Here is a 57,671-nt window from a genome sequence, read left to right as displayed (position 1 = left end):
TTTTGGAATAATTATTTCATCTTTAATAATCTGTCCAACCATTTCTCGTGAAAAGGTTAGCGCAGCAGATTGCAACGAAGAAGGATTAACCAAAGCAGATTCACCTGTCCAAACCCAAGTTTCCTTCCCTTCTACCAATTTCCCTTTTAAGTTATATAAAACAGCTTCAATAACATATGATTTTGTAGGCACATAATATCCTGGTTCATTAACGGTAATATAACGTGTATAAATATGTCTTCCAACTCTATAGTAACCAGCAGGCACAGAGTAACTATTACCTTGTTGGTAGCGATGACCATCATTCGTATCAATTAAGCTCATGGTAATAATACCATCCAAATTATTATCCTTAATTATTTTCATCAGGTTTGCTGGTTGTTGATCTTCCTTACTCATATTTTGAGGAAACATGTCTATACCATGAACCGCATTAATGCCATTGTCTTTAAATAAACTAACAGCTGTTCTTTCGAACGCTAATCTAGGTGTCAAATCATTACTTATCCCAATAACTGCTATTTTAGAATATGCTTTATCTGTATACCCTTCTTTTACAAAACTAGATGACAGTCTTGGAGCGCAACTAAAAATCAAAAAAGAAATAGAAAAGATAATAAAACCACTTTTTATGGATAAAATTTTCATAACGTAATTAGAAATTAAAAATGAATATTTCAGTTCAGTTATACTAAAAATAGCCTAACTTAGACCTATATAAAGATATTCATTTTCTATCAAAACACATTTTATTTTCCTATGAAAAGCAAATTGATTATCATCACTTTTTTCTTCAGTTTTGTGCTCAATGCTCAAGACCTTTCAAAAATTTACGAACGAGTAAGTCCTGCAGTAGTCGCAATTTTAACTCAAGAAAAAACCATCACAACTAACCAAACCAATAATTCGCAGAAGGTAAGTACAAATGGTTTGGGTTCTGGTTTTATGATTTCTAATAAATTAATAGTTACTGCTGCTCATGTTGTTACAGTGCCAGAATCTTTAGTCGTAAAATTTTCAGATGGAGAAACAATACCAGCAAAAGTGGTATCCTCATATGAAAGTGCCGATATCGCATTAATCGAATTATTTAGACCAAAAATAAATGCGGTTACTGTTTCATTTGGAGATTCTGACAAAATGAAAATTGGTCAACAAATATTTGTAATAGGTGTTCCTCTTGGTGTTGGCTTTTCATTATCATCTGGGTACATTAGTGCTTTCAAAAGACAAAATCTAGGGAAAAACCCATTTACAAACACAGAATTTATTCAAACAGATGCTGCTATAAATCAAGGTAACTCAGGAGGTCCGATGTTTAATTTAGAAGGTGAAGTAATTGGAATCGTAAGTCACATCAAGTCAAAAACGGGAGGGTTTGATGGTATTGGGTATGCAAGTAGTTCTAATCTGGCCGCCAATCTTCTATTGAATAATAAAATGCCTTGGTTAGGTGCTGATTTATATTCTTTAACAGCCAATGAGGCAAAAATTTTCAACTTACCACAAAATAGTGGCTTACTTGTTCAACGCGTTGTAACTTTATCCATATTTGGTGAAATGGGAATTAAAGGTGGTGATACCGAGCTTGTAATTAATAATAAAAAACTTATTGTTGGAGGTGATATCATCTTAGCATTTAACGACATTAAATTTGAATTGACAGATGAATCACTTGTGAAATTAGCTGAATTTGCAAAAAGTTTAGCAGTAGATCCAAAATTTGAAGTTACCATTTTAAGGGCAGGTAAAATTATGACTCTAAAGAATAATTGAATTATTATGAATGTTCATTTTTTTCATACTTTTACATTTAATAAAACCAAAACACTATGAATAAAATCATCCTACCTGTGGACTTTTCAAAGCATTCAGAATATGCTCTAGAAACAGCTGCAGCATTAGCAAGAAAGCATAACGCACAACTTATCGTAATGAATATGTTGGAATTATCAGAATCTATATTTTCTGAATCTAGCTCTGACAGACAAGAAGAAATGTTATTTATGTTAGCATCAGCAAACAAAACTTTTGAAAGTTTCCTTGATAAAGATTATTTAAGCGGTATTGATGTTGTTCCAATGATCAAACATCATAAAGTATTTAAAGAAGTAGATACTGTTGCTAAACAAGAAGGTGCTGACTTGATTGTAATGGGTTCTAGAGGTCATAGTGATCATGATGGGATCTTCACAGGTTCTAATACTGAAAAGGTTGTAAGGCATAGTGATACTCCTGTTTTGGTTGTTAAATCTAAGAATACAAACGTAGATTTTGACAATATTGTTTTAGCTACTGATTTTTCAGAAGATAGTATTCCTGCGTTTCAGAAAGCGAGTAATTTATTAAATGTTTTAGGTAACAATGTTACATTACTGCACGTGAATACACCTCACAATGGTTTCCAAAGCACTGATGAAATTGAAACTAAAGCGAATCAATTCTTGGAAAAAGCTGATGCTAAAAACTGGAAAGAAAGCATTAAATATACTTCTGATTATTCAATTGAAGATGGTGTTTTAAATCACTCTAAAAAAACTGGAGCTCATTTATTAGCTATGACAACTCATGGTAGAACAGGTTTAAGTCACTTTTTTGGAGGAAGCATCTCTGAAGATGTTGTAAATCATGCAGTGCTTCCTGTAATTACTTTTAAATTATAAATAGAATCAAATTTGAATTATAAAAAAAAACCTAAATTATAGTTTAGGTTTTTTTTATATAATAATCATATCATCATATTATCTATACCTTCTTTATAGCTTTCAAAATCACAATTATCATTAAATAGATCCAATGATTTTGCTACAATATACTTAACATTACTCGGGTCAAACCCCATTGCTGTAGCCATTCTTGTTAACCATTTTGTTTGTTTGTCTCCATCAATATATTTATCTGAATAAACAACCTCTACAACTTTATAAAAATGTTCTACTCTCTGTTGATGTAAATATGGTGCAACAATATCATAGTTCATATAAGTATTGTTTATGGTATCATACTCATTTTCAGATATTCCTAATTTATTAGATAAATGCTTAAGAAATAATTGTTCCGTTTCTGAAGCATTTCCATCTCTATATGTAATCTTCATTATAGCTGCAAAGGCATCATGATATTGACTTTTAAAATGTGCATTTTGTGAACTCATAAGTTAAGTTTAAATATTTATAAGATAAAGATAAGATATTTTAAAAATTTAATTCAACTAATCGTTTCTAATTATTTCATAACAATTTTATTCATTAATTTAGATGCACATAAAGTTATTCCTCACTAATTATAATGTATGAAAACATATTCCAGTACTATTAAAAATTATTTTATTGGATGGTTTCTTGCAAGCATTATTTGGTTAATGATTCAAAAGTTCAATCCAGAAACGAATAACGTACTTAACCTAAATATAGTTAATCAAACTATAACTTTTTTTATCACTTGGTTTTTACAAGCCATTGTATTTGGAAGTCTCCAATTTTTAGTTGACCGATATGTAAAACACAGGGTGTCTTTCATCAAATTACAACTCTATTCACTAATCTTACAAATTATTACGGCTGTACTTTTGGTGTTTGTTATTTTCTATAGCTTCAAGATTTTTACCATAGTAGAAAAAAGTAGATCAATAATTGAGTTTCTAAACAATTTAGAAGGACTTTGGATTGCCTTTGTATATGCCTTAATTGTTAATTTTACCATTAACCTAGTCACCTATATAGATTTAACCTTGGGAAAAGGGAATCTTTTAAAAATGATGACAGGTAAGTTCTATACGCCTAGGGAACGTATGAAAATCTTTATGTTTTTAGACTTAAAAAGTTCTACCACTTACGCAGAAAAATTGGGGCATGTAAAATACAGCAAGCTCATACAAGATTGTTTTTACGATTTAGCTATTGTCGATAAATACAAAGCAACAATATATCAATATGTTGGAGATGAAGCGGTCTTGACCTGGAATATGAATACTGGAATAAAAAACAACAATTGTATTGAATCTTTTTTTGCATTCAAAGAATCATTACTCAAAAGGAAATCTTATTATTTGAAAACCTATGGTGTTATTCCAGAGTTTAAAGCTGGCCTTAATGCTGGAAAAATCATGCTTACTGAGGTAGGAGTTTTTAAGCGTGAAATAGCATATCATGGTGATACAATTAATACAACTTCCAGATTAGAGGGAGAATGTAATCGTTTAGATGCCGAAATGATAATTTCGAAAGAGGTATTAGACCAAATTCAAGAAGACAAAAACTTAAAAATCACCTACGAAGATGATATATTACTTAAAGGGAAAAATAAAAAAGTTAAAATGTACTCTGTAAAAAAAATAAAATAATCTTTTTGATCAATAATATCATTCACCTATTTTTTTGATTTCAGTTTTATAGAATTCTAAATCGCAACACTCTCTAAATAGCTCTAATGATTTGGTAATAATCTCTTTAGCGTAACTCGGATCAAATCCTATAGCAATAGCCATTCGTTCTAACCATGTGATGCGTGTACTTTTCATCATCGTCTTTTCTGAATAAATTATCTCAACGATTTTGTACAATGCCTCCATTCGTTCTTCATAAGTGTAAGGCGCAACTATTTTATGACTCATGTAATTTTCCGAAATGTCAAAATACTCTGAAGACGTAATTCCTATTTTCTTTCCAAAAACTTGAAGGAAGCTTTTTTCCTCCTCTGAGGCATCGCCATCTCTAAGTGTAATCTTCATTACTGCAGCATAGGCCTCATAATATTTACTCTTTGTACTCATGTATAAATATTTAGCGTATCTCTTTTATTAAACTTTTTTTCCTTTACTCATTAAACCAAATGCAATAGTAGGTTTAATATACAATTTTTATAGATACAGTATGACACTATCCATTACTCCAACAACGAGGTTTTATTAATCTCATCAGCTAGAAATTTTTGAACCGAATTCATCTTCATTGATTAACAATTTTATACAAAATTATTTATTGCTTTTATTAAATAGGCTATTCTTCTTGAGCAGCTAAAATATTTACTCATACTAATTCTGTATTTTTGTTTAAGTGTCCTTTACTATAAATAAAATACCCTTAAAAGATTAATCATCATGAATTTTCAGAAGCAATTTCTATTTGATTACTATAAAAAATACAAAACTTTTACACCTGAAGAAATTGATGAGATTATAAAGCATTACGAATACATTGAAATTGACAAAAATCAACTTCTACAAAAGAATGCACAATTATCTAAATACACTTATCTTGTTATTGAAGGCATGCTCATTAATTATACGTATGACTACAATGGCAATAAAGTAGTATTGAATTTTATTGCTGAAAAGTACTGGGCAGGTGGTGGAAAGCATTATAATCTTGAAGGTGTTTACATCCAAAGTATAGAACCCACAAAATTGTTCAGAATAAGGAACGAAGTTTTGGAAAATTTTTATGAGAATAACGAAAAATATGCATTTACTGAAGTAAAGTTAGTGCGTAATGCTTTTAAGGCTTTAAAGTTAAGAATGCTACATTATGTATCTAAGCCAGCCATTTTTAATTATGAGCAATTATTATTAAAGTTTCCTGGAATAGAACATCGAGTATCGCAAAAATATATTGCATCATACCTTGGTGTTACTCCTCAATTTTTTAGTAAAATGAGAACTAAATACTTGCAGAATAAAAAATAATTGTTCGATTTCCATGAGTGATTTCCATTAAACACAACGCTCAATTCTTCACCTCTCTTTCTCTAGTACTCCTTATATACTTTCGCCACTTACTGTGCCTTCATAATACGAAGTTAATCTACATTAACTTTTTAGGGTAGTCTACGCTATAATTTTGTTCTTGTAAAACAGGAATAAAATGAAAGGGCAAGAATCTACTTCTATTTTAAAAGGAAAAACCATCACTTGGACATGGACTAAAGGAACGTTCAAAGATGGAAAGTATGAGATTTCTCTATTGACGAATGGCCATATCCATTGGAAAGGTCTTGAAGGGGCTGAAAAGGGTCAAGAGGTAATTGATAAAGAATATTGTGTTTTAGAAGTAAATGAAGATGTATGTACACTTTCTTGGCTAGAATCTATCGGTTGGACAGTAACAGTAACATTAAACCTAAAGGAAAACAGGGTCTATGGTTTTGTTTCTAATGACAGGGAATGGCATCCGCTTATTGGAGTAATTGATAGTATACAATAAACCATAAAATTCTAACTAGATAATGATGAAAACTCTATTCATAATTCTAATCTCTTTCTGCTTTCTAATTGCATGCGGGCAACAAAACGAGAATAAAAAGATTAATAATATGGAAACAATAAATGGTTTAGAAAACTTAACACAAAGAAAAGGAGAAAGACCCCAAACAGGACCAGACATCCCTCACCTTCAACACACCGATAATTCAAGTGTAGAGCTATTTAATGAGTTAGCAGAATGGCTATTCTCATTAGAACTAATTGAAGAACGCCCGACTGTAATATCGGTAAGAGGGGCAAGAGCAGCATGGATTAAAGACGATTATCCGAACGCTAATTTTGATGTCCTCAAAACAGGTCGAGAGTTTACACATATCCACCCTTTAGACATCTATGGTGGCGGAAGTCATCACCTTTCTCTTAGAAGAAAAGATTGTGAAACGGTAATAGAAAAAGGCTGGGGAGAGTATCATCCTTTAAATTATAGAATTTACCCAAATAATGATTATGGGCATATTATGGTCTATGCACCAAGAAATAAAGAAGAACTAGAAGCTATAAAAATGATTGCAATGGCTTCATACAAGCTGGTAACAAACCAGATCTGAATAAAACAAGGAATAACAGTTTAAAAAAAATAGAAATCATGAAACAATTTATCACAAGTATTATTGCATTTGTTGTTATGAGTACAGCAGTGTTTTCACAGAGCGTTACAAAATACGCAGAAATCGAAACAAAATCATTAGAAGAACTCTATGCTGATGCTATTAAAGATGGCGGTGAGCTTGTAATTCGAGCAGGTGGCGACAAGGACGATCAAGCTGACTATTACTTGGACATGTTCAAAAAACGTTTTCCAAAAATTAAACTTACACACAGTGTCGATTTAAGTTTTTATCACGCATCACGTTATGACAATGCTCGTAAAGAAGACAGTAAAGCCAATGTCCCTGATATCATACAATTACAAACATTGCACGACTTCGACTACTACACTGAGCGCGATTTGTTGGAGTCCTACAGGCCAAAGAATTGGGAGAAAATTTATCCTGATTATAAAGATCCACACGGACATTGGGTTGGTCTATTCGGTGTAGCGTTCACCAATGTATTTAACAATAAAATAATCGATAAAGACAAAGCCCCACGAGATGCTTTGGATTACCTCGATCCAGCGTTGAAGGGAAAGGTAATCTTAGTCTATCCGCATACTGACGATGCTGTCTTGTACCAGTTCTGGAACTTGAAAGAGAAATATGGCTGGGAGTATTTGGAAAAACTAGTTGCTACCAATCCAACTTGGGTGCGTGGAACATCTATGCCTTATGTCGCTATTAACAATGGTTGGTATGGCGCAAGTTTTACAACGTCATGGGCATTTGTGCCATGGAAAGGTAGCGACACTCGCCTTGTTTTGCCAAAAGAAGATTATTTCTTAACATGGTTTCAAGTTGCAGCTATTCCAACCGATGCAAAGAACAAAGCAGCGGCCAAGCTTTATCTAAATTGGATGCTCTCTGATGAATTTCAAGGTAAGTGGTTACAGTTTCCAGCACGTATGGATATTGAATCACCTGGTGGTTACAAATCTCATCTGCACTATAATACATCACCTGCAGATTTTCATCGCTTTATGTTGAAGCGCGATTTGGTTGAACGTTTCCGACTACAAATAGAGCAGTTAGTGGGTCCATATGAAGGTCCCGCACCGCTGGAGATGGATTACACAGAAAAACCTGAAAGAAAGAACTAAGACTTATCACTAATCATCTGACATGATATGAACGCAATTAAAAACGTTATTGATAGTGGCATCGTGCTTTGTCAGGTGAAAAGAAACTTGATAATAACGATGTATTTAATAGGGCTATCTGCTTTACAAGCACAAAGTGTAAAGCAAGATAGTCTAAATACACCGTCTATTAGTTTTTTTAGAGCAGAAGAGGATTATGCTTACTTAAAACATCAAAACTCAGATACTGTTTATGTAGTAAAAGACAAGTTTGATCCGATTAAGTTTGTACCATTAAATCGTAAAAAAAATATCTGGTTATCCTTTGGAGGACAATATCGACCAAGATTTGAATATTTCAATCATCAATTTCTAAAGAAATCAAATAAAAGTGATGGTTATTATTCACACAGAATAGCACTACATGCGTCCATAAAGATTACTAAAAACTTTAGGGTTTTTAGTGAGTTCTATAATGGGTTCTTATCTAAAGAAGGAAACATATTCACACAAGAAGATCCTTTAACATTGCATCAGTTATTTGTCGAGTCAAAAGTAAATATAAATGGTTCGTTGTTCTCACTGCGATTGGGAAGACAGGAAATGAGCTATGGTATATCCAGACTTGTGGGAATGCGAGAAGGGCCTAATATTCGTTTAAGTTTTGATGCTGCCCGTTTAAGATTTAAAAAGAATAGAACCTCTATTGATGCATTTTATGGAAAAGAAGTTTTGCCTAATGTTGATGTATTTAATGATACTAGAAATAAAGCAATGGGGTTTTGGGGACTATATAGTAAGTTCTTTATTAAAAACGGGAATGGTTTTACCGATTTATATTACTTAGGGCTATATAGAGAACAAAATGTGTACGAAATAGGTACAGCAGAAGAAATCAGGCATACGATCGGGTTTAGGATGTCAGGTAAAAATGGAAGGCGGTTTTTCTATAATACAGAATTAATGTATCAGTTTGGTAGCTTTGGACATAAAAGGATTTCCTCATTTGCTATTGAATTAGATTACCACTACACTTTTCCTGAAAAGAAATATGATCCTGTATTAGGGATTAAGCTGGATTATATAATGGGAGATAAGAATGCCAATGATGGTAAACTTAACACTTTCAATTCTTTATTTACAAACCCCACTTACTTTGGACAAAGTGCAACCATAGCCCCAGCCAATCTATTAGATATTCACCCATCATTCAAATTAAGTTTCACAAAACAAATAAGTATAGAGATGGATTGGGATTTTCTTTGGAGAGCGAGCTCAAATGACGGCGTATATGCTCCTGCTGGGTTTTTACTTTTTACAGGTGCCAGCAATAACGGCAAATTTATTGGGCATAATCCTGGATTAAATGTGTATTGGGCTCTAAATCGAAACCTAAGTTTTGATGGTAAGTTCTCATATCTAATTCCTGGTAAATTTATTAAAGAGCAAAACGGTAGTGAATTAACTTATATAGCAATTACTGCTTCATACAAAATATGATGGAAACTCAAAGAGATATAGTGTCAGTTGTTGTGTCTGACAAAATAAAATTGAATTATCAAGCTGAATTTGAAAATTGGCAAGAAAGAATAATTTCAGACCTGAGGAAATTTGACGGATTTATTAGTGTATCCTCTAAAAAGATTAAAGGAGTTGAGAATGAGTATTTCACTGTTTTCCAATTTGATTCAAAAGAAAATTTACAGTATTGGCTTAATTCCGAAGCATTGAAAAAATATTTAAAGGAAGTAGAGTTATATACAATGGCACCACCAAAAGTTAGTCTTCATCAAGGCATGGAGTTCTTCTTCGATGTAAAAGAAACAATTATAAAACAACCTCCATTTTATAAAAAAGTATTAATGGGTATTATAGCAGTTTACCCATTGATAATCATTATAGGAAAGCTATTTAATTGGTTGATTCCTGGATTTGAAAAATTACCGTTTGAACTGGCTTTATTTTTTGAAGTAATTGTTATTTCTAGTTTAATGAACTATCCAGTAATGCCAACACTTACCAAATGGTTTGGTACGTGGTTATATAAATAAAATTAAAAAATTATGAAAGTAGTAGTATTTGGAGCTAATGGAAGAATTGGCTCGGAAATAGTGAAACAAGTATCAGAAAAACATGAAGTTGTTAAAGTAGGTAGAAGTTCTGGGGATATAAAAGCAGATTATACAGATGAGCAATCAGTTAGGAATATGTACAAACAAATAGGTTCTTTTGATGCTCTTTGTTGTGTAGCAGGTAGAGATTCTGATTTTGTAGATGTCAAAGATTTGAACTTAATACATTTTCAATCAGGAATTGAGAGAAAGCTACTAGGTCAGCTAAGATTAGTATTTGAAGGTTTGAGATATATTAATTATGGAGGCTCTTTCACTTTAAGCAGCGGTTATTTAAATCATTATCCAAATTCTTATAGTATGGCGACAAGTCCATTTAATGCCTTTATAGATAATTTTGGAGAAGTAATGGCTCCTTACTTACAAAATGACGTGCGGTTAAATGTGGTAAGTGCAGCTCCTGTCGTTGATATTGCTGAGCACGGTAAAGTTACAGCAGAAATGGTTGCAAATGAATTTGTAAAAAGTGTTGAAGGGAAGCTAACTGGTAATGTATTTAAACTTTGGAATATGTAATAGAAGTAATAAGCAACTTAGTCTTTTAATTTATTTATTACTAATTATTCTCTCTAAATCCTTATCAAAATAGTTCGACTTTTGTCCCGTTGACTCCACAATTAACCCTTGTATTTACTGTAAATACAAGGGTTTTGTTTTTTTGCTAAACTATTTTTCTTTCCATATGTCAACAGTATTTGGAACGAACGATGGCGCATAATTGTAATTGGAAAACGTTAATTGTTTCACATTTTTACCATTAGCATCCATAATAAACACATGATGATTATCACCTTTATTACCGCGTTCAAAAACTATTTTCTTATCATCTGATGACCATCTAGGCCTCATATCTATTAAAGGGTGATTGGTAAGACGTGTTTTTGAAGTATTAGCAATATTGGTTGTATAGATTTCAAAATTTCCATCTGCATTGCCATAATACAATATTGTCTTACCATCATTTGATAATTGTGGCATTAATTTATCACCTTTATCTTTAGTGAGTACTTCTTTGTTATCTCCATTTGGAGACATTCTTACTATTTGATAAGTTCCGTTAATTTCAGAAGAATAATATATCATATTATCCATTCCCCAAAAAGGCATGGTGTCTGAAACTTCATTGTTAGTGATATTTTTTTTGTTTTTCCCATGCTTATCCATCACAAAAACTTCGCTATTCCCAGTTTGTGAGGACACGAACAAAATATGATTCCCATTTGGCGACCATGAAGGGCTATAGGCTGCACTGCTGGCAGTTGTTAGTTGTTTGTACTCGTTTTTTTTGAGGTCTAAAGTCCATATTTTCCACCACCCAACACGCTCGGATGTAAATACTATAAAGTTTCCGTCGGGAGATACTATCGGACTACTGTCTTTTCTTGAATGATTTGTAATTTGTTTTGTATTTCCATTGGTATCTATAAGACAGATGTTATCAGAATTGTTAATCTGTTTTGTATATAAAATACGATAGGTTTGTGCTTTGATATTTGTAACCCAAAGCGCCATTAATAGTGCGATAGAGAACTTCTGAACCGTAATTATTGTATTGAATAACTTCATTTATATTAATGTGTTTGAGGTGTTAATTGCTTTTCTCTAAAATAGAGAAATAAAGGAAACCCGCCTGCCAAACCAAAAAGCATGGTAAGTATCCAAACCAGATATACTTGTTTTATTTTATACTTTCTAGCTTCATTATATGACCAAATAAAGAACACGCATACTGCATAGAGAAGGTCAATTGAAAATATAGTAGAAATCCGATTTCCAAACATACCGTTAAACGTTGCTGAAAAATCTGTATAAAGTAAAATATTCCCTGTTTCAACAGATTCTATCACTACTAAAATTGAAGGCCATATGAATCCTACAATGGCGAGAACTAAATACAATCGTTTTTTCATGTTCAATGCTAATTTTAATTTTCTAATGTGCTATGTGCTAAACGAAAACCCACAAAAAAATCTCGGGCTTCGGGCAAAGCTCTTTGTCTATCTGCTGCTCTGGTATGCTTAGTACGACCCGTAAATTGACCACCACGTTGTACGCGATACATGCCTTTATCTGGTCCTTTAGGATCGAGATTATCATTCGAATAATCTTCTTGAAACCAGTCTGAACACCATTCTAATATATTGCCTTGCATATCATAAAAGCCCCATGCATTGGCTCTTTTTTGAGCTACGGGATGCGATTGCCTCCCAGAATTACCAATATGCCAAACCATGTTATCTTTATGTTCTGTGGCATATGGTTTTTCTGAATCTGCTCTACAAGCATACTCCCATTCGGCTTCTGTAGGTAATCTAAACCGACCTCCTTTACTATTAATTTTTGTTAGAAACTGCTGAATATCTTTATAGGACACTTGATCAACTGGCAGATTATCACCTTTATTAAAGCTTGGATTATGCTCCATTATTTTTTCCCACTGCCGTTGTGTTAATTCTGTCTCGGCCAACCAATACCCTTCACTTATAGTTACTTTATGCTGTTTTTCTCTTGCTCCTGTACGTCCTAACTCATCATCTGGGCTTCCCATTTTAAAGGTTCCTGGCGCAACCCAAATCATTTTAATTTTAACGTTTTCAGCGAGATCAAAGCTTTTAGTTTTAGGTGTTTGCTGCGCTTGTTTGACATTTTCAAAAGACTGAAAACCAAACGCAAAGAACATTAAAACAATGCATGTCGTAAAAAAATAAAATGCCTTTTTCATAACCTAATGTCTCAATCGTTCGGCTCTATCTAAAAACCCCTTTCCAACAAGAGGCTTCATAACATGCTCGCCATTTTTGATGATTTCTATTCTACTGTCTATTCCAAAATCTAACAAAAGCTGGTGGCTTCGCTTGGCAGACCGCATCCAGTATGGGTCTTTATCTCCTACTACAAATTGCACTTTGACACCTTTTAACTGTTTCAATTTTTCTTTATTACCGTTATTAGGGTTTCCTGCCATTCCTGTTATTCCAGCAAAATATTCGGGCATTTCCATAACTAAATCAAAAATACTGGCACTGTTTGCACTAAAACAAACCGTATGGAACTTATTGCCTTCTACATGATATTTCGATTTTAAATGTTCGAATAAAGCCTTTACCTCTCCAAGTCTATTTGTAGCGTTGTATACTTTATAACCAATAAGTATCCAGCCTTGACTGTCTTTAGTTCCTCTCCAATAAAAACTTTGATCATCTGCAGATTCGGTATCTGAAGGCCCTACCATTACAGGATAGGTTTTGGTTGCATCATAATCTAATGGTAAAAGAATCGTGTAGTTTAACTTCTCACCCTCGTACAAAAATGTCTCCAATGTTTGCTGGGCTGCAACGTTTTTACAATTGAAACCAAGAGTTATCAATACTAATAGCGTTAAAATTGTTTTAAGTTTTTTCATGTCGCTCATTTTTTATTTAATTCCTGCAATAACACCATCTAAATAAGCGTGCTGATTTTGTGGCGCCTTTGTTTTTGCCATTTTATAATATTTTAAGGCCAATTTTTTATTTCCGTCCTTTAAATGTGCTTCCCCTAGGCTATCTAAAAAGCCCCAAATAAATGGATGGTTTTCATTGCGCTCTACATTTAATGTAAATACTTCTATAGCTTTTTTTGTTTTTCCTAAACCCAATAATTGATAACCATAATTGTTTAATTGGTTTGGACTACCAGTAGGAATGGCTTCATCCATTATTTTTTCGGCTTCTTCAAGTTGTCCTTTATTGGCCAATAATTGTGCTTTTACAGCAAGGTTACTGAAGCCTTTACTGTTTGCAATAGATTTTTCTATCCATACCATAGCTTCCTCTAAATTGATATTATTTTGCGCACAATACGAAGCTGCTTGCATATGACCTCTCCATCCAAAACCTGCGACACCTTTAAGCTCTTGACGGAAATTATCAACCATTATGGTCTTTACATCAAATTCAATAGTAAAGGGAATTTGTGTTTTTTCCCATTGCAAGGCTGCCGTAAGACTTTTACTTCCACGGTCTATAAAATTGTAACTCAACCATTCTTGAAAAGGAATTGTTTTAGATTTTACTGTAACCATTAAAGCTAAATCTTTTTCGTCTGGTGGATTGCTTCCCCAAGATTTTGAAAATTTTGAAAAAAGAAGTTTAACGTCCCCATCGCTATCTGGCAACATATATAATCCATACGTTCCTGCTGCAATTTTTTTGCCTTCAATCGTAGCATCATGTGTGAATTGAATGGTTGTATTTTCATTAGCTCCTGCCCTCCAAATTTGACCATAAGGAACAATGCCACCAAAAACTTGTCGTCCTTGCACACTCGGGCTATGGTAGTTTATCGTTACGTCAGACAAGCCTAAACGTTGTGTAATTGATCCTTGTTGACTCACTCTGGGCAAGGTCACGTTTTGTGCAAATGATACTGCTGTAAATACTAGCGTAACTAGTAGTAATCCTATTTTTGATTGTAGTTTTTTCATCTCTTAATTGATTTAAATTATTGAGACAAAATTAGATAGGGTCTACCTTGATTAAAAGTAAATTGTGCTAGCTGGTTAGTTTTGTGGTAGATGGTTTATAAATGGATTTAACCTATTTAAAACCACAAATTATCATACGAATTAACCAACCATCACAACGTAAACGAAACAACACATTACCTTTTATTAATGCTTAAGAAGCACATAAATTTGTACGAAGTTTAATTTTTATTAAAGCCTGCAGAGGTGATTTCTTTTTTAATGTTATAGTCTTTTCCATTATAACATAACTTAGAGTTACCTACAGAGATTTTTTTATTAGGTGGTATTTTGTAAGCTCTAAGCATTTCTTTGTTAGGATTGCCTGGGAAATTGAAACTCGATTTTAAAGCTAATGTTATGCTATCTTTAGACGTATTAAGTAAATACATGATGTTTCCGCATGAATCAGGTTCTTCGGAAAAAGATAAATAGGAAATAGCATCTTGTCCATACAAATCACCATGAGCATCAAAGCCTCCATTACCATCAACAAACAGTGTACGATAAATCTCAATATATGATAATTCACTTATGTCTTTTAATTTGGTATCTGTTATATTTGAATCTGTATCATTTGAATTCGTTTTATCAGTCTTGCAACCTAGAAAGAAAATTGTAGCGACTAAAAACAAATAAAAGTTATGTAATTTCATAAGGACGTATTTAATTAGACATATTAGATAAAGATATTAAATGTTAGCATTTAAAAAGAGGTGACCTTTGGTTAAACAATAATGATAAGAAAGATTTACTCATACTATTCAAATTTACCTGTGCGTTTCAATAAAATCGTATGGGCGAGTTTATTAATTAGTTTATTTTTTATCCTAAAAGCCTATACTAATCACTTAATAAACGACTATAATTATTCATTTAGTTGGTTATTGGTCACACTAAAAATAAGTATTAGTTATTTACTTTGGATTATTTTAACACCTCTAGCCTATTCTTTAACAAAAGTCCTGCAATCTTTAGTTCGCTTTAAACTTTATAAAGTTTTTCAGTTTCTATTAGGCTGTTTTATTTTGGCTATCGTTCATCAGTTAATTGCCTCTAGACTGGACGATCTTATCAATTTCGCAAATAGTGGTTACTTAAAATCTTTTTTGGGACATAATAGTATGGTCGTTCTTGTTATTGGTAGTTTTTCAAGTTTTATTGAACTTCTAGTCATCATTGCTGTTTTTCTAGCTTTCGATTATCAAAAGAAATTTATTGTAAATCAAAAAGCACTAATCGCATCGCAGTTAAATGCTTTACGTATGCAATTGCAGCCACACTTTTTGTTTAACACCTTACATTCAATTGCAGCAATGATTGATATTGACACCAAAAATGCTCAAAAGATGTTAAGCAAACTAGGCATGTTATTAAGGCATATATTAGAATATGACGCCGAACAAATGGTTACTGTAAAAGACGAGCTTAACTTTATAAAAGACTACTTAGATTTGGAGCAAGTGCGTTATAAAGATCGTGTAACGATAACATATAATATTTCACAAGAAGCATTGCACTTAAAAATTCCCAATATGATCTTTCAACCCTTAGTAGAAAACGCAGTTAAATACGGGATTATACCAACAGTAAATAATGGTGAAATCAAAATAAACATTGAATTGAATCATAACGACATAATGCAAGAAAATGCTTTAACACTTGAAATATCGAATACGTTTAATAATAAGAATCAAATAAAACCTGAAGGAACAGGTACAGGCTTATTAAATATTAAAAATAGACTTCAGCAGTTTTATGGGAATCGGTTTTGGTTTAAAGCCGATTTCAAAACTCCAGAATTGTATAATGCTAAAATTGTTTTACCAATTATTGAATAATGAAATTAAGATGCCTTATCATAGATGACGAATTTTTAGCAAGACAGCGCTTACTAAAATTATTAGAACCTTTCGATTCTATATTAGTTATTGGTGAATGCAAAAATGGTCAAGAAGCATTAGAAAAAATAAGTCTAAAAGAGCCCGATTTGATTTTCTTAGACATACAAATGCCAGACATCGATGGTTTTACCGTTTACAATACAATTCAAAAAAAACCATATGTTATTTTCACAACGGCATATGACTCTTACGCTATAAAAGCATTTAAGATCAACGCTGTAGATTACTTATTAAAACCTTTTGACGAAGAACGTTTGGCCATTGCAATACATCGTATTTTAGAGATTCAAAAAACGAATAAATCTTCAAAATTGGAAGAGCAAATAAAGCGTCTTTTATCAAGTCTACAACAAGAATCTAGCCCATTTATAAACCAAATATCGTTGTCTTCCAAAGGAAGAGAAACCATTATTAATATTGACGATGTGATATATTTTAAAAGCGATGGGAATTATATTCAACTCATTACAAGCGAAAAATCTCATTTGTATCGAGAGACTATGAACGCCTTATATAGTCAATTGGACCCCAGTCAATTTTTGAGAATTCACAGATCATTAATTTTGAATATAGTTTACATTAGGAAATGTATCTATATCAACAACAATGTGTACAAATTTGAATTAAAAAATGACATAGAGGTTTTATCTTCACGATCATTTAGCTCTCAAATTTCTGAATATCTTTCAGATCAACCGTAATTCTCTTGATTGCGTCTGTTCATACCTATGAAGATGTTTTTAGTTATGCTTTAATGTGTTTATTTTATTTTTAATAGCAACTATTTCTTCAGGAATCCAATCAAAAGACTTATTTAATTCGTAGGCTTTTTGTTTTAATTTTAGCGCTTCATCATACTTTTCGAGCAAGAGCATTAAATCGCCTTTAGAATCGTAAGGGTTCCCATTCTCTGGTTCGCATCGTATAAAGTTATCAAAAGCCTTTTCAGCCTTGTCAAATTCGTTGTTATTTATGTACGCATACCCTAAAATATTATATCCCGAACCATAGCTATTGTCTAGTGAAACAGACTTTTCTGCCGCGACAATAGCTAAGCTAGGATTCTTTCTAAAAAGTAAAAAACTAATAGTATGCTGAAGGTATTTGTCTGCCGAACATAGTTTAGCTAATTCAAATAGTTTTTTCTCATTAATATCATTAGGGTTGTTTAATCTGAATTCTGTAGCATCAACTAACATTTGCTCTTCTTTAGAAGCGAAATGTTTATACTTCTTGGCAAGCTCATGGTTCAATTTCCTAATCGAGTCATTTGGTGAATAGGTAGATATATAGTTATACATTCTTACAAATGAACTGTCTAATTCAATCGCCTTTTTATAATGATCTTTGGGGTTATTATTTAATCCATTTTGAACTAAAAATCTTGCCTTTATAAAATGCTCTTTTGCTTCTATAGACGATGTTGTAATAGGCACTGTATTCAAAAGCGTCTCTTTTTCAATTATTTGATTGTTTTTACAAGACATCAATACAGTTAAAAATAACACGAGTTTATACTTCATTTTTCACTTTTAAATCTGATTATCAAAACCTGCTTGACCATTTTGTCGTACCATTCAATGGGAGTCTATCATAAATTAGAAACCTATTCTATAGTAAATTCATACAGTCCATTTTCATTTGTATCTACGATAGATGTAAACACTCTTACCTGTCCATTGCTTCCGTTATATGGAATAATTTTCACCTTTTGTAGACCTGTATAACCATCATAATATCCACCTCCAATATAGTAAGTTCCTAGTTCGGAAACTTTAAATTTAACTTGGCTTATAAAAGCATTTTCTTCTTGGACAAATATATTTGAAATAGACATGCCATGATCTAACCCTTCATAGGATACGTCGCCTATTTCGGCTTGAGCAAATGCTATTGGCATGCCTTGAAGTTCGCCATCAGCTCTGTCTTTATATACGTATAACCAATAAGAAAGTGATGCTGTACTTTCATCCATGTAATCTGTAAGCGTAAGATTTTCATTGTTTTCACTAGTTACAACATTTGGTATTTTGGTATTAATAATAATCTCTTCATCTACAGAAAATACATTTTGATTGCCTTCTATGTTCAGTAAATGAGGTTTATTTACAGTTGCAATAATTTCGGGTTCATCTTCATCTGAGCTACACTGAAAAGGTGACGCTCCTAGTATAATTAGGCAAAAAATTAAATTTCTAAGCATTTTAAATAACTTTAATTAATGATTACTATTCTCTATTTAAAACCAGAGTCACAGATTCTTCAACCTCTTCGATAGCCGTACCATCAAATACTTCAACAACATAAACTTGATCAAAAACAAAAGTCATTATATCACCATTAATTGTACCTGTTAATTGCTCACCATCTATGATGAGAGTAACTAAATTGCCTTGTTGTGACCAAGTAAGTGGCTCTGAAAAAGAATCATCATTAAGGCAATCAATTATGTATTCTGTTTCATTTGAATTAGAATCAACAGTTAACTCTATATCTAAAGTTTCCGAAGAATTATACATTCCATTCCCGTTATTATTAAATGTATAGACTTCATTTTGTAAGCAATTTGTTTCAGATATAAGGTTATTGGAGGCGATTCCATCACCATTAAAATCGTACACCGATCCTAATTCTAATGACTGCATTCGCCAAATACCTTCGGCCGTATGCATTGGTTCACTATTATTATCATCTGATTGGCAAGCATTAAGGACAAATGTCATTGTCACTATTAAAATTAATTGTATTCTTTTCATAACTGTTTAAATTGTTTTTACATTCTTTATTGTAATTTCTAATTGGCAATTGTAGTAATAGTATAGTACCAATCTTGAGAGGTTTTGAACGCCCCTAATATATTTGGTGATTTTAAACCTATATTGATCATGGCCGAACCGGACACTATCAACCACAATGCTTGAGCTTCTCCAGTAAACACATATACAAGCCCTCCAATTCCTGTTGCTAGAACACCTCCATAAACCAAAATTGAGCTTGAGAAAATTGAAAGTAATAATGGATCACGTTTTAGTTTTTTTATATCTGAAAGTTTGATTTGATTTCCTTTTATAGTTATCGTTTTTGCATCAACGATATCAAATCTTCCAGATATCCTTTGGCCCGTTTTAGTTAATACTCTAATACGCCTATTTTCTTTTATATGAACCTCTTTGTTTGTTTTTGAATTAAAAATTTTAATTCCTCTTTTTCCTTGTGTAAAAGATAATGTTGTAACAAACAGACATACTAACAGTAGAGTGCTTCTTTTTGTAAGCATTTATTATGTATTTTAAATAGTCTATAATATTGTTTTCTTTAGTAGTTCTCCTCCACTAACAACATGTAGTGTAGATCCTAATGAGGTTGCAGCCGAAACGTCATCCGTCTCCAAATAAAACAATGCCCAGGTTTCGCCACCGTCATTTGTGTAGAGACTTCCTCCTTTATCGGTAAGAACATGTCCTCTCAATTCATCTAAAATTGTAATCTTTATAATACTTTCTGAGAGTTCTGGAATGTCAAGATTTTCCCATGTTTGTCCTTGATTATCTGTTTTAAATAAACCGCCTGGATTATCAATTAACGGACTCACATACAACCAAGCTTCATTTTGATTTGTAAAATCAAAAGTAATTGGACCTGTAGTACTAATATTAGCGTCACTTATTAACCAGTTTTCTCCTGCATTTTCAGTTGTAATGAACTCATTATTCATACGATCTAATAGTAGAATAACATCTTCATTTTGATAAACAACTTCAATATTATGGGTTGGCGTATCTAGTACTAAAATTTCGGTCCATGTAACTCCGCCATCAACAGTTTTAAAAATTGATGATTCGTCTAACTTTTGAGTTAAAATAAATCCCTCCAATTCATTCTTAAAAAATAGCTTTTCAACTAAATAACTTAAGTCTAACAACTCACTATCTTGCCAAGAAAGCCCGCCATCAACTGTTTTCTTAAGCGTATTAGACGTTGTTCTGATATAGGCGACATTGGATGATGCAACTTCCATAGGAGAACTAGGAACTGGCACTTCTAATATTGAGAACCACGTATTTCCGCCATCCATAGTTTTATCTATAATATGCATATCTGCTTCTCTTCGTTTTGCATAACCGACATCATTTGAAACAAATTCAACTTGAAAGTAATTTGACGCTCCATAGACACTCCAATCTGTATCTAAAATCTTTAAAAACGCCTCTGTATTATACGCTTCTTGCTGAAACTCGATCTCTAAAGTACCACTTGACGCATTTTCTGGAATTGTAATGGTAATTGTAGAGCTTGTTATTGAAGTTGGAGTAATAGCCTCTCCATTGAGAATAATTGCCGAGTTCTCATCTAAATATTCTCCTGTAATTATAAGTTCGGAACCAGCAGGAATTGGTTCTGTTGTTATAGCATTAACAACAGGTGATTTTGGGGTAATGATATCATCGTTTCCGCCACAAGACAACATGGAAATCACCAATATCATCGTCATAATTTTTTTCATTTTTTTTCTTTTTAATGTTAATCTTTAAATTCAATTTTGAGGGGCAAACTTATTTAGAAAACTTTGAGGGGAAAAAAGAAGTTTATTTCAATTCATAAATTGTAAGAAAATCGATGAAAAAGGGCATATAAAGTAGTGTAAAACATGACGTTTATGCCTAGTTTTTATTTAAGATTCTCTTGATGTAATACGATGGTGTTACTCCTGTCTTTTTCTTAAAGGCGCGATAAAAAGAATTCGCAGAAGTGAACCCTGACTTTTCTGCAATATCTTCAATTGTTAATTTCCTATAGTAAGGACTAATCTCTAATTTTTTAAGCGTAAAAGTTATTCTTAAATCATTGATAAAGTTCGAAAATGATTTTCCATATTCTTCATTTATAATTTTAGATAAATAGGTAGTATTTGTCTCTCCATCTTTCGCCATTTTTTGCAGTGTTATTTCTTTGCTTAAATAATCTTTGTTTTCTATAAACTCATAAATAAACTGTTGTATTCTGGATTTGTCTGCAATCTCAGAAGGTGGAGCATTGTTCTTTTTTTTATGTTGTATTTCTAAATTTTCTATTCTTCTAACCAACTGTTGGTTTTTAAGGAATAACTGTTGTTTCTTTTTATTCTGCTTTTTATAGAAGTGTATTATCAGACTTGCTAAACTCGTTAATAAAACCAATAAGAGCACTGCTAAAATAATTTGATGCTTTTGTTTTTTTATTAAAACCTTATTTAGATCATTTTTCTCATTAAGATTGTCAATTTTAACTTGTTTTTTGTCAGATTCAAATTGTTCGGTTATTTCGACAATCTCTTGCTTCACCTTTAAATCGCTTAGCGAATCTTTTAATTTCAAAAGCAAGTCATTGTAATGCAATGCTAGTTTATACTTTTTTGTTTGTCTGTTAAGCTCTCTTAAGTTTTTATAAACTTCTAAAGTTTGTTTAGGCGTGGATGAATATGTAAGCGCGGTTCTAAAATATTCACTAGCTTTTTCATAATTTCCTTGTATTACATATGCTTCGCCAATATTATTATTTAACTGGTCAAGTCTGCAATATTCATTATACTTTAAGCCTTTTTTCGCAAAATAAATTGCACTATCTGCATGATTTTTTTTTAAATAGTATCTGCTAAGACCAGTGTAGTAAGTTGGCAACATGAGTTTCCAGTTGTTCATTTCAGCCTCCCCTAAAGCACCCAATGCGTGCTCAATAGCCTTATTGAAATCCTCTTTCTTCTCGTATAATGATGACATATCAAACAACAACGCACTTTTCATTTTAGAATTAGGAGTCAATTTCAACGCCTTAGAAAAGTAATTTTCAGCATACTCATAATTCTTTAATAGTTGATTTAACTTGCCCATACTAGCATAACAACTAAAAATTCTTGTGTCTCTTTTTTTCCAATTCGGTAGGTTAATCGCTATTTTTTCAGCTTTTGTAAAATGTTTTAATGCCAAAACATAATCGTCTTCATAACTATAAACTTCTCCTAGGTACAGTTGCGCTAATACTTTGGTAGTGTCACTAACAACAGTTCTGTCTGCATAATATGTTAATTGTTCTTTGGCTTTGTTTATATCGGCTTTCCAGAATTGTACTCTGGCGTTTGCTATTGCTACGTAAGCAATAAGGCTGCTATCATTAGATGCTTTAGCGAAAAGCATTGCCTTCTTCGAGAAATGTCTGGCACTATCAAACTTTTTTTCTAGTCCGTAATTGTAAATACGATTTACTATTTTAAATAGTCCCGCTTGGTCAACATTTTTTAATGAATCATGGTTTTGAGCCCTTAAAACTGAATTAAAAGACAGCAAAAACAGTAAAAAAACAGATGTTCTTTTCATTGGTACTCTTGACAAACCATTAGAATAAAGATCTTTTAACAAAATCAGAATAGCTTATTAAGATTGCTTTTGTACACTTTTCCTATTGGAATAATAAAGTCCTTAATACATATTCTATTTCCTTCAATAGATTTGATATGAATTTTGGAAATAATAAATGATTTATGAACTTGAAAGAAGCGATCTGTAGGCAGTTTACTTATATAATCGGAAATTCTATCTCGCACTTGTATCTCATCACCTAGCGTTATTATTTTGCAATAATTCCCAATAGCTTCTATAAATAGAATGTCGTTTAAGCTAACTTGAATTAGTTTTTTATTCGACTTCACAAAAATGCTTTCACTTTGTCTGGTTATAGTCGATTCTGATGTGCTTTGTTGTTTCACTTCTTTAGTTTCAACTTTATTAATTGCTTTTACAAAGCGCTCAAAACTAAATGGCTTTAGCAAATAATCTATAACATTAAGTTCAAAACCTTGTAAAGCAAATTCTTTATATGCAGTTGTAACAACAACTTTTGGAGGGTTTTCGAGCGTTTTTAGAAAGTCGAAGCCTTTAAGTTTAGGCATATTTAAATCCAAAAAAATTAAATCGACATGATTTGATTGTAAATATTCTAATGCTTCAATAGCATTATAACAACTTTTGGCTAATTTAAAATTAGAAAGCATTTCGGCATAGCCTTTTATAATGTTATGTGCTACATGCTCGTCGTCAATAATTAAATAGGTCGTCATAACTGTATTTCTAATGTTGCTCGAAAGGTATCCTTAAGTATTTCGGTTGAAAATTTATGTTTTTTCGGACATACCAATTCCAGACGTCTTTTTAGGTTTTTCAACCCAATTCCTTTTTCGATTTCATTTATTATATCAAAGTTATTTTCGATTTCGAAAAAAACCTTATCATCATTGGCTACAAGTTTAATTCTAATAAACGCGTCATTTTGTAGTGCTTCAACGCCATGTTTAAATGCGTTTTCAACTAAAATAATAAATAATAAAGGCATTATTTCAATTGTATAATTTTTTACATCTGTTTCAAATGCGACATCTATGCTTTTATGATATCTCATCCTATGTAATTCAATATAATCAGAAATAAAATCTAACTCTTCTTTTATAGTTGTTGTATCATTCTGTCCTTCATAAATACTATAACGCATCATGTCTGACAGTTTCAATATAAGCTGTTTTGTTTTATTGGGGTCAATGTCCACTAATCCATAAAGATTATTAAGCATGTTGAAGAAAAAGTGAGGGCTAACTTGCGATCTTAGAAGTTTTAATTCTGTTTTTGCCTTTTCATTTTTCAAATTAACGACGCTTTTAATATTCTTAAAAACCGAATACAAAGCATATGCCATTAGCGCTACTATTAGTATGATATAGTAAGCAAATATAATATTGGCAAATACCGAATCTATACTAACCGAAACCTGGGTAGAATCTTCTTTGGCGGTTGCTATTATATATGTAATATAAAATAGCGGAATTAACATGGAAATTCCTCCAAAAACAAGAAGTCCTTTTTTATATCTATTTATCCATTGAATCATGCCGCAAAATAACGAATTGTTCTTCTGTGATAAAGCTCTTGTGACAAACACTTGTTTAAGTATAGTAAACGAACAAAAAAAAGGTGCAAAGTAACTTTATCATGCATTTATCATTGTCTATCTCATTTCTCATTATGTATGTCCCAAAAAGTTTTAAAGTTATTTGATTACAATCATATTTGCTCGAACAAAATTTCAATGAGATGAAAAATAAAATATACACTGCATTAACAAAACCATATATTGTAGTTCTCGTAATGCTTTTTGCTCCTTTGTTAGGCTTCTTTGACAGAAATTTTAGCTTTTTTTTTGGACTAGCAATTACATTTTTAATACTCTGGTCCAGTCATTATAAATGGTCTCTATTTGGGTTTTCTAAAAAACTTACGATGAAGACTGTTTTAAGGGCACTTGTCTTTTCGGTTTTGTTACTCATAGCATTTGTACCGTTAAATTTAGTTTTAGACCATTACTTAGGAGAAGCAAATTTATCGTCTTTAGAAGATCTAAAACATAATACAGTAGGATATATTATAACGTTAATTATTGTTTGGGTTTTTGCCGCTTTTGGCGAGGAAATACTGTTTAGAGGTTATTATCTTAAATGGTTAGCAGAATTGTTAGGTAATACTAAAAAAGCATGGATTATTTCGGCTATAATATTAGCAATATACTTTGGAATATCTCACTCTTATCAAGGTGTTTCAGGCGTTATAAGTATCATCCCATTCGCATTTGTATATTCATTAATATATTTAAAAAACAGGGATAATTTGTGGCTATTAGTTTTTATGCATGGTATTCACGATACTATCGGATTAACATTTCTATATTTAGATATGACGGATCCAATATCAACATTTTTTGAAAGCCTGTTTTAGGAACAATGTTATCTAGCGTATTTAACAAAAGTCCTGCAATCTTTAGTTGGCTTAAACTTTATAAAACTTTTCAGTTTCTATTAGGCTGTTTTATTTAGGCCGTCGTTCATCAGTTAAGCGAACAAATGGTGTCCTTTTACCCTTTTTTAATAATGCCAATAGCTAACAATAATTACGCATCATAAACGCCTTACTCTTTTATAAGTTTTATTGTTTTATTCGCGCCTGTTTCACTATAAATTTTTACGAGATATACTGCCGACTCTAATTGACTAACATCAATAGCACTAAGTGGGTTATCTACCTTCATAATACGTTGTCCGTGGATGTTAAAAATTTCGGCATAATTTATAATAGTATGCTCTGACAATATTGTAACCTCGTCTTTTGCTGGATTAGGGAATAATGTGACGTCTGCAATAAAAGTTTCTGGAGTTTCGGTAGATAATGTCTCAAAACTAAAAGCTTCATCTCCATTAAGTTTATCAAACTCATTATTAAAATTTACAGTAGAATCATCGGTAACATCGACTTGAATAAAGGCATCTAAAGAACCATTGATGGCAGGATGACTCGCCAGAATTGAATTATTATCTAAGATCCTTATCTCTCCTGTTGATGGGTTGCCATTTACTGTGATAGTTATCAATGGGATTGTTGTCCCATCTGCATGGGCATTAAACAGTGATCCAGACGTATCTGTTGTAATCAAAAATAAATCCTTGTCTGACATACTTGGGTCTAATGCTGCCACATTCGTCCCGGGTATTGAGGTTACTGTTTCGCTAGCTCCAGTTGGTAATACATTATCTACAGTAATGGAAATACCATCTGGAAGGACCAACACAAATCCGTAAGATTGTGTAATGGGTTGAAAACTCCCTGAATCAAACTGTGACACAGCCGATATGGTAAAATTATAATCGCTGTTTTGTACTAAGGTAAAACTATAATTCTGTGCTATTGAAGTATAAGATAACAGACTTATAAGCATGCATCCTATAAATTGTAAAGGGGTGAAAGTTTTCATTGTTTTAAATTTTAAAGTGTTATTGCGTTCAATCGCTATTGTTTTTTAAGTTCGATATATTTTAATTCTGATATCATTGGTTTAGTTTTTGGAGTTTTCAAAATCATTCCTTAGTTGCATATAACGTCCTAAATTTGCTGGCAACTGTTCTTCTATTGGCCACGTACTCAATCCTAAGAAATTAGCAGGATAACTCAGTACATTTTGCAGAACAAAAGGCAATTCTGAATTACTTCCTGCATATTGGGTGACACCATCCATATTCACATCTGTATTGGAATAACCACTTGTTTGATGCGTTGGGAGATTTAAGAAGTTTGCAGGATCGTTCAACACATAAGACAATACTCCTGGTGTATCTGGCATACCACCTGAATATTGCACAATGCCATCACTATTAGTATCACCTGCCCAAAGGCCTTGAATTCCAATTGGCATGCCTAAAACTGTTTGTCCGTTGCTACCGTAGGTAGAAATACTACCATCTGTAAAATCAACTAGAGTATTTGTGCTGTTTAAAGAAATGGCAGCACTACTCATAATACCTAAATGGTTTCGGTGGTTGACAGCTACATAATAATTACCTGAATCTAAGTCTATATTTAAAGGATTAACGCCATCTAAACTAACAATATCCCCATCTCGTTGTAATAAAGCAGATTGACCGCTTAAGACTAACGCACTATTATTTTCATCGCGCAATTCTATCCAAACCCAGTCTACGATAGCATCTGCGCCTACAACCGCAAACACAGATGCATCTGCTACTAATCCATCGCCATAAGGCGACATTTGAGGGATTAAATTTGATAGTCTTAAATCATCACGCATTAAGCTTTCTTGTCCAACATTTGGATTTATAGCTGCGCCTTGTAAGTATATTTTTGGACTTATTAAAGTTTCAAAAGGAATCCTATCAGAACTCAGTACAACATCGTTACCATCGCCCTGATTATAATAAATATACCATGTCTTACCATTACCTATTACCGAAGACCCATTAGGTAATCCGTTAAATACCCCAACAATTGGATCAACACCATCATTACTAATCAGCACAAGTGTTTCAGGATCTTCAGATAAAATCCCTGAAGTATCCAATACATTTAAAGTCGCTCCATCAATATCTACAATACCATTGACTACTATTTGATCATAATCAGTTCCAGCAATAGTAAAATCATTGATTTCAATTTCCAGAGTATCACCTGAGTTCATTTCAAAATCTCCGCTTACTCTTAATTGTCCAGGAGATTGCCCTGGTGCCAAATAGCCATCAATAGTGGTCGTTATTGCACTGAACTGATTTTGTCCTGTAATTCCAACTGGTGTATTGATCGATCCTACATTTGAAATCAGTGAAAGGTTACCTCCTGCTAGAACTTGTGCAGTTGATGAAACAAAATCTATAGCTGGAACATTAGTTGCACCGCTTGTTCCTTCTAATGAAATATTACCAGTACCTAATGTACTGATCACTCCATTCAACTCTAATCCTATATGACCTACACCTTCAACATTAATGGTTCCTGTACCTGCAGTTTGAATAGTTGTATTTGATGTTGTCCAAGCACCAACATTAGCAAGGTCAGATTGATTTCTTCCTATACCAAAAATATTGATATCTCCTGCATTACTTTGAATGCTTGATGTACCTTCAATACGTACTCCTCTAAAATTAGCATTCCCATTATCTACGCCGTTTCCTCTTATAATAATATTTCCCGTATCCGTTATAACGCTGCTATCTTCTGTCATCCAAAATCCATCTATAGTAACAATTGCAGGAATGTTTAAATATATCGTTCCATCAAGTATAATATCTCCCGACCCTGTAGTCTCAACGTGACCGTTGTACATATATATACCTCCGAAATTACTCCCAGAAACAACTTCAGTACCTGCAGTTATAGTAATACTTCCTCCGTTTGACTGAATTGTTCCAGAGATAGTTGTTGTACTTTTTGTTGAAGTAACAATTAAACCTGTAGTAATAATACTTCCATCACTATCTATTACTAGCCTTCCAGATTCTAAATTTAGATTACCATTACCAATATTAGTAGGATTAGTATCAAAGCGAACATCATTTCCTTCTTGAACATTAATGGATAAATCTGCATCAAATCCGACTGCTAGTCCTTGCATCACTACAGTTTTATTTCCTGAATCTGTATTATTAATACTTAGTGAATTATTAGGATTGCCAAAATCTACTATTGTTGATGAAAAAACATTGATTTGGTTATCTAAAGAGCCTCCTGCAGATAAAGTCATATAATCATCTTGCCCCATATTAAAGGTCCTATTATTAACGTCTAAATTATCTGTAATAGGTAAATTCAAGTCATTATAACTTATTTCACTATTACCAGGTATCTGAATAGTTCCTCTGTAAGTATCTGTAAACGTATGTACAACATTTGCATAATTGCCCGATCCAGATAATGACATACCATTATTTTGAGTGCCCCCATCAAAATAAAATTCATTTTGAAAACCCCCGCCGCTTAAGTTAATATTTAGGTTATCGTTACCATCTCCTGTAAGGATATTGATAGTACCCGTTACTGATGCTACAGATACTAAAACGTCGTTCCCGTCCTGAGTGGCTCCCGCACCTGCAATTACAAGTTTTGAAGAGTCACTAATACGATAATTTAAACCATCAACTATAATAGTAAGATCATCGTTTGCCAGATAAGGATCTTGAAAAACAAGATTCCCTGAACCATCTACTAACACATTAGGAAGAAGCTCTGAGCTTAACACTACATCATTACCATCACCTTGATTGTAATAGATATACCACGTCTTTCCATTACCTGCTATTGGAGCACCATTAGGCAGTCCATTAAAGATTCCGATGGTTTGATCGGTTGCATCATTATCAATCAAGACAAGAGTTTCAAAGTTGCTGAAGCTTCCTGAATTATCTATTAAATTCAGTGTACCGCCATTTAAATTCACAATACCATTAACCACCACTTGGTCATAATCAATCCCAGCGGTAGTAAAATCATTCACCTCCATTTCCAAAGTGTTATTACTAGTTCCAATAGCAAGATTTCCTGTCACAATTAACTGGCCTGGAGATTGCCCTGGAGCTAAAACTCCGTTAAGGCTTGTATGTCCATTAAATTGAATCTGTGAGGTGATACCTTCAGGTGTATTAACTGGGCCTACATTAGAATTTAAGTACAAGAAACCTCCAGATTGTAATTGTGCGTTTGAGGAAGGCAAGTTGATTGCTGAAGCATTTATTGCTCCACTCGTACCATGTAACCAAACATTTCCTGTGCCTGTTGTACTCACTATTCCGTCTAATTCTAGACCAATCCATCCTGTTCCAGTGATATTGATCGCTCCTTCACCAGCCGTTTGAATGTTTGTACCAGCAAGCATTGAAACACCAATATTTGAATCATTATTGTTGTTTCTACCTGTACCAGTAATAGTTATATCTCCTGTATTACTTTGTATATTTGAGGATTCTTGTAAACGCAATCCTCTGAATTTAGCATTTCCGTTGTCAACCCCATTTCCTATAATTGTAATGTCACCTGCATCTGTAGAAATACTACTAGATTGAATCATATAGAAACCATCTAATGTAGTGTTGTTTATATTAAAAGCCGCATATGCTGTTCCGTTAATGATGATATTTCCAGATCCTGTGGTCTCTAAGTGCGCGCTGGTCAAACCTGACGTGACAATATTATTTGGTAACACAAGTGTTCCAGAGGTAATAGAAATATCTCCTTCAGCCTGAATCGTGGCATTTCTAATATTAGTTACACGTTTACTAGTAGTAGTAACTGATCCTGTGGTTGTGATATTGTGAAAAAACAACTCAAGACTCCCAGAAGTTACATTTAGGTTTCCGCTACCAAGGTTAGTTGTGTTTACGGTATTAAAACGAACATTGTCATGTTCTCTATGAATAATCAAATCTGCATCAAACCCAGAACCCATAGCTTCAATATCGACAAAAGTAGTAGCAAAATTGCCATTTTGAAATTCAAAATCACCATCAATAGTTAATGAATTAAGAGGATTTTTATACTCTATCTTTGTTCCGTTTAAGTAGAATATTTGATTGTTTGCAGCACCTGCTTCTTGTATTATAATACGAGAGGCTTGAACTTTAAAGGTAAAGACGCGATCATTAGCATCAAGAAAATCTCTAATAGTGTGCTCTAATCCTGTATAATTAATAGTACCATTATTTGAAATATCAATAAAGCCTATTTTATTACCTGTAATGGTGTGAGCAATATTATCATGGATATTTGTTCCTGATAATGAGATTCCATCTACTCCTACCTCTCCATCGTAGTTAATTGCATTCATGATATTACCTCCTTCAAAATCTATATTTAGAAAGTCGTCTCCTTCTCCTGTATTAATATTGATATCACCGGTTACATCGGTAATAGTGACTAAAACATCATTTCCATCTTGAGTGGTTCCTGATCCTGCAATTATAGGTTTTACTGAATCACTAATGCGATAATTCGTTCCGTCTACAATGATTGTAAGATTATCATCTAATGAATAAGGATCTTGAAAAACAAGATTTCCTGAACCATCAATATGTATATTTGGAGGAGTAGTACTTAATAAAACATCATTGGTACCTCCTAGGTTGTAATAGATATACCAGTTTTTCCCGTTTCCAGCGATAAGAGTTCCGTTTGATAATCCATTGAATGTACCAACCACTGGGTCAGTACCATCATTATCAATTAAAATAAGATTTTCAGGACTAGAAAAACTACCCGAACTGTCTGTTAAATTTAAGGTTACTCCATTTAAATCTACTGTTCCATTAACCACTATCTGATCGAAATCTGTTCCAGCGGTATTAAAATCAGCTACTTCCATTTCTAGTGTATCACCAGAAGACATTTCAAAATTTCCATTTACAGTCAATTGCCCAGGTGATTGACCTGGAGCTAAAATTCCATGGATGGTTGTATTAATTGCACTAAATTGAGCCTGACCAGAAATGCCATTTGGCGTATTAATAGGTCCAGTATTTCCTGTTATCAGTAAATTTCCACCAGCATTAAATTGTGATCCAGATGACGGTAGATTTATTGATGGATAGTTTGCTGCACTACTGGTTCCTGTCATAGAAATATCACCACTACCTGTAGTATTGACCACACCATTAACTAGCAACCCAATTTGGTCAACACCTGTAGTATTTAAACTACTTCCTGTGATAGAAATAGCACCATTTTCAGCTTGAACAACCGAATTTATCTGCATTTCTATACCATAGTTGGTATCTGTACCAGTACCACCTGTGCCATCAATAGTAATAATTCCAGTACCTGTGGTTTGAATATTTGTTCCATCATACATTACAATTCCTATGTTTCGATCACCTATACTATTCCCTGCGGTTCCTATAATATTGATGTTTCCACCACTGCTTTGAATATTCGTTGAAATAGACATATTTATCCCAGTATTAAATCTAGATCCTGTTGTAGCACTTATTCCTGTAATGTCAATATCTCCTGTATCAGTAATTAAATTCGTTTCAAATAATGTGATCCCTCTTACTCCAGAAAAAGTATTATCGATAAATCCTTGACCGGAAAGCGTAATTGTTCCCGTTCCTGTGGTCTGGATTGTTGATACAAAAATCTCTAATCCTGAAAATGCTGCAGTTTCAGTAGGTTGGGTTCCAGCAGAAATAGTTATGTCTTCTCCTGCTGTAGAAGTTATATTTCCTTCTGATACATCAGTTGCATTTATACTTTCAAGAACGATTGCCCCTTCTGTAGTCACATTTGCTCGAACTAAAACATTCAGAGCCCTCACATCAAAGTTTCCTGTCTCAAGATCTGTACCTGTACCTGCAACTCCTGGAGCGCCGAAACGTACGGTATCTTCTAACTTGCTAATGAATAAATCTGCATCAAACCCAGCAGCAAACCCTTTGATTTGATTAAACCCTTGACCTGTTCCAGCCCCGTTTAAGGTTAAAGAATTATTGGGGTTGTTATAATCAATCGTTATCACTCCAGAAACAGAGACTTGATTCTCTAAACTTCCTGTAGGCTCATATTCTGTAAAATCACTTAAATTTAGCGTAAAAACTCTATCATTAACATTTAGGTCATCAACTATTGTTTGTTCTAGCTCTATATATGTAATTGTACCATTTCCAGAAATATCTACGGTTCCTTCTCCTGCATCATTAACCGTATGAGTAACAGTATTAAATGTTGCTCCTCCAGATAGTGATAAACCGTCTGAATTACCTCCTCCATCAAAATTAATAGCATCTGAAAAATCACCACCATTAAAATTGACAGTTAAACTATCATTCCCGGCGTTAGTATTAATATTAATTGCTCCAGTTATAGAAGCGATTGGTATTAAGACATCATTTCCATCTTGAGTTGTTCCAGCTCCAGCAATTAACGGCTTTCCTGAGTCGCTAATGCGATAATGTGCATTTTCTACTATAATAGTGAGATTATCATCATCTAAATTCATTCCTGTATAAACCAAATTTCCAGAGCCATCCACAATGACATTCGGATTTGGAGATGAAATTAATACAACGTCATTTCCATCTCCTTGATCGTAGTAAATCTTCCAAATTTTTTCATTGCCTGCAATGGAGGTTCCTTGAGGAAGTCCGTTGAATGTTCCATTTATTGCATCAGTTCCGTCATTACTTATTAAAATGAGAGTTTCTGGGCTAGAAAAACTAGCAGATGTGTCCAATAGGTTGAAATCAACTCCATTTATATTCACTGTTCCGTTTACCATTATTTGATCAAAATCAATTCCTGCAGTATTAAAATCAATCACTTCCATTTCTAGTGTATCACTAGAATTCATAGTTAGATTTCCAACAACAGTTAATTGCCCTGGAGATTGCCCAGGAGCTAAAACTCCATCGATAGTTGTATGTATTGCACTAAATTGAGTCTGACTTGTAATACCATTAGGTGTATTAATGGGTCCTTGATTCCCTGTGATTAATAAGTTTCCACCTGCAAGAAGCTGAGCTCCACTAGATGCTAGATTTATAGATGAATCGTTTGCTGTGCTGCTAGTTCCTGTAACCGAAATATTTCCAGTACCTGTAGTATTTACTACACCTTCAATAATCATCCCTGTTTGGTCAGATCCTATAGCATCTATACTACTTCCAGTAATAGAAACATCCCCGTTTTCAGTTCTAACAATAGCGTTTGCCTGCATTTCTACACCATAATTAGTGTCTGTACCTGTACCTCCAGTCCCTTCAATGGTAATCGTTCCAGCTCCTGCGGTTGCAATTAATGCGGTATCAAAAATAATGACACCTTTGTTATCATCACCACTACTATTTCCTCCAGTACCAGTAATATTAATATGTCCTCCATTACTTTGGATATTTGTTGAAGTAGACATGTTTATTCCTATACTACTATCAGTTCCCATGTTAGGTCCTGTTCCTGAAATAGAAATATCTCCTGTATCACTTATTATATTAGCTTGATATGTTGTTATACCTTCTTTTGAGGATGAACTTGCATTATCGCTAAACGCAAGACCAACAAGCTGAATTGCTCCCGCTCCAGTAGTTTGGATGGTTGACTGAATAACACTTAAACCAGAAAAGGCAGCACCTGGTGTAGGAGTTGTTCCACCAAAAATATTAATATTCTCTCCAGCAGATGATGTAACACTACCACCTTCTATATAAACCTGATCAAAACTTACAAGTTGTATTGCGCCTTCCGTAGAGACATCACCCCTAACCAAAATAACTTTAGAAACAACAAAAACACTACCTGTTCCAACATCCATCCCTTGGAAATCTATAGTATCATCATTTCTGGAAATGTTTACATTGGCATCAAACCCAGTCGCAAATCCACTGATCACACAAAAATTCTGACTTATTCCAGATCCATTTATAGTTAAAGTATTATTGGGATTATTGTAATCTATTGTTATCACTCCAGCAACAGCGACCTGATTCTCTAAGGTACCTAAAGGAGCAAATACCTTACTATTATTTGAATTCAGTGTAAAAACTCGATTATCAACATCTAAGTTATCTACTATTGACTGTTCTAAGTTTGTGTGAGAAATAATACTGTTTCCAGTGATTAAGATAGTTCCATCACCATTGCTACTAACGGTATGGGTAACATCATTATATGTTGAAATTCCAGATAGCGATAAGCCGTCTGAATTAGTCCCTCCATCAAAATTAATAGCATCAACAAAATCACCTCCACTTACATCGATAGTTAAATGATCATTTCCTGTTTCTGTGTTAACATTAATACTTCCTGTTATAGAAGAGATGGGCACCAAGGTGTCATTTCCATCTTGAATAGTACCAGCTCCAGCAATTACTGGCTTACCAGAATCACTGATTCGATAATTTGCTCCATCTACAATGATTGTTAGGTTATCATCCTCAGATGTTATACCCGTAAATAGCATATTTCCTTGATTTACAGTCACATGTGGAATTCCTGATGCTGAAGTTAATACCACATCATTACCATCACCTTGATTATAGAATATGTACCAAGTTTTTCCATTGCCAGCAATGGAAGCTCCTTGAGCTAAGCCATTAAAAGTTCCAGATACCTGATCGGTTCCATCGTTGTCAATAATTGTCAAGGAGACAACTTCTTCAGGGAAACTCCCACTATTGTCAACAAAATTGAGCGTCGCATTATTTAAAACTACAGAACGATTCACCTGTAACTGATCATAATCAGTACCAGCTGTTGTAAAATCATCTATTTCTATTTCCAAAACATCACCAGAATCCATTCTCAAATCTGTGTTCATGATGAATTGTCCTGGAGATTGACCTGGCGCCAAAACACCATTAATAATGGTATTAATTCCATTTAATTGTGATTGCGTAGCTACTCCACTTGGAGTATTGATATAACCAGTATTGGCAGTTAAATTAATGTTATTATTAGCCGCCAATATTGCACTAGTAGATGATATGTTTATTGCGGGAACATTCATTGCTCCACTGGTTCCTTGTAGAGATACATTTAATCCACTGTTGTTTCCAATAGTACCTTTTATATCAATCCCTAAATAACCTACACCTGTAATATCTATAATGCCTAAAGTGCTGGTTCGAATATTCCCAGACACCATTGAGACTCCAATATTAGTATTATTCACACTATTTCTGCCAGTACCATTAATCGTAATATCTGCAGCAAGACTTTGAATAACTGTGTTGTTCCCCATGCGAACTCCACTAAAATCGGCCAATCCATTATCTACACCATTCCCCGTAATAGTAATATCACCAAATCGGGTAATAATGCTACTATCTTCCATACTAAAGCCAATTAATGAAGTTTGGTTGATTATGTTTATAGCTGAATATGTAGTTGCGTTAATGTTGATATCATGCGTTCCTGTTGTTTCAATTGTCCCAAAATTCATATATAATCCGCCAGTGTCAGTATTAATTCCATCAATAGGAGGAACTACTGTTCCAGCAGTCATTGATAAACTTCCGTTAGTTGCCTTGACCGTAGCAGATTCAATTGCCGTAACACTTCCGCTTGTAGTTGTAATTGTGTTTGCAAAAACATTTCTTAAAAAATGAATCTCATGGCTGGTCAAATTTAGGCTTCCACCACCGAGATTAATTGCATTATTAGAAAAACGTATTTCATCGCCGTCACCTCCATTAACCGTTAGGTCGTAGTTACCAATTGCCAATCCTTTTATATCTAAAATATCATCACCAAACCCAGAAGTATTTATTGTTAATGAATTATTAGGACGCACAAAATCTACTGACTCCCCATAATTGGAATCTATAAGGTTTCCTAAAGTACCACCGGCTTCCAAAGAAATTTGTTCCGTATTTGCTAGATTTCCTGTAAATGTGAAAACCCGATCATCAACATTTAAGTTATCCGTAATAGGCTCAAGACCTATATAACTAATATTGCTATTGCCAGTGATATCAATAAGACCATCATTATCATTAATGAACGTGTGTTCAACACTATCATAAATTTTATCATCTGAACTAAGCAACACCATATCATCTCCAGATACTGTATTTTGACCTCCTCCATCATATTGTATTGGAATCTTGAAATCACCTTTAGAAAAATCTACAGTAAAGGTATCATCACCTCCTTTGGTATTGATTTTGATCTCACCTGTGACCAGAGTAATTGGTACTAAGACATCATGTCCGTCTTGTTTTATTCCTCTACCTGCAACTAATGTGGCCGCCGAATTACTTAGGCGATAATTAAGACCTTCAATAGTTATACGGATATCATCGTCAACACCAACAATATCGGTATAAACTAAATTGCCATAGTGGTCTACTTCAATACTGTTCCTGTCTTTAATAGGTTCAATTTTTTTAGCCGAGTTGTTGAACTCTAAAATGGAAGAATCACTAACATTTTGAAAACTCCATGCATTAATTGAAATACAGAAAAATAAATATAGAAAATTGCAATGTAAAGGGGATTTCATGATAAAGAGGTTGTTTTAGTTTTTGGAATACGTTCCTTTTAATTTCTTTTTTAACTTTTCTAGTGCAGATAACTCAGCCCTGAGACGCTCATTCTCTTTTTCAATGATCTTTTGATCTTTCATGAAAAGGTTAATAAAGAATTGCCTTATTGACATTCGTTCGATGCACTTTGAATTGTTTACTTCAAAACTATTTACTAGAACATCTAGAGGAAAAGAAATGTCATGTACAAATGATGTACAAGCTAAAAAAGCTCATGTACAAATCATGTACAAACAAAAAATAATAAATATTAATCAACTGATTAATAGTTTTTTAGAAGTTTAAGACTAAAATTGATTTAAAAACGTATTGAGATCATCTTTTGAAGATAAATTTAGCTTTTTTCTAAGCCTTGATCTGCTTCTGTAAACCGATTCGAGGGCTACATTTTGAAGTAAGGCAATTTCATTATTGTCAATATTCAGTCGAATAAGAGAACAAATCTTTGCTTCTGTTTTTGTAAGTGTAGGGAATTTTTCATGTAGTTTTTCATAAAAAGCTGTGTTGAGAACATCTACTTTACTTTGAATATCTACCATATTATTATCCACGATCTCTCTTTCTAAAACAGCCTTTTCCAAATCTTTAAAATTTGAGTCATCTTTGAAGGAACCCGATTTTTTTATTTTTTTAATATACGCTAATAACTCTTCTCTCCATTTACGGTTTCTTGAGATATTTAATGCAAAATCTGAAATGTCTTTTTGTTTATAATCTACTTCTTTTTGTAGCATTTCATTTTTAAGTTGACCAAGTCGAATTTGTTCTTTTCGTTTTCTCGAAACAAAAACGATACCAGCTATAATCAATCCAAACACACCAACAATGATAGCAGTAATTTTCCAAAATCTGGTCGATGCTTGTTGAAGAAGATGCTCTTCATTAATTTTCTGCTCTTCTACCAATCGAATACTATCTATCGTCTTTTGGCGTTCATAAGTGTATTTAGCTTCTAGCTCAGCAAACTCTTTAATGCTTTTTATATTCATGTCCTTTATCTGCTGGCGCTTATACCCTCTGTAGAATGCAAATGCACGTTCATGATTTCCCAAATCTGTATAAGCGTTACTTAAAGCTAGGCAACGGTTAGCTATTGAACCTTCGATACCTATATCTATTAATAAGTCGAGCGACTTCTTATAATAAAAAACAGCTTTCTCAGGTTGTCCCATTTTCCTATAACAATAACCCAATACTTTATAATTCCTTTCTATGCTAATTCTATCATTAGTCTTTTCACATAGTTCTATATTTTTATTTGAATATGAAATAGCCGATTCGTAATTTTTCTTTCGTTTTTCTATATTGGAAAAATTGAGAAATGCTAAAGATTTGCCTTTGTTATACCCAATTGAATCACCATACTTAAGTGCCTGTTGCGCATACATTTCACTCTTTTCTATATCTTTATAAGTAAGATAGTATCCACTTAAAGCACTTAATGTTTGTACACGTTCTTTATCATTCCCATACATTTTAGACTGAGCTAAGGCCTTTTTATAATATTCTAATGCCTTAATACTATCCTTTTTATAACGATATAGTCTACCTAGAATTCGATATGTGCTAGATAGTGTATAGGTCTCTCCGATACTTTCTTTTATTTTTAAACTTTCTTGTATGGCTTTTAAACTAGGTACATCATCAGTATCTTTTCGATAATAATGACTTAACTCATCTAGTATTAACGCTTTTTTTAATAAAAAATAGTTGTTATCGGTTTCTTTAGTTAAAATACTGTCATTAATAATTTGTATGGCTTTCTCAAAATTGTGTATTGATTTTTGTGTTTTCACTCTTAAACTGTCAATCCCAAGTTTATAGAGTCTCTCAACTTCGAGGCTATCATTTTGCGCATTTAATGTAATCGTGAAGACAGACATAACAAGAAAGCAAACACAATGTTTGCTAAAGCCTGTCAAAAACTTAACCAAATTAGAACAATCTAAAATCAATGTAGAGGCAATTTTATCAATTCCATCCAAAGATAGTTAAACAAAACTGATGAACTTAAAAAAAGGGAATCTTCCTTATATAATATCTCAAAACATAGGTTTAAATCTAACAACCCTAGATTAAAATGGTTTAACTTTTGTTTGATTAAGTCTAGAATGCGTACAACTAAATGGCAACGAACAGCATAAAATAAAAATGACATTCACATTTTCTAAGTCGTTGATTTTTAGTATCTTTAATATCTCCGCTCTTTATACATCTATAAATTCCATGACACTAAACCTTTTATGTTATGAGAAATACAATACACATTATTTTATTAGGATTGCTTGGCTTACTGTTATTAGTTGCATCTTGTAAAGACTCAACTAGCACCAATCCCAAAGGTGGCTTAGATATTACACCAGAAGAAATGCCACCCATTGAAGACTACGAATTTGGTTATGGTGGTGATCTAAACGACGATGGAAATGTAAATAAAGAAGACTTAATTATCATTCAATCTGCCTTTGACGAAACAATACCTCATTATCCCGAATTAGATGTAAATAGAGACGGCAAAATTAATCAAGATGACATTCAGTTTATGGAGGATGTCTTAAGCGGAAAAAGGCCGTCACTAATTTATGCCGATTTTATTGAAGACGATATCGAGACTGGAGAGCCTGCAGAATTAATTATTGCTGGTGTCAACCTTAGTCCTGAAACAGAAATACATTTCATGAATCAAACTTTACAGCCTTCAAAATTTATTGAAGGTGGCATTGAAGCCGATAGCCTCTATGTTTATTTTGAAGAACTTCCAGAAATTTCAGATGATGGCACATCGGTAAGTTTGCAATCTAATGGTATTAATAGCTTACAACTCCCAGTCTATAAATATGGAATGACACCAGGCAATATTGCCTATTCTGAAATTTCCAAAAACATCATGTTTCAAGAGGTTCCTGAAATCCCTGAAGAAGAGTATGGTGTTAGTGAAGATAGTTGTTGCATTACTAGAATTGTCTTTAAAGGACACATGAAAGGCATTAAAATATTTGCCTATAATGACAGTGGTGAGGAGGCAGAAGGAAGTGGTAAAAAATTAAAGCCGAAAAAAGAGCGAACACTAAGGTCGAAAGCTAAAAACATCACGATTCTTATTGTTAAAAACAAAGCTCCTTTTGCCACGTTCAATTTTGATTGTGAGACCATAAAAAAAGGAATATATAAAGAAAATTTTCAACCCGCTGGCGAAGGCGCAACACAGGTAAGACCTCAAGATATTTTTGAAATTGTGGATTTTACTATAAAAGATCCTTGTATTCCAGAATCTATGCCTTTTCCTAAAGATGTTACAGGAGGTGCCATACGACGTGATAATGCGAATTGGGGCACTCCAAAACCTCATATTGGATCTGGAGGACTTGCCAAAATATCTGTACCACTTACTAGTATTACAGAAATGGGCTGCAATGAAGCATGTTGGGTTCAATTTGTGTCCACTAAAATCACTAAAAATGGGGAGTCTAAAAAACCATTATACGATTCTAAAGGCTTTCATGTTGATAATAACACCCTTGGGACTGATGCAGACTGGTTTTGTTATCAGGCACAATATGAAGAAAACGGCAACCTTGTATTTGCCGATGGGCCTCATATTGTTCAAAATGACACCGTTTGGGTTGGTGGTAAAAGGCATATCTTTAAAAAAGGAGATGTGGTTCTCAGAACATCAACTTTCCTTACGCAACTCATATGCATTGACCCTACTCCAGAAAAGGTACTCGCTTCCTTTATGTGGTCTGTTAACACCACATATACAGTAGACCCAGATGACATAAGTGTTGGTGGTGTTACCGATACTATAATCATAAAGCCTGTTAACTTAAAACAAGTGCCAACCAAAAAAGATTGGGCTAAACTCAAGGCTAAACTCAAGAAAAAGAAGCGTGATAAGAAGAAATGTCCAGACTAATTAAAACTCGAATAAACGATATACGTCAACAACTTAATTGAGAGACATCATACTATTTCTAATGATCTTTTAATTTCTATTCAATTTGGCAAGCAATGCTTGTGTTCTTGGGTCAAAAAAATCAAGGGCTATTGCCTTCACTAAATTGTCTTTAGCTTTTGTCTTATCATTATTATGATAATATGCTTCTCCCAAGTTGCGATAGAGTTTATGACTGTTTGGGAATACAGTTAGCGTGAATTCTAGAAATTCAATGGCATTTTCATAGTCGTTTTTATTAGCCAAAACATCGTAAATATCATCGATAGCGCCTTCACTAAAATTGAAAATATAATCTGGCACTGACGCATATTGATTATGCAAATTCTGATATAAGTCTATAGCTTCTTTAACTCCAGACACCTTTATTGTATTGATAATAGTATCATTAATAGCATAACGATAAGGCACAGGAGATTTGAATTCTAATTTTCGATGAATAACGACCTGCTTCTTTAATGAATCCTCTTTAATAAAAGCCACAATAGTATTCATTATATCATTATCCAGTAGCCCATTATGTCCTGCATTTTCAACTATAATTCGATTGTAATTTGGAAATCTCTTTATCATATCTTCAACTTGGTTTGGCGGTGTTCTCCCATCTAGAGTTCCCCCAATGAGCAAGGTTTTAGTTGGAGCTGAAACAGGAGTATTTAAATTGTTGATTTTTTTAACTCCAAATGCATTGTACACCTCAGGAAATCGTCCGTAGGAAATTCCGAAGTGAGAAAACACCGAAGATTGCTCGTGTTTTTTAGCCATTTCCCAGCGTTCATCTGTATAGCCTGAAGCAGCATTTGCCGTAAAGAATAAGGCATTTGGTAATCGTCGTCGTCTAAAATTCCTAAGTAAATTACCTACGTCGCGACAATTATCCTGACTTATTTGATAGTAAAAGCTGGGGAAATCTTTTATCCATTGATCTTTTCCTATTTGATCTGAAACCATCATTTGAAGATGTTCGTCTGTTAGCGTCATATCCCAAGTGGGCCTCACTTTTGAGATAATATCTCCAAGAAATCGTTCTGACGTATCGTCCTGATCAAATGCATCCTGCAAAGGAACCTGAATAAATTTTGGTTGTGCTTGCAAACCACTATGCGTAGACTTTACTAATTGCATAAAATCTGGAATATATTTAGACAATTTCTTATCTATCTTAATTAATGAATCCATTTTTTCAAATTGCCCTTGCACTTCTAGCGGTAATTTCAGCCCATGATCAGGACCTAAAGGACCAGCAAGAATCACTTTATCAACATTTTCTTGAAAATATTTAATATAAAGTTGAGCCAATTCGGTTCCATAACTATATCCATATAATGAAATCTTGCGATAGCCTAGTGCTTGTCTTAAATTTTCAATATCTAAGACACTCTGATACGAATTATAAGCACTTAAGTCTATACCCAAATCAAGAAATTCATTAGCACATTCTTTACATTTTGCCACAAGATCTTTTAAAATCTGTTGTTGTACGTTATGGGTTATTTCGGTTGGTGTATCTAGAGAATTTCGACAAGATAAATTTGGGATCGAGTTCCCAACTCCTCTTTGGTCTAATAAAATGACATCGGCATATTTTGACAACGCTCTAAACAAATAAAAATACTCTGAACGACCTATACTTGTAGACGCAGAACCAGGACCTCCTGCTAAAAACACAATGGGTGTTAGTGGGCTTTCAGAAGTGCATTTAAATCGTTCAAAATAGAGCTCAATGTGATTTGATATTGAATCTAACTGGTCTTCGAGAACAACCAACTTTCCTTGTTCTATAACGGCAAGTCTATTATTTAAATAATCGTGTAACGTGTCTTTTGTAATTTCTAAAGTATTTATGTCTTTGTGATTCACATTAGGCTCAGTAATAGGAATATCGCTCACAAAAATCACATTGTATAACAAATAACCGCCTAATCCTAAAACGATTAATAGCACCCAAATTCTCTTTTTAATCTTTATTTTCTTCATTGTTACATATTTACTTATCCTTGTTATAACCTTCATATACCAACAAGACTAGAAAATTAAGAATCTGTTTCAGTGAAAATGTATAGAAAAGCACACAATTTATAAATTGAGTGATTAAAGCGCCTATCAAACTAAAGTTAAGCCTCTTGCTGTTTTTTATACTGTGAAGGTGTAATCTTGGTATGTTGTTTAAATACTCTTGTAAAAGCATTCGCCGAATTAAATCCAGACATATTAGCTATACCCAAAAAATTAAGATGATTGTATGCTCCACTCGCAATAATATTTTGAGCATATTCTATACGATACGAATTAATTAAATAGGATAAATTACATTGAAATTCAGTATTGACAATTTGTGATAAATATTGAGAGTTAATTTTTAAACGACTACAGAAATCACGCGCAGATAAATTACTGTCTAAAAAAAGTTGTTCGTGCTCCAAAATATTTATAATCTCTTTTTTTAAGTCTGTTATACGATCTTGAGTCAAAATGCCCAACTCATTATGTGTTGTAGACATATGACTTTGTACAACTCTAGATTCTTTTATTGCCCAATAGGCGATATAATGTATTAACATTGAAGACGCAAATACTGTTGCTAACATCACATAGAACTGATAAAAATCTGTGAAAACAAAAATGAGCATAGCAACTATAAAACAGCATATAAAAATTAAGAATACATTAGTATATTTCTGTAACCACAGCAATTTCTCCAGATAGTTTTTATTGGCTCTACCATCTAAATTCTTATGTTTTGATCTTATAAATTTCCATGAAATCCAACAATATAAAAGAATAGAGATTAAAATTGGAATATAGTAGAACATCTTAGTAGAAGCCACATTAAAGTTATCTGGTTCTGGCGCACTATAGATTGCTAATTTCTCTACCCCAGATTTGAGATAAAACGGAAGTAAGATCAATAAACAAACTAATGCTGGAATAAAATGTAAGAGATCCTTCATTTTAAATCCATCGTCCTTATTTGCGGTATACCTAATGTAAAAGTAGAATAATGGTCCAAGCAAAAAATGGAACGGTAAAAAAAACTGTATTAAGAACGGAAATGAACTATAATAACCCTCTAGAACAATTATTGCCTTGATTTGATAAAGTGAAATTATAATAATCAAAAGCACTAAAAAAACAACACTCTTTCTTTGTTTTGCACTATTAATTAATAGAATCGTAGCCAAGAAGAACCCATGGATAACATTAATCAAGAATAAAACAGATAATACGTTCATCAATACTAATATTATTTAACCAAGGAAATCACTTTTAAGGTCCTAGATATCAATATGAATTCCAAAATAATTTCCCGCGTTCTGGAACTGGTAATTCTAACTGAATCACATAAGGTGCCGCTTTTGTTACCCAGAAAACGAGCCCATCACTACATTTTATTTTCCAAGTTTTTATTCGTTTTTCGTTGGCATTAATCACTTCTTCTTCACCCTCAATAGTCGCTACTAAATAGGCTAATTTCTTGGTATTTGCATCGTAATACGGGAATTTGTAAATGGCCTCTTTTTCTAACGGAAGGCCTACCAACAACATACCATAAAGATTCCAATCGAATACAGGTTTCTTTAGGCTTATGGTATCAGATTTTTGAACTTTCTCTTCATTTTTATTCGAATTGATAACTAATTCAGTATCCGAAAATTGGTAAAACGTATTACTTCCTGAAGCATTCGTTGAATAAAACTGCCATGGCTTCAATGTTGATTTTTCAACCATATTGACCCAAGTATCTATATGAACCAAATCTGGAGAATATATATCTTGAACACGATGAAAATATGTTTTACCACCTAATTCTACCATCTCTCCATAATCTGTCCATACTTTATTTGGTGTTTTTTTTCCTTGCAAATCGATAAAACTAACCTTCCATTTATTGGTGTAATTTTTCAAAAATGACCCATCAATATATTTAGATCCAGGTTCTACAAGAAGGGTGTCTATTTTTTGAGCTGTTATGTTTAGACAGGCAAATAGACTCATTGCAATGAGTAGTGTTTTATTCATATCATGTATTTAAAAGACGAGCGGTTGGTAAATCCCTTTTCTCACAATACTGAATATAAAAAATAAAGAATGTAAAAACGTTAATAAAATGTTATTAAACGATGAGTAATAGCTACTGTAAAGGCAGTCAGAGACTCATTTGTTTTTCCTGAAAAATAATAACTATCTGCGGCGTTTGTATAAAGCCGTCCTAAAAGATCATAATCTTTACTGTTTGTGTTTTTTGTTTTAAAATCTTCAAAAACCTTTACACCTGCTTGGGCATTAGAAGCCCTATTAGCATAATAAAACATAAGGTTGGAAGTGTGTCTCAATGCCATATTGATTGAATCCAACTCGTAAGCATAATCTATAGTTATTTTGGCAATAGAATCGAAACTATATTTTGTTTTATTATTGACAAGCCATGAAAGACTATCTAATAATTTAAGTCGTTTTCCTTCTTTAGAGGATTCAATTTTTTGCTTCAGTTCATTAACCTTTTGGTCTAAAGACTCTTTGGTGAGGTCATTGCTCTTAGTTTGAGCAAAAAAAAGATTGACATAATAGCACAAAAAAGAAGCCTACGAAAAAACGTTTCATTTAAAGGGGGTGTACATTTATGCTATAAATGTATAAAAACAGTTTTTACTAAGCTAAATGCATGGGGTTACAAATGGGCTACAAAAACACCAAAAAGACGCAAAATACAAGTGACTCAACGGGCTGAACAACAAAATTAAAAAAAGACAGAAAAGTTATTTAAATCATTATTAACGCTAGATTTTATTTAAGATTTAGGTTTAAACTTTCTTATCGACCCATCTCTTAGTTGCGCGTTTCCGAAATTTTAGTCTTCAGAATACCCTAAAAACAGTTTTTCAATGTCATCCATGTTAGCGTCATCCCACTTAAAATAATTTAGAGCCGTATTAGGGTTTAAGGCATTTGCTGGGAGCATATCTAAAATACTAGTTCCAACATTAGGAAATCCAATGGACGGCATGACTCCAGAACTCTCATAACGAGCTTCAAAGAAACTGTGAGCCCAATCGTCTTTATTTCCGTATTCTTGAGTCATATTATTGATGAAATTTTGAATTTTATCCACTTGTACAACTAATTTTTTGGCTCTAAAGAAACTAGGAATACGTTTATTTTCTCTGTGATGGTATGCAATATCTCTAGAACTAATTGTCTTCGTATCTTGATGCCCAAATAAATCTAACAATTCATAATTGTTATTTTGGACAGCTAACTCCAACTCTGCCTTTTCACGTTCTGCAATAGCCAAAGCCCAATTGCTTGTAGTTGTAGATTCTGTTACAACATATACCTCTCTAAACGAATAATATGTTTGCGTCAATTTTATGATTAACTCCTGTTCAATAAAGCTCCAATTTGAGAGTTTTACACTTTCTGGATGTTCTCCTTTAAATAAAAAACTTCCAGCTTTATCAAAAGCTAAGATTTGCTTAGCGAATTCAAAATCCCCATCTATTATATTATGTTCGTTTCCTCTCCCTGAATACGGCTTAGTAACGCCATCACTAAACACCCAATTCATGGGGTTTAGTTTTAAATTATACGTCAAATCTGCATCGTCCGCGTTAACTAATGACCCTTTAAAAATATTTCCTAAAACGACCATTTCACCATTCCTTATTTGGAAGAAATCTCCTGGGTATATTTTTTGGTTTAATGGCATAGACGGGATATATCCTCCTGTTTTCCAATAAAAAAATCTGTAGAATTTCTTAAATATGGTATTCATAGTACTTTGTTGATTAAGACGTTGTGATGCGCAATTTATAAATGATACAAGGTTGGTGTTTTGTTCCAAGAATAGTCCAAATGCTTTCCATTTCAGCATAATTAGTAGCTTCAAATTCGAAACTTAATTTTAATAATCCTTCAGGCAAATTAGGATTGCTTTCGGGGCTAATTAATGCATGTTTTTGAAAGAAGCGCATGGCTTTATCCAAAAAATTTAGAGCCTCCAAATAATCCTCAAAAGAAGATGTGACCAATACATTAATACTATATTGTTCTGGTTGATTTGACACTATATCGGCGCTATGGGTATTTCTACTAATATTCATCATAGATCGCGATGCTTCTTGTTGAATATTTAATAAAGACAAAACTACTTTATTTTGATTTTGCATCGGAATAGACCCATCTGTATTGATGACAGGATTACAAACGACGTGGTTTTCATTTAAAGACAATGTTTGTCTCAAGTATTGTTCTAATTCGTTAGAAATAAATTGGAAGACATTTTTTATCATTATGGTACAAATATTTAGTTAATAACATCTATGTTAGAAATTATGGCTTCTGGTCTTTGAAGGACAATATTGTAATTTTAAAAGAATATTTTCATCAAATCACTTAATTTCATTTTCTGTGCTTTTATCATTGCACACCTGTAAATTACACTAATTAGCCATCATTACAATTACCATTTGAAATAGTAAACGACTTTGCTCCTTTATAGGTAGTTTCTAGGCTTTCTAAACCAATAATATCATTAAGATCAAGGCAGTCGACTAATTCGGCCAACGAACTCTCTTCGTTAAAAAATTGATTTTCTACTTTATTGGAGTCAATACAATCTCCTGTTAAATGTAAATTTTTGAAATTCAAATTATAGTATTTAACGACTTCATCCTTAGGATGGCCATAATTATTACTTCCTACAGATATCACAGCGATACAATCTTGCTTATAGGGCATTTGATTCAAACACGTTTTACAAAATCCATTTAAAGAACCATGATGAGGCACTTGCATGAGTTGTAAATCGTCTAAATTAACAATGTGTTTTTCAAAAATGCGTTTCTTTTCTTTAGACGTTAAATCTGAGGTTAATAAAACATTTCCTTGTTTTGACAAAAGCAATAAGCAACTGCTCAAAAGGTTAGCATCTGGATTTTGAGTTAAGTCGTTTTTTAAAGTCTTCTTTAGTTTTCTAGTTTTGGGTGTAAAAGTAAAATCTATAAACGATTGTGTGGACTCTACAATGTCAGGAGCTAAGACTTTAAGTTGATATTCTGAATTAAGAGAAATGGTTTTATCTTCAAAAGCAAACTTTAGTATTGATTCTTTGGCGTTATGCCTTCTATCAATTTCTGCCATGAGCGCACATAACTCATCCAGTAAATATACATCTTTCACGGCTCCCTTTATAAAGTCTTTTTGAGATATTCCATTTTCACCATTTAAAAATGCTCTAGCAAAAAGGAATGTAATCCATATTTCCTTTACCACAATCTCTTGTTCTTTAAAGAACTCTAAAAGTCGTCTCATACCATAAAAATGATCTGAATGAGGATGAGATAGCACTAAAAAGTCAATTTCTTTAATCGCTTTGTTTTCAAAATACAATCGACTCTTATCAAAGTTTGCACAATCCACAATTCCTAGGCCAGGACTTCCTTCGTCTTTTGTCCAATTTAGAACTATGCAATCACCTTGACCAACGTCAATAAACTCAACTTTAATTTTTTCTTTTGTTCCTTTCTTCATTATACTTTTTATAAACTTCATCAAATGAGTTTCCAATATTTTCATCAAATTTTGAGAACAATTCTGACTCTTTTTTAGTCTCACCTGTGTTTTCAAATTTCAGTCTAATATCTCTTCCATCTTGACTAACAATTTTCACAACCCTAAATACTTGATTAACTTTAATTCCTTCAATTCCTCCTAACCGTTTGGCATGAACATCTTTATATACAAAATCTTCACTTTTTTTGGGGTTTTGAATTCTTAAACTTACAGTTTCTTTGTCTTTATTAAACCCTGAAACAATTGCCTCAAAAGTTGTTTTAACAATTCTCTTTTTATTTTCACTATTTCTTTTAGAAATGCTTACGATAATATCAATAATATAATCGTGCATTGCCTTATATTCTTCTTCTTTCGGGGTTTTTTCACAAAACCTGTCTGCGCCTGCCCTTATCGCTTCTTCTCTATAATTTGCTGTTGCCGAATATGCTATGACTGGAGAATATTCATGATCTATAGTCCTTATATCTTCAATGGCCACAAGGCCATCTCTATCTTTACCTCCTTTACGAAGGGACTTATCAACCAGATATGATTTTTCTCCTTCATAATTGATTATTTCTTTTTCCTTTCGTTTATGATAATTATTCAAACTAGGAAAAACAACAATGTCATATTCTGGCTTACGTTCCTTCAATTCGGCGACCATAAACTGGGCTTGGTCAGGGTTATCTTCAAAAATATAAAGTCTCATAGTTTCTTAAATAAATTAATTATGTTCATTTACAAAGTTGGCTTTGTAGGGGATATCAATAATAAACGTGGTCTTTTCTGTACTGGAACTGCACTTAATTGTTCCTAAATAATTTTCTTCAAGTATAAGTTTCACAAAATGCAAACCAATACCTGTACCTTTTTCATTGTCGTTCTTCCGTTTCGAAAAACCTGCTATAAAGATTTTTTCTTCAATACTTTTATCTACGCCTATACCATTATCTGTAACCTCTAATCTATAGTTGTTTTTTATCATTTCGGTTCGAAATGATATTTCCCCCTTTCTTTTAGCATTTGTGCTTATCCTCAAATCATTTATAGCACTAATAGCATTAGTAATTAGGTTATAAAATATCATCACAAATTCAACACGATAGCAATTCAATTCTTCTAAACCTTCATCCAGTTCAGACACATCATATTCGATATTTTCATCCTCATCATTATCTCTTTCAAAGAAATTAACTACCTCAATAACAATTTCATTTATACTATATCTCCGTCGTTCTCTTTGCTTAAAATCAAACAGCTTTAAAAGATTGTAAATCATATCGACGCCAAAATTCAAATCTTTCTTTCTTTTCTTAATTAAGTTTTTTTCTTTTTTAAATAATCGATCAGAATTCTTTTCAATTTGGAGTAGTGAAGACGTCATTCTCATAAGCAAATTCTTGATCTCATGATTGATACCTTCTAAGATTAAATAAAAGGAGGTTCTTGTTGCCTTAAGCATCAATTGTTCGGTCAATTCAGCATAATATTTCATATCAACTATTGCCTTATCTCGTTCAAGAATAGCATCTTTGAATGTTTCATCTTTTTCTAAGGCATTAACCATATTTTGGGCAAAAAGAATAATAGAGTTCTTTTGAACATCATCAAAAAACTGAGGTTCTCTGTAATTGAGAATCATCAATGCTAAAATTTCAGAATTACTATTTTTTAGCTGAACAATGGCACATGAGTTTATATTTTCCCTCTCCCAAAAACGTACTTTAAATATATCTGAAGACCAAGTATTCTCAAACTGATTGTAATAGTTTGAAATTTCTTCTTGCGACTTTAACCATCTGGTTTCTTTACTCCTTATAATAGCTTCTATTAACGGAATGTTTTCATCTTGTCTCTCCTTATAATAATTATGAATTTCATTGTTAAAAAAAGAACCTGCCTTGTGGCCGTTAGAAAATTTAACTACGCCATGCTTTTGTGGTTTATAGGTAAAAGTAATATCAGATTGAAGTGATTTTAGTGACTCTTTAGTTATACTTTCAAAAATGCTCTCAGCAGACTTTATTCCTATAGAATTTTGAATCTTCTCCAAGGATTCGAAATAATTTTTATTAGAAACAAACGCAACAAACTTTTCGCAAACCATCGATATAAACCCTTTATCTAGTGGAGTTAGTTCATCTTTTCTTCGTTTTAGATAAATGCTTACTACACCTAAAAATCGTTGTTTATTGAATAAAGGAAATAGAATAATTGTCTTAAAATCATTTGCTTTTGCAAATTTTCTGAACTTAGGATTAACCTTATAGGTGTCTTCTTTATTGTCACATAAAATTAGCTTAGGGTTCTCAAATTTTGAAACAATAATTCGTTCCTCACTTGTAAGTAAACAATCTGATTTAATCTCTTTAGTTTGGTATATTCGCTCTAATGAAATAGCATCTGTAGGGTTACTATTTAAATTTTGAAATGTTTCCCTAAACCAAAAACTCACGTATGATGTCCTAAAATACTCCTTACAAAAAGCAATAAATGGGACTTCCAACTTTTGATATAGACTAGGATTTACAGGAACGACTAAACGACTCAGTATTTTATCAAATTTCAATACCTCATGATATTCTCCCGCTTCAGACAAAAGATTTACAGCAAAGTTGTTTTTATGTGAATTCTTATTCCATGTACCATGAGTGCTCATTAATTCTAATATCCCAATATATTCTTCACCAGAGACGATTGGTACAACCAGTCTTTTATATCTTTTATCCCTTGAGAACATTTCAGAGTTGCCTCTAACTATTTTACTCTCGCTCATTAAAAGATCAAAATCTTCACTTAAAGTATGTGCTAATCGTTCTTTATTTAGAATAAGAGATTTATCAGAAATTTTCGAATAGTGTGCATCTTCAAATAATAACAACCGCATTGATTTCGCATGTGTAGATTTGAAAAGGTAATCAGCAACATACTCCAAAAAAGTATCCTCAATCAACATCGAGTTATCTTCTACCTGAACATAGAGTTGATTTAAGGTTTGATTGATTCTTAAAACTTCATTTTTCTCATGTATTTTTGCTATAACCTGAGCTAAGTTATCAATATATAATTGAAGTCTTAGACGAACACTTGGATAAAATACATTCTTTTTTGATTTTATAACTCCAACATGAAAAACACCTAAAACACGCTTGCTATTGGACCCTTTAGAATGGTGTATTATTGGTATAAATATTCGATTACATTCTCTCCCTAAAATAGGGTTTTCAACAAATACTTCTTCCTTAAGGAGAATACCATAATGTTCTAATTCCGCTCTGGTTTTATTCTTTGATTTCTTACCATCTTTTATGAAACAAACACTTCTTCCGTTAACCAAAACTGATTGTCTAGTTCCAACCACAAAGGATAAAATATTCTTATCTTTTAAACTATAATCAATATTCTCTGTCCATATTCTAATATCGATTTTATCGGTTATGGATTTACCTCCATATACTTTATGCACCTTGATTCTTTCTGAAATCTCATCTATTAAGGCTATAGTATAAAACTGAAAATTTAGACCTCCATGTTGAAGATGATCACTAATGATTGATGATAACTCTTTTAAGCTCTCAGCCCGAGTTATCTCATTAATTTCATTGATTAATGTTGTGATGATTTTGTTCAAGTATATACAATATATAAACCCACGTAATAAACTAATGTCGTGGTTCTTATAGGGAGGAAACCAAATATACTTTTTTTTATTTAGTAAGTCAAATCTTTAGAATAAATCTTCATAGATAAAATTAGTCCTCGTCCTTCTTCTTCAAAAAACCAAACAAGCCTTTCTTCTTTTTCTTCTTACTATCCTCGCTTTCAATATCGAACTCTCGTTCTTTACGATCTTTTTTGAACAGACGTTTTAAAAAACCATCTCGCTTTTCTTCATCACAGGCGAGCGCCTCTTTTACCGATTCTGAAGGCGTTTCAAATGTGGCCTGAGTAATATAATTAAATCGTTTATCTCGATTCATCAGCTTTAAAAACAAGGCTGTGGTTGGCAATGCCGAATTAGCGCCTTGACCAATAGATGTATTACTAAATCCAATACGATGATCATCATTTCCAACCCACGACAACATAACAAGTTTTGGGCTCACAGCAACAAACCAACCATCCTTATTGTTCTGAGTAGTCCCGGTTTTTCCTGCCAAGTCATTTTTAAGTCCATAACGCGAACGCATGCGATTTGCCGTACCAGAATTAATGGTAGATTTCATCATTTCAATCATAGTCTGCCTCGTCTCCTTAGAAAAGGCTTCTGGCATAGGTTCTGCTTTAGGGCGCTCATAAATTACCTCTCCAGACTTATCAGTTATTTTGGTAATATAAAATGGCTTAGACACTCGCCCATCGTTGGCATAACTTGTATAAGCTCCTATAAGTTCTAACATAGATAACTGAGCCGTACCCAATGCCAAAGAAGGTACATTGGGTAGTTCTGATAAAATACCCATTTTTTGTGCTTGTTCAATAACAGAATCTATGCCTACATCCTCTAACACTTTTACCGCAATGGTATTAATAGATTCACTCATAGCCTTCTCTAATGAGTAATTGAGGTGCCTATCTGCTTCTTCTTTACCTCCATTTGTTGGAGTCCAACCCTTTTGGTTGGTATATGTCACTTCTTTTACCGAATAGTAACTACAAGGTTCAATTCCTCTTTCTAAAGCCGTAGTATATACTATAGGTTTAAATGTAGACCCTACTTGTCTTTTCGAGGATGCCACATGATCAAACTTAAAATGCTCAAAATTTATACCTCCAACATAGGCTTTTATTGCTCCCGAACTAGGATCAACAGCAACGAAACCAGTATTTAAAAATTTCATCGTATGTTTTAGGCTATCAATAACAGATCCCTTTTTAAGGGTCTCATCTTTATTCCATGAAAACAAATTAAAGGTTCCTTGAACCTTAAGGCTATCCATGATATCCTTATCACTCCATTTTTTATTTTTCAATGATTTATAAAGTTTCAGACCTTTGATACGCTTGTTTATTAATGCTGTATTTTTTATCCATGGCGCATTCTTGCCATAGGCCTTTTCAAATTGTGCTTGTAACGATTTCATATGCTCTTGCATCGCTGTCTCAGCATAACGCTGCATATCAATATCGAGTGTCGTGTAAATTTTCAAACCATCTTTATAGAGATCATAAGATGTTTTATTCTTTGTATTTACACTGTCCAACAAACTTTTAACTTCTAATCGCACTTTCTCACGAAAATATGGGGCAACACCGTTATTAGCATTAAACTTTTTATAGTTGGTTGTCAAAGGGATATCGCTGGTGGCTACTTTTAAGTCTTCATCAATAAAACCATATTTCTCCATTTGCTGAAGCACAACATCTCGTCGCAACTGACTTCGCTCTGGAAATAATCGAGGATTAAAACTATGGGTTGCTTTTAATGTTCCGATTAAAGTGGCTGATTGCGCCAAGTTGAGATCTTTAGTTTTACTATTAAAAAACCGTTGAGAAGCGCTTTCTATACCAAAAACATTCTCACTAAAAGGCACAGTATTTAAATACATGGCTATGATTTCGTTTTTAGAATAGATACTTTCAAAACGCTTTGCAAGAATCATTTCCCTGACTTTATTTACAGGCATCGTAAACCAACCATGCTTTTCCCTCTTATAGATATTTTTAACCAGTTGTTGGCTAATGGTACTCCCACCTCCAGATGAGTTATTTTGCATCAAAATAGATTTGAAAAACACACGGATTAAACTCGTATAATCTACACCATTGTGTTCATAGAAACGTGCATCTTCCGTAGCGACAAGAGCATTTACCAAATGTTTAGGCAGGTCATCATATTTTACTATTTGCCTATCAAAAACAAAATATTTACCTAATAATTCGTCGTTTGCATCTAAAAGCAACGAAGCTTCGGCTTGTTTAAGACTTTTAATGTCTTCTTTAGAAGGTAATTTTCCCCAAAAACCCATGTAAACAGAAAACCAAAATAATAAGACTAACGAAAAGCCTCCTACTGCAGCTTTAAGAAAACGTTTGAGCCACACAGATTTTAAGGTAAATTTCATAAATAGGATTTAAATTATAGTCTTATTTTTATATACGTGGTAATTGTAAGAATAGATGTTTACTATAAGAAATAGATCATACTATATAATTTATCTTGTAACTTTATGAGTCATTATTAGTCTCATTTGATTAGAATATAAAACGGTTTTACATTGTAAGAAATCTGTTTTAATTCCGACTATTAAAGTAAGTTAATTATACCATATTTATTAATTAAAAACAGAAAGGACAAATAGTTATGTTAACTTGGAAAGAAGTTATTAGCTTCGCTGTACATGGAAACCCAATTCCAGATCGCAGAGTAGAAAAAACAGATGCCGAATGGCGTCAACAATTAACCCCAGAACAATTTCGAATTACACGTCAGAAAGGTACAGAACGCCCTCATAGTGGTGCTCTATGTAGTATCTATGATGAAGGTCAATACAACTGTATTTGTTGTAACACGCCTTTGTTTGATTCAACGATTAAATTCGAATCTGGTTCCGGTTGGCCTAGTTTTACCCAACCTATCCAGCCTAATGCGATTAAGTATGAAAAAGATGATTCTTTTGGTATGGTTCGCGTAGAAGTGATGTGCAATACTTGTGATGGCCATTTAGGACATGTTTTTCCTGATGGACCAGAACCAAGTGGATTGCGTTATTGTATTAATTCAGAATCTATGCAATTAGATTCTAAAGTAGAGGAGACAAAATAATGAGAAACAGAGTTTTAGAACAATTTACTGTTGGCGCAGGATGCTTTTGGTGCATTGAAGCCGTTTATAATCAAGTAAAAGGTGTTGAAAAAGTAATATCAGGATACAGTGGTGGAACAGTTCCTGGCACACCAACCTATAGAGAAGTGTGTTCTGGTTTAACTGGTCATGCCGAAGTGGTTCAAGTTACTTTTGACCCTGAAATAATTACACTTGAAGACCTGTTAATCATTTTTATGACAAGTCATGATCCAACAACATTAAATCGTCAAGGTGCTGATGTTGGGACACAATATCGTTCTGTAATTTTTTATCATAATGACGAACAGAAAACCATTGCAGAAACCGTTATAAATGAAATGTCAACTTACTATGACAACCCAATCGTGACCGAAGTAAGTCCGCTTGGTGAATTCTTTGAAGCTGAAGCTGTGCATCAAAACTATTATGCAAATAATCAAACACAAGGTTATTGTAGTTTTGTGATCACACCTAAACTAGCGAAACTTAGAAAGATGCATGCCGACAAGTTAAAAACACATGTTGCATAATGCATAAACTAAGGTACCATGTCATGGTTGTCAAACGTTATTTGATGATCATGATATGGTATTCATTTTAATCTTTAATTCATAAAAAAGAAAGGACATAATCACATGTCAAATCAAACAGAAAACACCATATTTAAAGCACCTGAGTTTCAGGTCAAAGATTGGATTGATGCTAAAGGAAATAAGATTGACCCGATTACTTTGTCAAATTTAAAAGGACAATTTAAAGTGTTATATTGTTTCCAAAGTTGGTGTCCTGGTTGCCATAGTAAAGGGCTTCCAGATTTAAAAACAATGGTCGAGGCATTGTCTGAGCATACTAATATTACATTTTTAGCCATTCAAACGGTCTTTGAAGGTTTTGAATCTAATACCTACGATAAAATAATAGAGACACAAAAACAATATAACTTGAGCATTCCTTTTGGTCATGACGCAGGTGATGATGGTAACTCACGTTCTAACATTATGACTAATTATCAAACGGGAGGTACACCATGGTTTATATTTATAGACAAACACGATAATGTTGTGTTTGCCGACTTTCACCTTAATGTGGATGCGGCTATCACATTTTTAAAAAGTCTCTGATAAATGAACACAACACAAACCATAACACTATATGGAGCAGAACGTTGCCACAAAACACAATACTATATTAGTGTTTTAAATGACACAAATTTGCCATATACGTTTTTAGATGTTGAAATCAACGAAGACCACGCAAGAGCATTGCGTGGTCTTTATCTCAATGGAAACCTTAACTTTCCTACAATTACTATTGGTTCAAAAAAACTTCGAAATCCATCTCGACGAGAACTCGATAAATGGCTTAATAAACTAACGTCAAAAGACTAAACCAACACGATAACCATAATGACCTATAATGAATTTAAAACCAAACAGAAATCGTTAAGATTACCAGAAGGTCAGCTCGCCTACATTGATGAAGGACAAGGAGAACCAATCATGTTACTTCATGGTGTGCCCACTTCAGGATGGTTATACAGGCATATATTTCCCGTACTTGTTAAAAAAGGATATCGGGTTATTGTACCAGACATGTTTGGATTTGGGTCTAGTGATTCGCCAAAAGGCTACGATAAATATCATGAAAAGCATCAGGCTCAACGCCTTTTGAAACTCATGGAACATTTGAAAATAGACGAATGGACACATATGTTCCATGATGCTGGAGGGTTATGGACATGGGAGCTTTTAAAAATACAACCACAAGCAATTAAACAACTTATTATATTAAATACTATAATATTAAAATCAGGATTTACACCTCCAATGCGCTTTGGAAATAATTTTGTAACCAAATTTATGATTAGTCTGTATTCCTATAGACTTACAAATGGTATGCTAATGAAAGGGTTATTTAAGTCTGGTTTGCTTCACAATAATCTAAGTAAAGCAGACATTGAAGGTTATAAAACGCCGTTGCTAAAAGGAAAAATTAAAGGCATGTATTATTTTTTCTCTAAAACCTGTCATAACCTACCAAACTATAGCGCTTTACTTCCAACATTAAAGCAACCTGCACTTGTGATTTGGGGGAAACATGACGAATTTTTAAAATGGGAACCTCAAGAAGACACCATAAAACATGCACTCCAAATAAAAAACGAAAACGTTCATTCTATTGAAGGGAAGCACTTTATACAAGAGGAAGTACCTGAAAAAATAATTAAATTAACACATCAATTTATTCAAAAACAATAAGACCTATGTCACTAGTGGATAACATCAAAAACTACTTCAATAAAAAAAGAAATAATGAAAGTACAGGACCAGCTCCAGAAGGTATTTGTCCAAATTGTTGGGGAAAACAACAATGGGAAGGCGAGTTTTATGATTTCATGAAAGGCAGTAAAAATGAAAAACGCGATGACACTTACAACAACTTCATCAATAAAATTGTGGAAACTAACATTTCCGGAATTTCAATTGACAGAGACACTTATACGTGCAAAACTTGC

The 57,671-nt window shown here is 33.1% G+C and carries 50 protein-coding genes (2 of these 50 only partly in view); 20 read left to right on the top strand and 30 right to left on the bottom strand.

Going from position 1 to position 57,671, the window contains the following annotated elements:
• Window positions 1–648: the 5' portion of a hypothetical protein gene (locus tag Q0787_RS10665; protein ID WP_298902600.1), read on the bottom strand. It extends 3 nt beyond the left edge of the window; 648 of the gene's 651 nt are visible here — the first part of the coding sequence; it begins with the start codon at window positions 646–648; the stop codon falls past the left edge of the window.
• A gap of 111 nt (window positions 649–759) precedes the next feature.
• Between Q0787_RS10665 and Q0787_RS10660 the strand changes: the two genes are divergently transcribed.
• A complete protein-coding gene (locus Q0787_RS10660) occupies window positions 760–1,776 on the top strand; it encodes a trypsin-like peptidase domain-containing protein (RefSeq protein WP_298902599.1) in 1,017 nt (338 codons plus the stop codon).
• A 56-nt stretch (window positions 1,777–1,832) separates the two neighbouring features.
• Entirely contained in the window at window positions 1,833–2,663 is an 831-nt protein-coding gene (locus Q0787_RS10655) for a universal stress protein (RefSeq protein WP_298902598.1), read from the top strand.
• Between the two features lie 65 nt (window positions 2,664–2,728).
• Here the strand turns inward: Q0787_RS10655 and Q0787_RS10650 are convergent, their stop codons facing one another.
• Window positions 2,729–3,154 (bottom strand): TerB family tellurite resistance protein, encoded by a 426-nt coding sequence (locus tag Q0787_RS10650; protein ID WP_298902597.1) that lies wholly within the window; start codon window positions 3,152–3,154, stop codon window positions 2,729–2,731.
• A 138-nt stretch (window positions 3,155–3,292) separates the two neighbouring features.
• Between Q0787_RS10650 and Q0787_RS10645 the strand changes: the two genes are divergently transcribed.
• Complete coding sequence (locus Q0787_RS10645; protein WP_298902596.1) at window positions 3,293–4,342, top strand: adenylate/guanylate cyclase domain-containing protein; 1,050 nt, start codon at window positions 3,293–3,295, stop codon at window positions 4,340–4,342.
• 18 nt (window positions 4,343–4,360) lie between these two features.
• Here the strand turns inward: Q0787_RS10645 and Q0787_RS10640 are convergent, their stop codons facing one another.
• Entirely contained in the window at window positions 4,361–4,771 is a 411-nt protein-coding gene (locus tag Q0787_RS10640; RefSeq protein WP_298902595.1) for a hypothetical protein, read from the bottom strand.
• 327 nt (window positions 4,772–5,098) lie between these two features.
• Between Q0787_RS10640 and Q0787_RS10635 the strand changes: the two genes are divergently transcribed.
• From Q0787_RS10635 to Q0787_RS10605, 7 genes are all read left to right on the top strand, one after another.
• Complete coding sequence (locus tag Q0787_RS10635; protein WP_298902594.1) at window positions 5,099–5,683, top strand: hypothetical protein; 585 nt, start codon at window positions 5,099–5,101, stop codon at window positions 5,681–5,683.
• 178 nt (window positions 5,684–5,861) lie between these two features.
• On the top strand, window positions 5,862–6,200 hold the full coding sequence (locus tag Q0787_RS10630; protein ID WP_298902593.1) for a phenolic acid decarboxylase: 339 nt from the start codon (window positions 5,862–5,864) through the stop codon (window positions 6,198–6,200).
• Window positions 6,201–6,309: 109 nt separating this feature from the next.
• Window positions 6,310–6,807 carry a hypothetical protein gene (locus Q0787_RS10625; RefSeq protein WP_298902592.1) on the top strand — a complete coding sequence of 166 codons (498 nt, stop codon included), beginning with the start codon at window positions 6,310–6,312 and terminating at the stop codon, window positions 6,805–6,807.
• Window positions 6,808–6,845: 38 nt separating this feature from the next.
• A complete protein-coding gene (locus Q0787_RS10620; protein ID WP_298902591.1) occupies window positions 6,846–7,955 on the top strand; it encodes an ABC transporter substrate-binding protein in 1,110 nt (369 codons plus the stop codon).
• 27 nt (window positions 7,956–7,982) lie between these two features.
• The gene (locus Q0787_RS10615; protein WP_298902589.1) at window positions 7,983–9,434 is read left to right on the top strand and encodes an alginate export family protein; all 1,452 of its coding nucleotides are present in this window, start codon (window positions 7,983–7,985) and stop codon (window positions 9,432–9,434) included.
• Window positions 9,431–9,985, top strand: coding sequence for an antibiotic biosynthesis monooxygenase (locus Q0787_RS10610; RefSeq protein WP_298902587.1), 555 nt, complete (start codon window positions 9,431–9,433; stop codon window positions 9,983–9,985). Before Q0787_RS10615 ends, Q0787_RS10610 begins: the two co-directional genes overlap by 4 nt.
• A 12-nt stretch (window positions 9,986–9,997) precedes the next feature.
• Window positions 9,998–10,582, top strand: coding sequence for a short chain dehydrogenase (locus Q0787_RS10605; RefSeq protein ID WP_298902586.1), 585 nt, complete (start codon window positions 9,998–10,000; stop codon window positions 10,580–10,582).
• 150 nt (window positions 10,583–10,732) lie between these two features.
• Here the strand turns inward: Q0787_RS10605 and Q0787_RS10600 are convergent, their stop codons facing one another.
• The 6 genes from Q0787_RS10600 to Q0787_RS10575 all read right to left on the bottom strand — a co-directional run bounded on the left by Q0787_RS10600 (window position 10,733) and on the right by Q0787_RS10575 (window position 15,226).
• Window positions 10,733–11,632 (bottom strand): DUF5050 domain-containing protein, encoded by a 900-nt coding sequence (locus Q0787_RS10600; protein WP_298902584.1) that lies wholly within the window; start codon window positions 11,630–11,632, stop codon window positions 10,733–10,735.
• 5 nt (window positions 11,633–11,637) lie between these two features.
• Complete coding sequence (locus tag Q0787_RS10595) at window positions 11,638–11,976, bottom strand: DUF2834 domain-containing protein (protein WP_298902583.1); 339 nt, start codon at window positions 11,974–11,976, stop codon at window positions 11,638–11,640.
• Window positions 11,977–11,990: 14 nt separating this feature from the next.
• Complete coding sequence (locus tag Q0787_RS10590) at window positions 11,991–12,788, bottom strand: formylglycine-generating enzyme family protein (RefSeq protein ID WP_298902582.1); 798 nt, start codon at window positions 12,786–12,788, stop codon at window positions 11,991–11,993.
• A gap of 3 nt (window positions 12,789–12,791) precedes the next feature.
• Window positions 12,792–13,469: a hypothetical protein gene (locus tag Q0787_RS10585; RefSeq protein WP_298902580.1), complete on the bottom strand. Its 678-nt coding sequence runs from the start codon at window positions 13,467–13,469 to the stop codon at window positions 12,792–12,794.
• Window positions 13,470–13,481: 12 nt separating this feature from the next.
• Complete coding sequence (locus tag Q0787_RS10580; RefSeq protein ID WP_298902579.1) at window positions 13,482–14,531, bottom strand: DUF2911 domain-containing protein; 1,050 nt, start codon at window positions 14,529–14,531, stop codon at window positions 13,482–13,484.
• A 221-nt stretch (window positions 14,532–14,752) separates the two neighbouring features.
• On the bottom strand, window positions 14,753–15,226 hold the full coding sequence (locus Q0787_RS10575) for a hypothetical protein (RefSeq protein ID WP_298902578.1): 474 nt from the start codon (window positions 15,224–15,226) through the stop codon (window positions 14,753–14,755).
• A gap of 81 nt (window positions 15,227–15,307) precedes the next feature.
• Between Q0787_RS10575 and Q0787_RS10570 the strand changes: the two genes are divergently transcribed.
• Window positions 15,308–16,411, top strand: a complete 1,104-nt coding sequence (locus Q0787_RS10570; RefSeq protein WP_298902576.1) for a sensor histidine kinase — start codon at window positions 15,308–15,310, stop codon at window positions 16,409–16,411.
• Complete coding sequence (locus Q0787_RS10565; protein WP_298902575.1) at window positions 16,411–17,175, top strand: LytTR family DNA-binding domain-containing protein; 765 nt, start codon at window positions 16,411–16,413, stop codon at window positions 17,173–17,175. The genes Q0787_RS10570 and Q0787_RS10565 overlap by 1 nt, the downstream gene beginning before the upstream one ends.
• Before the next feature lie 39 nt (window positions 17,176–17,214).
• Here Q0787_RS10565 and Q0787_RS10560 read toward each other — a convergent pair whose 3' ends face one another.
• The 8 genes from Q0787_RS10560 to Q0787_RS10525 form a co-directional block, all read right to left on the bottom strand.
• Window positions 17,215–17,997, bottom strand: a complete 783-nt coding sequence (locus Q0787_RS10560; RefSeq protein WP_298902574.1) for a hypothetical protein — start codon at window positions 17,995–17,997, stop codon at window positions 17,215–17,217.
• An 83-nt stretch (window positions 17,998–18,080) separates the two neighbouring features.
• Window positions 18,081–18,677: a hypothetical protein gene (locus Q0787_RS10555; protein WP_298902573.1), complete on the bottom strand. Its 597-nt coding sequence runs from the start codon at window positions 18,675–18,677 to the stop codon at window positions 18,081–18,083.
• 25 nt (window positions 18,678–18,702) lie between these two features.
• The gene (locus tag Q0787_RS10550; protein ID WP_298902572.1) at window positions 18,703–19,230 is read right to left on the bottom strand and encodes a hypothetical protein; all 528 of its coding nucleotides are present in this window, start codon (window positions 19,228–19,230) and stop codon (window positions 18,703–18,705) included.
• Between the two features lie 38 nt (window positions 19,231–19,268).
• Window positions 19,269–19,751 carry a hypothetical protein gene (locus tag Q0787_RS10545; protein WP_298902571.1) on the bottom strand — a complete coding sequence of 161 codons (483 nt, stop codon included), beginning with the start codon at window positions 19,749–19,751 and terminating at the stop codon, window positions 19,269–19,271.
• A gap of 21 nt (window positions 19,752–19,772) precedes the next feature.
• Window positions 19,773–20,978 (bottom strand): IPT/TIG domain-containing protein, encoded by a 1,206-nt coding sequence (locus tag Q0787_RS10540; protein ID WP_298902570.1) that lies wholly within the window; start codon window positions 20,976–20,978, stop codon window positions 19,773–19,775.
• 157 nt (window positions 20,979–21,135) lie between these two features.
• Complete coding sequence (locus Q0787_RS10535) at window positions 21,136–22,866, bottom strand: helix-turn-helix domain-containing protein (RefSeq protein WP_298902569.1); 1,731 nt, start codon at window positions 22,864–22,866, stop codon at window positions 21,136–21,138.
• Between the two features lie 2 nt (window positions 22,867–22,868).
• Window positions 22,869–23,564: a LytTR family DNA-binding domain-containing protein gene (locus Q0787_RS10530; protein WP_298902568.1), complete on the bottom strand. Its 696-nt coding sequence runs from the start codon at window positions 23,562–23,564 to the stop codon at window positions 22,869–22,871.
• The gene (locus Q0787_RS10525; protein WP_298902566.1) at window positions 23,561–24,385 is read right to left on the bottom strand and encodes a sensor histidine kinase; all 825 of its coding nucleotides are present in this window, start codon (window positions 24,383–24,385) and stop codon (window positions 23,561–23,563) included. Before Q0787_RS10525 ends, Q0787_RS10530 begins: the two co-directional genes overlap by 4 nt.
• A 203-nt stretch (window positions 24,386–24,588) precedes the next feature.
• On the opposite strand from Q0787_RS10525, the gene Q0787_RS10520 reads away from it, so the two are divergent.
• On the top strand, window positions 24,589–25,266 hold the full coding sequence (locus Q0787_RS10520) for a type II CAAX endopeptidase family protein (protein WP_298902565.1): 678 nt from the start codon (window positions 24,589–24,591) through the stop codon (window positions 25,264–25,266).
• Between the two features lie 190 nt (window positions 25,267–25,456).
• On the opposite strand, the gene Q0787_RS10515 is transcribed toward Q0787_RS10520, so the two are convergent.
• From Q0787_RS10515 to Q0787_RS10505, 3 genes are all read right to left on the bottom strand, one after another.
• A complete protein-coding gene (locus tag Q0787_RS10515) occupies window positions 25,457–26,296 on the bottom strand; it encodes a T9SS type A sorting domain-containing protein (RefSeq protein WP_298902564.1) in 840 nt (279 codons plus the stop codon).
• Window positions 26,297–26,377: 81 nt separating this feature from the next.
• Entirely contained in the window at window positions 26,378–36,814 is a 10,437-nt protein-coding gene (locus Q0787_RS10510) for a hypothetical protein (RefSeq protein WP_298902563.1), read from the bottom strand.
• A gap of 330 nt (window positions 36,815–37,144) precedes the next feature.
• Window positions 37,145–38,740, bottom strand: a complete 1,596-nt coding sequence (locus tag Q0787_RS10505) for a tetratricopeptide repeat protein (protein WP_298902562.1) — start codon at window positions 38,738–38,740, stop codon at window positions 37,145–37,147.
• A 365-nt stretch (window positions 38,741–39,105) separates the two neighbouring features.
• On the opposite strand from Q0787_RS10505, the gene Q0787_RS10500 reads away from it, so the two are divergent.
• On the top strand, window positions 39,106–40,773 hold the full coding sequence (locus Q0787_RS10500) for a dockerin type I domain-containing protein (RefSeq protein WP_298902561.1): 1,668 nt from the start codon (window positions 39,106–39,108) through the stop codon (window positions 40,771–40,773).
• A gap of 69 nt (window positions 40,774–40,842) precedes the next feature.
• Here the strand turns inward: Q0787_RS10500 and Q0787_RS10495 are convergent, their stop codons facing one another.
• From Q0787_RS10495 to Q0787_RS10450, 10 genes are all read right to left on the bottom strand, one after another.
• Window positions 40,843–42,789 carry an alpha/beta fold hydrolase gene (locus Q0787_RS10495; RefSeq protein ID WP_298902560.1) on the bottom strand — a complete coding sequence of 649 codons (1,947 nt, stop codon included), beginning with the start codon at window positions 42,787–42,789 and terminating at the stop codon, window positions 40,843–40,845.
• A 137-nt stretch (window positions 42,790–42,926) separates the two neighbouring features.
• A complete protein-coding gene (locus Q0787_RS10490; RefSeq protein ID WP_298902558.1) occupies window positions 42,927–43,763 on the bottom strand; it encodes an AraC family transcriptional regulator in 837 nt (278 codons plus the stop codon).
• 331 nt (window positions 43,764–44,094) lie between these two features.
• Window positions 44,095–44,832 carry a hypothetical protein gene (locus Q0787_RS10485; protein WP_298902557.1) on the bottom strand — a complete coding sequence of 246 codons (738 nt, stop codon included), beginning with the start codon at window positions 44,830–44,832 and terminating at the stop codon, window positions 44,095–44,097.
• An 80-nt stretch (window positions 44,833–44,912) separates the two neighbouring features.
• Entirely contained in the window at window positions 44,913–45,386 is a 474-nt protein-coding gene (locus tag Q0787_RS10480) for a hypothetical protein (RefSeq protein ID WP_298902556.1), read from the bottom strand.
• Between the two features lie 275 nt (window positions 45,387–45,661).
• Window positions 45,662–46,585: a hypothetical protein gene (locus Q0787_RS10475; RefSeq protein ID WP_298902555.1), complete on the bottom strand. Its 924-nt coding sequence runs from the start codon at window positions 46,583–46,585 to the stop codon at window positions 45,662–45,664.
• A gap of 13 nt (window positions 46,586–46,598) precedes the next feature.
• Window positions 46,599–47,102, bottom strand: coding sequence for a Pvc16 family protein (locus Q0787_RS10470; protein ID WP_298902554.1), 504 nt, complete (start codon window positions 47,100–47,102; stop codon window positions 46,599–46,601).
• 154 nt (window positions 47,103–47,256) lie between these two features.
• Entirely contained in the window at window positions 47,257–48,342 is a 1,086-nt protein-coding gene (locus Q0787_RS10465) for an MBL fold metallo-hydrolase (RefSeq protein ID WP_298902553.1), read from the bottom strand.
• A complete protein-coding gene (locus Q0787_RS10460) occupies window positions 48,314–49,078 on the bottom strand; it encodes a hypothetical protein (protein WP_298902552.1) in 765 nt (254 codons plus the stop codon). Before Q0787_RS10460 ends, Q0787_RS10465 begins: the two co-directional genes overlap by 29 nt.
• A 15-nt stretch (window positions 49,079–49,093) precedes the next feature.
• Window positions 49,094–52,000, bottom strand: coding sequence for a HAMP domain-containing sensor histidine kinase (locus Q0787_RS10455; RefSeq protein ID WP_298902551.1), 2,907 nt, complete (start codon window positions 51,998–52,000; stop codon window positions 49,094–49,096).
• 121 nt (window positions 52,001–52,121) lie between these two features.
• On the bottom strand, window positions 52,122–54,434 hold the full coding sequence (locus Q0787_RS10450) for a transglycosylase domain-containing protein (protein ID WP_298902550.1): 2,313 nt from the start codon (window positions 54,432–54,434) through the stop codon (window positions 52,122–52,124).
• A gap of 239 nt (window positions 54,435–54,673) precedes the next feature.
• On the opposite strand from Q0787_RS10450, the gene msrB reads away from it, so the two are divergent.
• The 6 genes from msrB to Q0787_RS10420 all read left to right on the top strand — a co-directional run.
• Window positions 54,674–55,135: a peptide-methionine (R)-S-oxide reductase MsrB gene (gene msrB / locus Q0787_RS10445; protein WP_298902549.1), complete on the top strand. Its 462-nt coding sequence runs from the start codon at window positions 54,674–54,676 to the stop codon at window positions 55,133–55,135.
• Window positions 55,135–55,686 carry a peptide-methionine (S)-S-oxide reductase MsrA gene (gene msrA / locus Q0787_RS10440; protein WP_298902548.1) on the top strand — a complete coding sequence of 184 codons (552 nt, stop codon included), beginning with the start codon at window positions 55,135–55,137 and terminating at the stop codon, window positions 55,684–55,686. Before msrB ends, msrA begins: the two co-directional genes overlap by 1 nt.
• A gap of 105 nt (window positions 55,687–55,791) precedes the next feature.
• Window positions 55,792–56,277 carry a peroxiredoxin gene (locus Q0787_RS10435; protein ID WP_298902546.1) on the top strand — a complete coding sequence of 162 codons (486 nt, stop codon included), beginning with the start codon at window positions 55,792–55,794 and terminating at the stop codon, window positions 56,275–56,277.
• Window positions 56,278–56,280: 3 nt separating this feature from the next.
• Entirely contained in the window at window positions 56,281–56,544 is a 264-nt protein-coding gene (locus tag Q0787_RS10430) for a glutaredoxin family protein (RefSeq protein ID WP_298902545.1), read from the top strand.
• Between the two features lie 18 nt (window positions 56,545–56,562).
• Complete coding sequence (locus tag Q0787_RS10425) at window positions 56,563–57,414, top strand: alpha/beta hydrolase (RefSeq protein WP_298902543.1); 852 nt, start codon at window positions 56,563–56,565, stop codon at window positions 57,412–57,414.
• Between the two features lie 5 nt (window positions 57,415–57,419).
• On the top strand, window positions 57,420–57,671 hold the 5' portion of the coding sequence (locus Q0787_RS10420) for a hypothetical protein (protein WP_298902542.1). The gene runs 18 nt beyond the window's last position; 252 of the gene's 270 nt are visible here — the first part of the coding sequence; the start codon lies at window positions 57,420–57,422; its stop codon lies off the right edge, out of view.

This window comes from uncultured Psychroserpens sp., from assembly GCF_947492715.1.
Classification (GTDB): Bacteria; Bacteroidota; Bacteroidia; order Flavobacteriales; family Flavobacteriaceae; genus Psychroserpens.
Note: the sequence above shows the minus strand (reverse complement) of the source record. Positions and strands in the feature narration are given on the sequence as shown.

Bases quoted from the DNA above. Each gene is read 5' to 3' on its own strand.
- Q0787_RS10505 (WP_298902562.1), bottom strand. From the start codon at position 38,740: ATGTCTGTCTTCACGATTACATTAAATGCGCAAAATGATAGCCTCGAA.
- Q0787_RS10575 (WP_298902578.1), bottom strand. From the start codon at position 15,226: ATGAAATTACATAACTTTTATTTGTTTTTAGTCGCTACAATTTTCTTT.
- Q0787_RS10595 (WP_298902583.1), bottom strand. From the start codon at position 11,976: ATGAAAAAACGATTGTATTTAGTTCTCGCCATTGTAGGATTCATATGG.
- Q0787_RS10425 (WP_298902543.1), top strand. From the start codon at position 56,563: ATGACCTATAATGAATTTAAAACCAAACAGAAATCGTTAAGATTACCA.
- Q0787_RS10650 (WP_298902597.1), bottom strand. From the start codon at position 3,154: ATGAGTTCACAAAATGCACATTTTAAAAGTCAATATCATGATGCCTTT.
- Q0787_RS10625 (WP_298902592.1), top strand. From the start codon at position 6,310: ATGGAAACAATAAATGGTTTAGAAAACTTAACACAAAGAAAAGGAGAA.
- Q0787_RS10540 (WP_298902570.1), bottom strand. From the start codon at position 20,978: ATGAAAAAAATTATGACGATGATATTGGTGATTTCCATGTTGTCTTGT.
- Q0787_RS10545 (WP_298902571.1), bottom strand. From the start codon at position 19,751: ATGCTTACAAAAAGAAGCACTCTACTGTTAGTATGTCTGTTTGTTACA.
- Q0787_RS10565 (WP_298902575.1), top strand. From the start codon at position 16,411: ATGAAATTAAGATGCCTTATCATAGATGACGAATTTTTAGCAAGACAG.
- Q0787_RS10560 (WP_298902574.1), bottom strand. From the start codon at position 17,997: ATGAAGTATAAACTCGTGTTATTTTTAACTGTATTGATGTCTTGTAAA.
- Q0787_RS10635 (WP_298902594.1), top strand. From the start codon at position 5,099: ATGAATTTTCAGAAGCAATTTCTATTTGATTACTATAAAAAATACAAA.
- Q0787_RS10630 (WP_298902593.1), top strand. From the start codon at position 5,862: ATGAAAGGGCAAGAATCTACTTCTATTTTAAAAGGAAAAACCATCACT.
- Q0787_RS10515 (WP_298902564.1), bottom strand. From the start codon at position 26,296: ATGAAAACTTTCACCCCTTTACAATTTATAGGATGCATGCTTATAAGT.
- Q0787_RS10435 (WP_298902546.1), top strand. From the start codon at position 55,792: ATGTCAAATCAAACAGAAAACACCATATTTAAAGCACCTGAGTTTCAG.
- Q0787_RS10640 (WP_298902595.1), bottom strand. From the start codon at position 4,771: ATGAGTACAAAGAGTAAATATTATGAGGCCTATGCTGCAGTAATGAAG.
- Q0787_RS10460 (WP_298902552.1), bottom strand. From the start codon at position 49,078: ATGAGACTTTATATTTTTGAAGATAACCCTGACCAAGCCCAGTTTATG.
- Q0787_RS10485 (WP_298902557.1), bottom strand. From the start codon at position 44,832: ATGAATAAAACACTACTCATTGCAATGAGTCTATTTGCCTGTCTAAAC.
- Q0787_RS10645 (WP_298902596.1), top strand. From the start codon at position 3,293: ATGAAAACATATTCCAGTACTATTAAAAATTATTTTATTGGATGGTTT.
- Q0787_RS10615 (WP_298902589.1), top strand. From the start codon at position 7,983: ATGAACGCAATTAAAAACGTTATTGATAGTGGCATCGTGCTTTGTCAG.
- Q0787_RS10655 (WP_298902598.1), top strand. From the start codon at position 1,833: ATGAATAAAATCATCCTACCTGTGGACTTTTCAAAGCATTCAGAATAT.
- Q0787_RS10475 (WP_298902555.1), bottom strand. From the start codon at position 46,585: ATGAATACCATATTTAAGAAATTCTACAGATTTTTTTATTGGAAAACA.
- Q0787_RS10490 (WP_298902558.1), bottom strand. From the start codon at position 43,763: ATGAAGGATCTCTTACATTTTATTCCAGCATTAGTTTGTTTATTGATC.
- Q0787_RS10580 (WP_298902579.1), bottom strand. From the start codon at position 14,531: ATGAAAAAACTACAATCAAAAATAGGATTACTACTAGTTACGCTAGTA.
- Q0787_RS10525 (WP_298902566.1), bottom strand. From the start codon at position 24,385: ATGATTCAATGGATAAATAGATATAAAAAAGGACTTCTTGTTTTTGGA.
- Q0787_RS10660 (WP_298902599.1), top strand. From the start codon at position 760: ATGAAAAGCAAATTGATTATCATCACTTTTTTCTTCAGTTTTGTGCTC.
- Q0787_RS10555 (WP_298902573.1), bottom strand. From the start codon at position 18,677: ATGCTTAGAAATTTAATTTTTTGCCTAATTATACTAGGAGCGTCACCT.
- Q0787_RS10550 (WP_298902572.1), bottom strand. From the start codon at position 19,230: ATGAAAAGAATACAATTAATTTTAATAGTGACAATGACATTTGTCCTT.
- Q0787_RS10610 (WP_298902587.1), top strand. From the start codon at position 9,431: ATGATGGAAACTCAAAGAGATATAGTGTCAGTTGTTGTGTCTGACAAA.
- Q0787_RS10510 (WP_298902563.1), bottom strand. From the start codon at position 36,814: ATGAAATCCCCTTTACATTGCAATTTTCTATATTTATTTTTCTGTATT.
- Q0787_RS10530 (WP_298902568.1), bottom strand. From the start codon at position 23,564: ATGACGACCTATTTAATTATTGACGACGAGCATGTAGCACATAACATT.
- Q0787_RS10585 (WP_298902580.1), bottom strand. From the start codon at position 13,469: ATGAAAAAACTTAAAACAATTTTAACGCTATTAGTATTGATAACTCTT.
- Q0787_RS10520 (WP_298902565.1), top strand. From the start codon at position 24,589: ATGAAAAATAAAATATACACTGCATTAACAAAACCATATATTGTAGTT.
- Q0787_RS10450 (WP_298902550.1), bottom strand. From the start codon at position 54,434: ATGAAATTTACCTTAAAATCTGTGTGGCTCAAACGTTTTCTTAAAGCT.
- Q0787_RS10570 (WP_298902576.1), top strand. From the start codon at position 15,308: ATGATAAGAAAGATTTACTCATACTATTCAAATTTACCTGTGCGTTTC.
- Q0787_RS10620 (WP_298902591.1), top strand. From the start codon at position 6,846: ATGAAACAATTTATCACAAGTATTATTGCATTTGTTGTTATGAGTACA.
- msrB (WP_298902549.1), top strand. From the start codon at position 54,674: ATGTTAACTTGGAAAGAAGTTATTAGCTTCGCTGTACATGGAAACCCA.
- Q0787_RS10470 (WP_298902554.1), bottom strand. From the start codon at position 47,102: ATGATAAAAAATGTCTTCCAATTTATTTCTAACGAATTAGAACAATAC.
- Q0787_RS10605 (WP_298902586.1), top strand. From the start codon at position 9,998: ATGAAAGTAGTAGTATTTGGAGCTAATGGAAGAATTGGCTCGGAAATA.
- Q0787_RS10600 (WP_298902584.1), bottom strand. From the start codon at position 11,632: ATGAAGTTATTCAATACAATAATTACGGTTCAGAAGTTCTCTATCGCA.
- msrA (WP_298902548.1), top strand. From the start codon at position 55,135: ATGAGAAACAGAGTTTTAGAACAATTTACTGTTGGCGCAGGATGCTTT.
- Q0787_RS10430 (WP_298902545.1), top strand. From the start codon at position 56,281: ATGAACACAACACAAACCATAACACTATATGGAGCAGAACGTTGCCAC.
- Q0787_RS10590 (WP_298902582.1), bottom strand. From the start codon at position 12,788: ATGAAAAAGGCATTTTATTTTTTTACGACATGCATTGTTTTAATGTTC.
- Q0787_RS10495 (WP_298902560.1), bottom strand. From the start codon at position 42,789: ATGAAGAAAATAAAGATTAAAAAGAGAATTTGGGTGCTATTAATCGTT.
- Q0787_RS10500 (WP_298902561.1), top strand. From the start codon at position 39,106: ATGAGAAATACAATACACATTATTTTATTAGGATTGCTTGGCTTACTG.
- Q0787_RS10465 (WP_298902553.1), bottom strand. From the start codon at position 48,342: ATGAAGAAAGGAACAAAAGAAAAAATTAAAGTTGAGTTTATTGACGTT.